The sequence below is a fragment of the Ensifer sp. GW101-20A05 genome (assembly GCF_059424735.1).
Genome location: NZ_JBWKZT010000006.1, coordinates 167,465 through 224,903 on the forward strand (window position 1 = coordinate 167,465; position 57,439 = coordinate 224,903).

The 57,439-nt window shown below is 62.5% G+C and carries 49 protein-coding genes, 1 tRNA gene and 2 pseudogenes (1 of these 52 only partly in view); 31 read left to right on the top strand and 21 right to left on the bottom strand.

The features are described from left to right. From AC070A_RS17290 to AC070A_RS17315, 6 genes are all read right to left on the bottom strand, one after another. Nucleotides 1–99 carry the beginning of an FAD-binding dehydrogenase gene (locus AC070A_RS17290; RefSeq protein ID WP_113737107.1) on the bottom strand. It extends 1,548 nt beyond the left edge of the window, so 99 of the gene's 1,647 nt are visible here — the first part of the coding sequence; its start codon is at nt 97–99; its stop codon lies off the left edge, out of view. Nucleotides 100–221: 122 nt separating this feature from the next. Beyond that, on the bottom strand, nt 222–1,253 hold the full coding sequence (locus AC070A_RS17295; RefSeq protein ID WP_058321021.1) for a peptidoglycan -binding protein: 1,032 nt from the start codon (nt 1,251–1,253) through the stop codon (nt 222–224). Nucleotides 1,254–1,256: 3 nt separating this feature from the next. Then, nucleotides 1,257–2,357, bottom strand: coding sequence for a hypothetical protein (locus AC070A_RS17300; protein ID WP_057254657.1), 1,101 nt, complete (start codon nt 2,355–2,357; stop codon nt 1,257–1,259). Between the two features lie 253 nt (nt 2,358–2,610). Beyond that, entirely contained in the window at nt 2,611–3,411 is an 801-nt protein-coding gene (locus AC070A_RS17305) for an inositol monophosphatase family protein (protein ID WP_057254656.1), read from the bottom strand. Between the two features lie 317 nt (nt 3,412–3,728). After that, nucleotides 3,729–4,808, bottom strand: a complete 1,080-nt coding sequence (locus tag AC070A_RS17310; protein WP_245296007.1) for a tetratricopeptide repeat protein — start codon at nt 4,806–4,808, stop codon at nt 3,729–3,731. 78 nt (nt 4,809–4,886) lie between these two features. Continuing rightward, a complete protein-coding gene (locus AC070A_RS17315; protein WP_057254654.1) occupies nt 4,887–5,534 on the bottom strand; it encodes a thiamine phosphate synthase in 648 nt (215 codons plus the stop codon). A 107-nt stretch (nt 5,535–5,641) separates the two neighbouring features. Between AC070A_RS17315 and AC070A_RS17320 the strand changes: the two genes are divergently transcribed. Together AC070A_RS17320 and AC070A_RS17325 are read left to right on the top strand one after the other, a co-directional pair. Beyond that, nucleotides 5,642–6,421, top strand: coding sequence for a sulfite exporter TauE/SafE family protein (locus tag AC070A_RS17320; RefSeq protein WP_057254653.1), 780 nt, complete (start codon nt 5,642–5,644; stop codon nt 6,419–6,421). 101 nt (nt 6,422–6,522) lie between these two features. Further along, complete coding sequence (locus tag AC070A_RS17325) at nt 6,523–6,783, top strand: ArsR/SmtB family transcription factor (RefSeq protein WP_057254652.1); 261 nt, start codon at nt 6,523–6,525, stop codon at nt 6,781–6,783. A gap of 162 nt (nt 6,784–6,945) precedes the next feature. Here AC070A_RS17325 and AC070A_RS17330 read toward each other — a convergent pair whose 3' ends face one another. Further along, complete coding sequence (locus tag AC070A_RS17330; RefSeq protein WP_082616141.1) at nt 6,946–7,119, bottom strand: YdcH family protein; 174 nt, start codon at nt 7,117–7,119, stop codon at nt 6,946–6,948. A gap of 214 nt (nt 7,120–7,333) precedes the next feature. Here AC070A_RS17330 and AC070A_RS17335 point away from each other — a divergent pair, with 214 nt between their 5' ends. The 7 genes from AC070A_RS17335 (at nt 7,334) to AC070A_RS17365 (ending at nt 11,684) form a co-directional block, all read left to right on the top strand. Beyond that, nucleotides 7,334–7,537, top strand: coding sequence for a YdcH family protein (locus AC070A_RS17335; protein WP_057254651.1), 204 nt, complete (start codon nt 7,334–7,336; stop codon nt 7,535–7,537). A gap of 54 nt (nt 7,538–7,591) precedes the next feature. Beyond that, the gene (purE, locus tag AC070A_RS17340; RefSeq protein ID WP_057254831.1) at nt 7,592–8,056 is read left to right on the top strand and encodes a 5-(carboxyamino)imidazole ribonucleotide mutase; all 465 of its coding nucleotides are present in this window, start codon (nt 7,592–7,594) and stop codon (nt 8,054–8,056) included. Then, nucleotides 8,053–9,108 carry a 5-(carboxyamino)imidazole ribonucleotide synthase gene (locus AC070A_RS17345; RefSeq protein WP_057254650.1) on the top strand — a complete coding sequence of 352 codons (1,056 nt, stop codon included), beginning with the start codon at nt 8,053–8,055 and terminating at the stop codon, nt 9,106–9,108. Before purE ends, AC070A_RS17345 begins: the two co-directional genes overlap by 4 nt. A 172-nt stretch (nt 9,109–9,280) precedes the next feature. Beyond that, nucleotides 9,281–9,406: a type B 50S ribosomal protein L36 gene (gene ykgO, locus AC070A_RS17350; RefSeq protein ID WP_034806120.1), complete on the top strand. Its 126-nt coding sequence runs from the start codon at nt 9,281–9,283 to the stop codon at nt 9,404–9,406. A 74-nt stretch (nt 9,407–9,480) separates the two neighbouring features. Then, entirely contained in the window at nt 9,481–10,095 is a 615-nt protein-coding gene (locus AC070A_RS17355; RefSeq protein ID WP_113737106.1) for a tetratricopeptide repeat protein, read from the top strand. Between the two features lie 196 nt (nt 10,096–10,291). Next, complete coding sequence (locus tag AC070A_RS17360; RefSeq protein ID WP_218373490.1) at nt 10,292–10,633, top strand: hypothetical protein; 342 nt, start codon at nt 10,292–10,294, stop codon at nt 10,631–10,633. 34 nt (nt 10,634–10,667) lie between these two features. Further along, nucleotides 10,668–11,684, top strand: coding sequence for an alpha/beta fold hydrolase (locus AC070A_RS17365; RefSeq protein ID WP_082616139.1), 1,017 nt, complete (start codon nt 10,668–10,670; stop codon nt 11,682–11,684). A gap of 27 nt (nt 11,685–11,711) precedes the next feature. Here the strand turns inward: AC070A_RS17365 and pyk are convergent, their stop codons facing one another. Both pyk and AC070A_RS17375 read right to left on the bottom strand, forming a co-directional pair. Next, nucleotides 11,712–13,151, bottom strand: a complete 1,440-nt coding sequence (gene pyk, locus AC070A_RS17370; protein ID WP_057254648.1) for a pyruvate kinase — start codon at nt 13,149–13,151, stop codon at nt 11,712–11,714. After that, nucleotides 13,151–13,627 (bottom strand): DUF1036 domain-containing protein, encoded by a 477-nt coding sequence (locus AC070A_RS17375; protein ID WP_057254647.1) that lies wholly within the window; start codon nt 13,625–13,627, stop codon nt 13,151–13,153. Before AC070A_RS17375 ends, pyk begins: the two co-directional genes overlap by 1 nt. 193 nt (nt 13,628–13,820) lie before the next feature. Here AC070A_RS17375 and AC070A_RS17380 point away from each other — a divergent pair, with 193 nt between their 5' ends. The 3 genes from AC070A_RS17380 to AC070A_RS17390 all read left to right on the top strand — a co-directional run bounded on the left by AC070A_RS17380 (nt 13,821) and on the right by AC070A_RS17390 (nt 15,350). Then, nucleotides 13,821–14,609, top strand: coding sequence for an N-formylglutamate amidohydrolase (locus tag AC070A_RS17380; RefSeq protein WP_113737104.1), 789 nt, complete (start codon nt 13,821–13,823; stop codon nt 14,607–14,609). A 45-nt stretch (nt 14,610–14,654) separates the two neighbouring features. Beyond that, complete coding sequence (locus AC070A_RS17385) at nt 14,655–14,960, top strand: DUF1244 domain-containing protein (RefSeq protein ID WP_057254645.1); 306 nt, start codon at nt 14,655–14,657, stop codon at nt 14,958–14,960. 126 nt (nt 14,961–15,086) lie between these two features. Then, on the top strand, nt 15,087–15,350 hold the full coding sequence (locus tag AC070A_RS17390; protein ID WP_057254644.1) for a DUF2312 domain-containing protein: 264 nt from the start codon (nt 15,087–15,089) through the stop codon (nt 15,348–15,350). 160 nt (nt 15,351–15,510) lie between these two features. On the opposite strand, the gene AC070A_RS17395 is transcribed toward AC070A_RS17390, so the two are convergent. Further along, a complete protein-coding gene (locus AC070A_RS17395) occupies nt 15,511–17,370 on the bottom strand; it encodes a peptidoglycan L,D-endopeptidase MepK (protein ID WP_110879133.1) in 1,860 nt (619 codons plus the stop codon). Between the two features lie 180 nt (nt 17,371–17,550). Continuing rightward, nucleotides 17,551–19,095 carry a sigma-54-dependent transcriptional regulator gene (locus AC070A_RS17400; RefSeq protein WP_057254642.1) on the bottom strand — a complete coding sequence of 515 codons (1,545 nt, stop codon included), beginning with the start codon at nt 19,093–19,095 and terminating at the stop codon, nt 17,551–17,553. A 189-nt stretch (nt 19,096–19,284) separates the two neighbouring features. Here AC070A_RS17400 and AC070A_RS17405 point away from each other — a divergent pair, with 189 nt between their 5' ends. The 3 genes and pseudogenes from AC070A_RS17405 (at nt 19,285) to AC070A_RS17415 (ending at nt 23,036) form a co-directional block, all read left to right on the top strand. Then, nucleotides 19,285–21,144 carry a M3 family oligoendopeptidase gene (locus tag AC070A_RS17405; protein WP_110879134.1) on the top strand — a complete coding sequence of 620 codons (1,860 nt, stop codon included), beginning with the start codon at nt 19,285–19,287 and terminating at the stop codon, nt 21,142–21,144. Nucleotides 21,145–21,189: 45 nt separating this feature from the next. Continuing rightward, nucleotides 21,190–22,341, top strand: a pseudogene (locus tag AC070A_RS17410) (aminodeoxychorismate synthase component I); the annotation flags it as partial. Between the two features lie 62 nt (nt 22,342–22,403). Beyond that, entirely contained in the window at nt 22,404–23,036 is a 633-nt protein-coding gene (locus tag AC070A_RS17415; RefSeq protein ID WP_110879136.1) for an aminotransferase class IV family protein, read from the top strand. On the opposite strand, the gene AC070A_RS17420 is transcribed toward AC070A_RS17415, so the two are convergent. Further along, nucleotides 23,001–23,951 carry a GGDEF domain-containing protein gene (locus tag AC070A_RS17420; protein WP_057254638.1) on the bottom strand — a complete coding sequence of 317 codons (951 nt, stop codon included), beginning with the start codon at nt 23,949–23,951 and terminating at the stop codon, nt 23,001–23,003. The genes AC070A_RS17415 and AC070A_RS17420 overlap by 36 nt on opposite strands. 152 nt (nt 23,952–24,103) lie before the next feature. Here AC070A_RS17420 and AC070A_RS17425 point away from each other — a divergent pair, with 152 nt between their 5' ends. The 8 genes from AC070A_RS17425 to AC070A_RS17460 all read left to right on the top strand — a co-directional run bounded on the left by AC070A_RS17425 (nt 24,104) and on the right by AC070A_RS17460 (nt 32,945). After that, entirely contained in the window at nt 24,104–24,244 is a 141-nt protein-coding gene (locus tag AC070A_RS17425; RefSeq protein ID WP_373419820.1) for a hypothetical protein, read from the top strand. Nucleotides 24,245–24,471: 227 nt separating this feature from the next. Beyond that, nucleotides 24,472–25,923 (top strand): homospermidine synthase, encoded by a 1,452-nt coding sequence (locus AC070A_RS17430; protein WP_057254637.1) that lies wholly within the window; start codon nt 24,472–24,474, stop codon nt 25,921–25,923. A gap of 167 nt (nt 25,924–26,090) precedes the next feature. Beyond that, on the top strand, nt 26,091–26,459 hold the full coding sequence (omp10, locus tag AC070A_RS17435; protein ID WP_112996735.1) for an outer membrane lipoprotein Omp10: 369 nt from the start codon (nt 26,091–26,093) through the stop codon (nt 26,457–26,459). A 228-nt stretch (nt 26,460–26,687) separates the two neighbouring features. Beyond that, nucleotides 26,688–28,574 carry a 5'-nucleotidase C-terminal domain-containing protein gene (locus tag AC070A_RS17440; protein ID WP_112996736.1) on the top strand — a complete coding sequence of 629 codons (1,887 nt, stop codon included), beginning with the start codon at nt 26,688–26,690 and terminating at the stop codon, nt 28,572–28,574. A 116-nt stretch (nt 28,575–28,690) separates the two neighbouring features. Then, nucleotides 28,691–29,728 (top strand): ferrochelatase, encoded by a 1,038-nt coding sequence (gene hemH / locus AC070A_RS17445; RefSeq protein WP_112996737.1) that lies wholly within the window; start codon nt 28,691–28,693, stop codon nt 29,726–29,728. A gap of 200 nt (nt 29,729–29,928) precedes the next feature. Next, nucleotides 29,929–30,927 (top strand): SPFH domain-containing protein, encoded by a 999-nt coding sequence (locus tag AC070A_RS17450; RefSeq protein ID WP_058325912.1) that lies wholly within the window; start codon nt 29,929–29,931, stop codon nt 30,925–30,927. A 3-nt stretch (nt 30,928–30,930) separates the two neighbouring features. Continuing rightward, nucleotides 30,931–31,389, top strand: a complete 459-nt coding sequence (locus AC070A_RS17455) for an NfeD family protein (protein WP_058325221.1) — start codon at nt 30,931–30,933, stop codon at nt 31,387–31,389. 110 nt (nt 31,390–31,499) lie between these two features. Further along, entirely contained in the window at nt 31,500–32,945 is a 1,446-nt protein-coding gene (locus AC070A_RS17460; RefSeq protein WP_112996738.1) for an outer membrane beta-barrel protein, read from the top strand. 115 nt (nt 32,946–33,060) lie between these two features. Here the strand turns inward: AC070A_RS17460 and galU are convergent, their stop codons facing one another. Next, nucleotides 33,061–33,948, bottom strand: coding sequence for a UTP--glucose-1-phosphate uridylyltransferase GalU (gene galU, locus AC070A_RS17465; RefSeq protein WP_112996739.1), 888 nt, complete (start codon nt 33,946–33,948; stop codon nt 33,061–33,063). 399 nt (nt 33,949–34,347) lie between these two features. On the opposite strand from galU, the gene AC070A_RS17470 reads away from it, so the two are divergent. Together AC070A_RS17470 and AC070A_RS17475 are read left to right on the top strand one after the other, a co-directional pair. Next, nucleotides 34,348–35,568, top strand: a complete 1,221-nt coding sequence (locus AC070A_RS17470) for a lytic murein transglycosylase (RefSeq protein WP_058325318.1) — start codon at nt 34,348–34,350, stop codon at nt 35,566–35,568. 134 nt (nt 35,569–35,702) lie between these two features. Then, a complete protein-coding gene (locus tag AC070A_RS17475; protein ID WP_058325319.1) occupies nt 35,703–36,956 on the top strand; it encodes an SGNH/GDSL hydrolase family protein in 1,254 nt (417 codons plus the stop codon). 297 nt (nt 36,957–37,253) lie between these two features. Here AC070A_RS17475 and AC070A_RS17480 read toward each other — a convergent pair whose 3' ends face one another. Next, nucleotides 37,254–38,711 carry a glutamate synthase subunit beta gene (locus AC070A_RS17480; RefSeq protein ID WP_058325223.1) on the bottom strand — a complete coding sequence of 486 codons (1,458 nt, stop codon included), beginning with the start codon at nt 38,709–38,711 and terminating at the stop codon, nt 37,254–37,256. 108 nt (nt 38,712–38,819) lie between these two features. Further along, a pseudogene (gene gltB / locus AC070A_RS17485) lies at nt 38,820–43,460 on the bottom strand (glutamate synthase large subunit); the annotation flags it as partial. A 637-nt stretch (nt 43,461–44,097) separates the two neighbouring features. Between gltB and AC070A_RS17490 the strand changes: the two are divergent. After that, nucleotides 44,098–45,144, top strand: coding sequence for a threonine aldolase family protein (locus AC070A_RS17490; RefSeq protein WP_112996741.1), 1,047 nt, complete (start codon nt 44,098–44,100; stop codon nt 45,142–45,144). Nucleotides 45,145–45,220: 76 nt separating this feature from the next. Here the strand turns inward: AC070A_RS17490 and AC070A_RS17495 are convergent, their stop codons facing one another. After that, nucleotides 45,221–46,078, bottom strand: a complete 858-nt coding sequence (locus AC070A_RS17495; RefSeq protein ID WP_112996742.1) for a LysR substrate-binding domain-containing protein — start codon at nt 46,076–46,078, stop codon at nt 45,221–45,223. 95 nt (nt 46,079–46,173) lie between these two features. Here AC070A_RS17495 and AC070A_RS17500 point away from each other — a divergent pair, with 95 nt between their 5' ends. Beyond that, on the top strand, nt 46,174–47,163 hold the full coding sequence (locus tag AC070A_RS17500; protein WP_112996743.1) for a bile acid:sodium symporter family protein: 990 nt from the start codon (nt 46,174–46,176) through the stop codon (nt 47,161–47,163). 218 nt (nt 47,164–47,381) lie between these two features. Here AC070A_RS17500 and AC070A_RS17505 read toward each other — a convergent pair whose 3' ends face one another. Continuing rightward, nucleotides 47,382–47,843, bottom strand: a complete 462-nt coding sequence (locus AC070A_RS17505) for an Hsp20 family protein (RefSeq protein WP_057254625.1) — start codon at nt 47,841–47,843, stop codon at nt 47,382–47,384. 386 nt (nt 47,844–48,229) lie between these two features. On the opposite strand from AC070A_RS17505, the gene AC070A_RS17510 reads away from it, so the two are divergent. Then, nucleotides 48,230–49,195, top strand: a complete 966-nt coding sequence (locus AC070A_RS17510) for an alpha/beta fold hydrolase (protein ID WP_057254624.1) — start codon at nt 48,230–48,232, stop codon at nt 49,193–49,195. A 72-nt stretch (nt 49,196–49,267) separates the two neighbouring features. On the opposite strand, the gene hisN is transcribed toward AC070A_RS17510, so the two are convergent. Both hisN and AC070A_RS17520 read right to left on the bottom strand, forming a co-directional pair. After that, complete coding sequence (hisN, locus tag AC070A_RS17515; protein WP_112996744.1) at nt 49,268–50,041, bottom strand: histidinol-phosphatase; 774 nt, start codon at nt 50,039–50,041, stop codon at nt 49,268–49,270. 338 nt (nt 50,042–50,379) lie between these two features. Then, nucleotides 50,380–51,261: an N-formylglutamate amidohydrolase gene (locus AC070A_RS17520; RefSeq protein ID WP_112996745.1), complete on the bottom strand. Its 882-nt coding sequence runs from the start codon at nt 51,259–51,261 to the stop codon at nt 50,380–50,382. A gap of 199 nt (nt 51,262–51,460) precedes the next feature. On the opposite strand from AC070A_RS17520, the gene cpdR1 reads away from it, so the two are divergent. The 3 genes from cpdR1 (at nt 51,461) to AC070A_RS17535 (ending at nt 53,148) form a co-directional block, all read left to right on the top strand. After that, on the top strand, nt 51,461–51,826 hold the full coding sequence (gene cpdR1, locus AC070A_RS17525; protein ID WP_034786813.1) for a response regulator CpdR1: 366 nt from the start codon (nt 51,461–51,463) through the stop codon (nt 51,824–51,826). Nucleotides 51,827–52,097: 271 nt separating this feature from the next. After that, nucleotides 52,098–52,172, top strand: a tRNA-Val gene (locus tag AC070A_RS17530). A 283-nt stretch (nt 52,173–52,455) separates the two neighbouring features. Further along, a complete protein-coding gene (locus AC070A_RS17535) occupies nt 52,456–53,148 on the top strand; it encodes an alpha/beta fold hydrolase (RefSeq protein WP_057254621.1) in 693 nt (230 codons plus the stop codon). 129 nt (nt 53,149–53,277) lie between these two features. Here AC070A_RS17535 and AC070A_RS17540 read toward each other — a convergent pair whose 3' ends face one another. Both AC070A_RS17540 and AC070A_RS17545 read right to left on the bottom strand, forming a co-directional pair. Next, nucleotides 53,278–53,958 (bottom strand): peroxiredoxin-like family protein, encoded by a 681-nt coding sequence (locus AC070A_RS17540; protein WP_058325920.1) that lies wholly within the window; start codon nt 53,956–53,958, stop codon nt 53,278–53,280. Between the two features lie 128 nt (nt 53,959–54,086). Then, nucleotides 54,087–57,347: an adenylate/guanylate cyclase domain-containing protein gene (locus AC070A_RS17545; protein WP_112996777.1), complete on the bottom strand. Its 3,261-nt coding sequence runs from the start codon at nt 57,345–57,347 to the stop codon at nt 54,087–54,089. Between the last annotated feature and the right edge of the window lie 92 nt (nt 57,348–57,439).

Consider the following 57,439-nt stretch of genomic DNA (forward strand, 5'->3'; position numbering starts at 1 on the left):
CTGATCGAGAACGATGACCTTGCGGCCAAGGGCGGCCGCTTGCGAGGCGGCAACCAGGCCGGCAAGGCCCGCACCGATGACCAATACATCGCAATCCACGAAATGCCCTCCCCTGCACCCCATACAGCGCCGCCATACGAATGGCTGCAGCAACTGTTACGCGTACGTCAAGGTCAATTCAAGGGTCGGGCGTTGGCCGCGGTATGTTTCGCGGCCGCGGCCTATTTTTCGGTCAGCTTGAGTTCGATGCGGCGGTTCTGGGCCCGGGCCTCCGGGGTCTCGCCCGGCGCAATCGGCTGATACTCACCGAAGCCGGCCGCGACCAGGCGATCGGCAGGCACCCCCTTCGAGATCAGAAATTTGACCACCGAGGTGGCACGCGCCGAGGAAAGTTCCCAGTTGTCCGCATAGCGGCCTGTTCCGGAAAGCTGGACATTATCGGTATGGCCGTCGACGCGCAGCACCCAGTTGATCTCCGCCGGAATCTCCTTGGCGAGATCAAGCAGCGCCGAGGCGAGCTTGCCCATCTCCGCCTGCCCCTCGGGATTGAGTTCGCTGCCGCCGGATGGGAACAGCACTTCCGACTGGAACACGAAGCGGTCGCCGACGATGCGGATGTTTTCGCGGTCGGAGAGGATTTCCCTCAAGCGTCCGAAGAAATCGGAGCGGTAGCGGTTGAGCTCCTGCACGCGCTGGGCAAGCGCCACGTTCAGGCGGCGGCCGAGGTCGGCGATCTTCGTCTGCGACGCCTGGTCCTTCGCCTCCGATGCCTGAAGCGCGACCTCGATGGCGGCGATCTGGTTGCGCAGCGCGGCGATCTGCTGGTTCAGGAGCTCGATCTGGCTCATCGCCCGGGCGCTGATCTCACGCTCGTTCTCAAGCTCCGAGCCGAGGCGCCCGATCTTCTGGTTGGCGACATCGGTACTGCCGGCGCCCTGATCGAGCAGCGCCTGCAGCCGCGAGCGCTCGCCTTCAGACTGGGACAGGGAAGCCTGGAGATTGGCGAGCGAATCCTCGAGATCCTGCTTGCCGCTCTTTTCGAGCGCCAGGAGCTGCGTGAGCTCGTTGATCTGGCTGTTCAGCCGGGTCAGCACTTCGTCCTTGCCGCTGATTTCGCGGCTCAGCAGAAACTGCCCGAGAACGAAGACGGTGAGCAGGAACATGATCGAAAGCAGGAGCGTCGACAGCGCGTCGACGAAGCCCGGCCAATAATCGATCGTGCGCTGCGTGCGGCCTTTGCGGGCGAGCGCCATGGATTACTCTCCTCCGGTCTCGTCCAACTGTCCGAGCTTGGCCGGCAATGACGACCTCTCGCTTGTCACGGCGATCCGCTCGCCTCCGATGCGCGACGACAATTTGTCGAGCGTCCTGCGCATCGCCTTGGCCTCTTCCTGCTGGGCTTCGATCCAGTCCCGGAGCATCTGCTGCTCGCCGCGCATATTTTTCACCAGGCCCTGGATACCCTCGGCAAGGCTTGCCATGGCGGCGGTCGTGCGCTGGCTCGAACCGCCCTCCTGGTTGAGGCGGACCAGCTGATCCGTAAGCTTTTTCAACTCCTCGACCGGCGCACCCGACGGCGCATCGAGCGCAGAAGTCAGCTCGGAGCCGACATCGGTCACGGAAGAAAGCCAGTTTTCAAGCTCGGTATAGAAACGGTTCTGGGCGCGGCCGGCCTGCAGATCGAGGAAGCCGAGGATCAGCGAACCGGAAAGACCGAACAGCGATGTCGAGAACGCCGTACCCATGCCGGTCAGCGGCGCCGACAGGCCGCTCTTCAAGGCCGCCAGAATGTCTTCGGTGGTTCCCGAACCGGCATCCAGCGATTGGATGACCGTGTTGATCGAGCCGATGGTGCCCAAAAGACCCCAGAAGGTGCCGAGCAGACCGAGAAACACGAGAAGGCCGGTCAGATAGCGCGAGATGTCGCGGGATTCATCGAGGCGGGTCGCAATCGAATCCAGAATGGAGCGCAGCGCCGTCGTCGAGATCGCCGTCTGACGGGCACCGATCAGTGCCCGCATCGGCGCCAGCAGCACCGGATCGCGGCCCACCTTGTCGGCACTGCCGGCGGCGCGAAAGGAGTTGAACCAGCGCACTTCGGGACGCAAGCCCAGCACATGGGTGAATACGAGCAGGATGCCGATCAGCAGCACCCCAAGGATCAAGCCGTTGAGGCCGGGGTTGGCCAGAAAGGCGTTGTGTGCCTGCCGAAAGAGGATTGCGCCCACGAAACCGACGATGATCAGGAAGACCACCATGGTCCAGAAATAGTGCATGGGGCTCGAAAGCTTGTGCGGATTATAGCCTTCTTCCATGCCTTCCCGACCGTTCCATCCGGACAGATGCAGTTTCGTCATGGGTGTAAGTATCTCCCGGTTTTTACTTGTCGGAACGGCGCGGCGCCGGCCCGGAGACTACTGCATAATTCCCGAAACCGAAATCGATTCAAGGACGAAATTCAGCCGTTCCCAAAGTGGGGCGACGGCCGCGACGCGCGTAGATAGGCACAGGCATGTGGCACTGTCGTGTTGCCCCATTCCGGATCAAGCGGAAAAACAAAGCCTCCGGCGGGTGAGCGCCGGAGGCCGAGCATAGGAATAGGGTCGCTGATTACTTCGTCGGCACCGGGCGGTGCACGACGTCGTTCAGCGCCTTGACGATATATTCGTTGCCGCAGACGACCGAACCGTCGTCGACCGGCTTGGCGCCGCCGTTGATATCGTGCGCCCAGCCGCCGGCTTCCCGGATGAGAAGCACGCCAGCCGCGATGTCCCAGGCGGCGAGGTCGCGTTCCCAGTAACCGTCGTAGCGGCCGGCGGCCACATAGGCGAGGTCAAGCGAGGCGGCACCCATGCGGCGGATACCGGCCACTTCGCCCATCACGTGGCGCAGTTCGATCAGGTACTTGCCGTGGTTGCCGCGGCCGAGATGCGGCGTGCCGGTGGCGATCACGGCATCGGAAAGATGCTTGCGCGAGGCGACACGCAGGCGACGGTCGTTGAGGAAGGCGCCACCGCCACGCTCGGCGGTGTAGAGTTCATCGGTCGCCGGGTTGAAGATGACGGCGCCGACGATCTCGCCCTGGCGCTCGAGTGCGATCGAAACGGCGAAGTGCGGGATACCGTGCAGGAAATTGGTGGTGCCATCGAGCGGGTCGACAATCCAGCGATGCGCGCCGTCGGTGCCGACGATCTCTTCACCTTCCTCGCCAAGGAAGCCGTAGGTCGGACGGGCCTTGAGGAGTTCCTCGCGGATGAGCTTTTCGGCCTTGCGGTCGGCCTGCGAAACATAGTCGCCCGGTCCCTTGAGCGAGACCTGCAGGTTCTGGACTTCGCCGAAATCGCGGGCCAACGACTTGCCGGCCTTGAAGGCGGCCTGAACCATGACATTGAGAAGTGCTGAACGGGCCATCTGGCGATCCCTTGATAACGAAGGCCGATCGAAAACAATCGATCGGACGTTGAACCTGCTTGACGGAACGCGGCCGCATTGCCGGCCCTACTTGCAAATTCCCTTGATCGGAACCGATCCAAGGACGCAGGGCAAGCCGCAGATTGAGCTCCGTCGTCAAAAAACCGAGTGAATTCTCACTCCGCTCGCCGTCGCCGCCAACTGTCGCGGCACCACGAGCAAAACCGCGGCCTCAGAACCACAAATGGCCCGCAAGTTCAAGCGAAATAGCATTTCCGCCGAACGACCGCCAAAGATTCGACCGCGAGCGGCGCCGTTCAGCTCCGGCGATATTTGTTGGCGGCACTGAGTGCCTGCTTCTGCTGCTCTTCGTTGAGACCGAGATAGAAGTCTTCGAGCGCGTCGTCTTTCAGACCGGCGCGACGCGAAAGCACATACCATTTCGCCGCCTCGACCGGATTGGGCCGGGTGCCGATGGCGTTGACGTAGAGATGCGAAAGCCGGTTCTGTGCAACCACGTTGCCGCCCTCGGCCGCCCGCCGCATCCAGCCGAAACCCTCTTCGAGATTACGCTCGCCGGCAATGCCCTCGATCATCCAGATCGCGATGTCGAGTTGAGCGGTGTCGTACCCCGCCCGCGCCGCGCGGATCAGCCATTCGCGCGCCCGCGTCCGCTTGCTTTCCTCGATGCCATCGACATTGACCAGGATCTGCGACAGCGCATATTGCGCATCCGCGATGCCCTGTTCGGCCGACTTTTCGTAATAGGGCATCGCCAGTTTCAAACCCTTGGGTCCGGGATTGTCGGCGACGAGCGTCTGGCCGTAGTTGAATTGCGCCGAGCCATTGCCGAGATCGGCCGCCTTCTTCATCAGCTCTTCGGATTTCTTCCGGTCGCGCTTGACGTAACGGCCCTCCATCAGGATCAGCGCGTATTTGAACATCGCGGCCGGATCGCCTTTTTCCGCGGCCTGACCGTACCAGAAGGCAGCCTGCTGGGGATTGCGCACGACGCCCAGTCCCTGCTGCAGGATCTCGGCGATCAGGGTCTGCGCCGCCGGGTCGCCAAGCTGCGCGCGCGGCAGCGCCAGATCCATCGCGGTCAGGTAGTAGCCGCGCTGGAACGCGCCATAGGCATCGTCGACCTTGCCGGTAAAGGGCTTTTCCGCTGGCAGTGCCGGCAATTCGGCACCCATGCGATCGAAAACAGTGACGCCGGACGATGGGACAGAGCCGTCGGCCGGCTTCTTATTGGGTCCGACAGCGGACTTGTCGTCTTTCTGGTCGGTCGGCGTCGCGCCCTCCGGCATCGCCGCCCCGTTGAAGGGCGTGATGCGGCCGCGCTTTTCGACGCCGGCGTCCTCGCCACTCTTCTGCTCCTGCGCATGCGCAGGCATAGCCAGGGCGACGGCCATGGCAACAAGGGAAAAACCTCGACTCAATCTGGAAGGCAGACGGCTCAACATCGAAACGTCTTAATCTTCAAACCGTGGCGCTTTTTCGTCAAGAAGTGCGTTGACCGCAGCAACGACGGAAGGCGCCTGGCCGGGTTCGCCGAAGACGGCAAGACGAAGCGCCACGAACTCAGCACCGGTCTCCGCCACCGCAAGTGCCGATTGCGGGTCCGTGCCGCCCATGACGATGCATGGAATCTCGATCATCGACGCCCACCATTCGGCCAGCGCCAGGTTCTTCGGATGCGCCTCCGGCTTGATGTCGCCATCCGTCTTGCCGAAGAACACGTAGTCCGGGCGCACTTCGCCGATTTCCAGCGCGTGGTGACGGTCGGCCGCATTGCCCCCGCCGACGATCAGCTTCGGCGTGTGCTTCTCGACCGCCTCACCCAGCACTTCCGCATTGCCGGCAACGTGCAGGCCGTCGGCCTTGGCACGTCCGGCCACGCGGGAGTCACCCTCGATGAGCGCGGCGGCGCCGGCCTCCTGGATCACCGGCACCAGACGCTCGGCGTGCTTCTGGAACTCGGAGTCATCAAGTGCGTATTGCGGCACGATCACCGAGGCGACGTCGCCGCCCTTCAGGGCATCGGCGAGCACGTTTGCGCGTTCCGCCGCATCGGGCATGTCGGGCGCGATCAGCACCAGGCGGCAACGTTCTGTTGTCATATCAAGACATCCATTTCCGGCTGCATCCGCCAGGATGGCGAAACCAGCGCTCGATTTCATTTGGGAAAACCGATAGACGGAGACTGCAAAAGGATCAACCGCCCCCCATGCTTCCTGATCTCGACTTCTATCTTATCGCCATTCCGGCAGTTCTGCTCGTTGGCCTCAGCAAGGGTGGCATGGGGGAAGCGCTTTCGCTGATGGGCGTTCCGATCCTGTCGATGGCGGTGTCACCCGTCCAGGCGGCCGCCCTCCTCCTCCCGATCCTGATCGCGATGGATCTCGTCTCGCTTTGGATGTGGCGCAAGCACGGCGATCGCACCACCCTCTTCATGCTGTTGCCCGGCGCCATCGCCGGCATCTTCATCGGCTGGGCGACCTCGGCCTACGTCTCGCGGGACCTCCTTCGCCTGATCATCGGCCTGATCACCGTGCTCTTCGTGCTGCGATACGTCTACAATGTCTGGCGCACGCGCCTTGGCATCACCATCGCGCCGAAGAAGCAGCGGGCCGGTCCCGCAGCACTCTGGGGTTCCTTTGCCGGTTATGGCAGCTTCGTCGCCCATGCCGGGGGCCCGCCTTTCCAGATCTACGCGCTGCCGCTGCAGCTCGACCCGCGCGAATACACCGGCACCATCGTGCGCTTCTTCGCGATCCTGAATGCGGTGAAGCTCATCCCCTATTTCGCGCTCGGGCAACTGGATCTGAGCAACCTGAAAATCTCGGCGACGCTATTTCCGCTCGCCATTGTCGCAACCATGTGCGGCGCCTGGATCGTTCGCCGCATGAAGCCGCAGATCTTCTACCCCTTCATGTATACCATGGCCTTCATCGCGGGCTCGAAACTGCTTTGGGACGGTATCAACAGCCTGGTCGCAGGCGGGTGAGCCGCGGACCCAAGTATTACGGAAATATTGCAAAGCAAAATTAGCATTTCGCATCGCACAAATTTCTTGCTGCTTCGCAAAATTTCGCCTAACGTCCGCGCATGACGATCGCGGACCCTTTCGATGCCATTGCGGACCCGAACCGGCGCCACCTGCTGGAGGAACTGCGGCGCGCGCCGAGAACCGTGAACGAACTGGCGGAGGGCCTGCCGATCAGCCGCCCGGCCGTATCGCAGCACCTGAAGGCCTTGCTGGATTGCAATCTGGTCTCGGTTTCGGCGAGCGGCACCCGGCGGATCTATGCGATCAACCGGCCGGGTTTCGACCGTCTCAATCTGTGGCTCGACCAGTTCTGGTCCTGAGCCCGGCGGCGCGAACGCTGCGCCCGAAAGAAACAGACCGGGCGTCAAGCCCGGTCCAAAATTCCGTATATTCCACTGTGGGGGGATTGGTTCTAAACCTTGTTGCGCCTACTCAGAGGGGAGATGGCGCCTCCCGATAGTCCTGGGAAATACCGTTGATAATCAGTGAGTCGAGGAACGAAGCCTTTCGATTTCGTCCTTGATGCGCAGCTTCCTCCGCTTGATGTCGTTGATCAGTTCGTCTTCCACCGACGGCTGATTCAATGCCGCATGGAGCTCCTGCTCCAGGACGCCATGTTTTTTCTCAAGCGTTGCAAGATGAGCCTCAACAGTCATTTGGCAGTCCCTTCCTTTTGCTTGCATCCGGCATGCGAATGCCGGATGTTCCATGGTTTGTAACCTTACTACTGTGCCATGCCATTTTTCATTTGTCGAAGGCGAAATGATGACGTCGGATAACTTCCCGTTACCGCCCAAGATGTGATAGAGCGACGCATGGAATTCCGGTTCGAGGAGGACTTCGCAACCGGGCTGATGGGGATCGCTTTGCATGCCGGACCAGGACCAGGCCGAACTCAGACTGACCGCCGCGCGGCTGAGGCAGGAACATGAAGACTACGACGCTGCCATCAACGCTATGATCGAGACCGGCTGCGACGCGCTGAGAATCCAGCGCATGAAGAAGAAGAAGCTGGCGATCAAGGACAAGATCAGCAAGATCGAAGACCAGATCATCCCCGACATCATCGCCTGAACGCGGAACAGGACAGACGTGATCGACACCACGACCCCACCCGTCGCCATCATCATGGGAAGCCAGTCGGACTGGGAGACGATGAAGAACGCCGCCGACACGCTCGACGCGCTCGACATTGCCTATGAGGCTCGCATCGTTTCCGCCCATCGCACGCCCGATCGGCTGGTCAATTTCGCCAAGGGCGCTCGCGACGAGGGCTTCAAGGTGATCATCGCCGGCGCCGGCGGCGCTGCCCATCTGCCGGGCATGTGCGCCTCAATGACGCCGCTGCCGGTCTTCGGCGTGCCGGTGCAGTCGAAGGCGCTTTCCGGCCAGGACAGCCTGCTCTCGATCGTGCAGATGCCCGCCGGCATCCCCGTCGGGACGCTGGCGATCGGCCGCGCCGGCGCCGTCAATGCCGCGTTGCTTGCTGCAGCCGTGCTCGCGCTCAGCGACGACGATCTCGCCGACAGGCTCGACGACTGGCGCGAACAGCAGACGATTTCGGTCGCCGAATACCCGGTGGACCAGGCATGACCACCATCGGCATTATCGGCGGCGGCCAGCTCGGCCGCATGCTGGCGATGGCAGCTGCCCGATTGAACTTCCGCACCGTGATCCTCGAGCCGCAGGTCGACTGTCCGGCGGCACAGGTGGCGAATGAGCAGATCATTGCTGCCTATGACGACGAAGCCGCGCTCAGCCAGCTCGCGACCGTGAGCGACATCATCACCTACGAATTCGAGAATGTGCCGGTCGCGGCCGCCGAACGGCTCGCCGCGAAACGACCTGTCTTCCCGCCGCCGAAGGCGCTGGAAGTCGCGCAGGACCGCCTCGTCGAAAAACGCTTCATCAATGACTGCGGCATTGCGACGGCGCGTTTTCACGCCGTCGACAGCCAGGCCGATCTCGAAGCAGCACTCGCCGATTTCGGCGGATCGGGCGTGCTCAAGACCCGTCGCCTTGGCTATGACGGCAAGGGACAGCGCGTGTTCCGCTCCGCAGCCGACAGTCCTGCCGGCGCCTTCGCGGAGCTGGGCGGCGTGCCCCTGATCCTGGAGAGCTTCGTACCCTTCGAACGGGAGATCTCGATCATCGCCGCCCGCTCCACCGATGGCACGGTCGCCTGCTTCGATCCGGCCGAGAACGTGCATCGCAACGGCATCCTCCACACCTCGACGGTACCGGCAGCAGTCGGCGACGGCACGGCGGACGCGGCCCGCAAGGCCGCCAAGGCGATCCTCGATGCACTTGGTTATGTCGGCGTCATCGGCGTCGAATTCTTCGTACTTGCCGACGGCAGCCTGATCGCCAACGAGATGGCGCCGCGCGTGCACAACTCCGGCCATTGGACGGAGGCGGCCTGCGTCGTCTCGCAGTTCGAGCAGCATATTCGTGCCGTCTCGGGATTGCCGCTCGGCAATCCCCGCCGCCATTCCGACTGCGTCATGCAGAACCTGATCGGCGACGACCTCAACGATGTCCCGGCATGGCTTGCCAAGGACGATGTTCTGGTGCACCTCTATGGCAAGACCGAAGCGCGCGCCGGCCGCAAAATGGGCCACGTCACACGGCTCGTCCGCGGCTGAAGACCGCAGAAATGCGGGGCAAGACGCCAAAATGGGGCGTCTTGTGGTTGACACCTTAGGGGGGACACGGTATGTGCCATCCCACCTTAAAGGAGCGCGCTGAACGGCGCGCTTTTGATTGTTAGAAGATACCGGGCGAATTTTCGTTCCCCGAAACCTGCGGATCAGGAAAATGAAGATCAAGAATTCGCTCAAGTCGCTGAAGACCCGTCACCGCGAAAACCGTCTGGTTCGTCGCAAGGGCCGCATCTACATCATCAACAAGTCGAACCCGCGCTTCAAGGCTCGTCAGGGCTGATCTAAGCCGGGTGGCAGACATCGCTTCGGCGTTGTCCCAAAATTGATTATGAAGTTGATCCATGGCGGGCTAACATGCTCGCCATGCGAGTTTTTGTACCCCTGATTCTGGCGTGTTCCGCCCTGCTCGCCACCTCCATCGGAGCTGGCAGTTTCTCCTTCGCGGCGGAAGCATCGACCCAAACGGAATCGGCCAGCCTCACCACACCCAAGCAACGACTGGACGGCCTGTTCACGGACCTCAAGAAGGAACGCGATGCCGACAAGGCGCGTGAACTCGCCAACCAGATCCGTGTGGAATGGCAGGATTCCGGCAGCGCCACCGTCAATCTCCTGATGCAGTGGGCCGACAAGGCCATCACCGACAACAAGCAGGCGGCGGCGCTCGACATCCTCGATCAGGTGATCACGCTTGCGCCCAACTATGTCGAAGGCTGGAACCGTCGCGCGACCCTGCATTACACGATGGGCAACTATCGGAAATCGATGTCGGACATTAACCGCGTGCTGACGATCGAGCCTCGTCATTTCGGCGCGCTTGCCGGCATGGCAGCGATCCTCGGCGCCTCCGGCAAGGACGAGCTCGCCATGCGGGCATGGGAGCAGTTCCTGGACATCTATCCCGCCGATCGCAAGGCGCAGGAGCAGCTGGGCGAGCTCGCCGAGAAGCTCGCCGGCAGCAAGACCTGACTGAACGCGACACACTCGACCCTAGCCTTCAATGCCCCTCTGCACCAATGAAAGCACTCTTCTCGAAGTAGCGACAGCCGCTCGGCGTTTCATTGAGCCGATCTGGCTGGAATGGCACCGGGCTTGGGGTGGCGATCTCCCCGCGATCGCTTCACAATGGACCTGCGGCCGCTCGAGCCTGTTCCTGGCACGTGTCTTGATTGCCCAAGGCCTCGATGCCCATTGGGCCTCTGGAGCGCCGCGGAGTGCGCCTTCCGGGCCTGACATCGGCCCCTACAGCTTCTTCTGCGGGGAACGCTGGCAAAGCCATGCCTGGGTCGAATGCGGCGATAACATCGTCGACATCACCGCCGATCAGTTCGGCGCCCCTCCGGTGCTCGTTGTCGACAGCACGGACACCCGCTACAACAAGGGCGACCGGGATACCGCGCTGCCTGAGTTCGTGCTTGCCCGCCAGCGCGCCGTTGACGCCATCTGGCCACGATGGCAGTCGATGGGCTCCCCTGCCCCTGAAGCCTCGCCAACGCAGACGCCTTGACGGGCCTACGGACGCCGGAAGACAGATTGAGACAATGGTACCAGCCACATTCCTGCTCATTGGACTAGCGCTCGTCGGCATTGCCTACAGCCTCTGGCACGCGCGAGCCTTCACCCGGCGGTTTCCGAATGCCGGCGAACTGATCGACATCGGCGGTTATCGCATGAACAGCGTGCACCTGCCGGCAGGCGAGCAGGCCGATCTCCTGCCCGTCATCTTCATCCATGGCGCCAGTGGCAATCTGCTCGATCAGTTGCATGCCTTCGCCCCAGCCCTTGATGGCCGCGCCGAGATGCTGTTCGTCGATCGTCCGGGTCACGGCTACTCCGAGCGGGGCGGAGCGGAAAACGACCTTCCGGACGGCCAGGCGACGGCGATCGCAAAGCTGATGGAAAAGCGCGGCATCCGTCGCGCGGTCATCGTCGGCCATTCCTTCGGCGGCGCCATCGCTGCGAGCTTCGCCCTGCATCACCCGGAAAAGACGGCCGGCCTCATCCTGCTGGCGCCCGCGACGCACCCCTGGCCAGGCGGCATCGAATGGTACTATCGCCTCACGGCGCTCCCCCTCGTCGGCTGGCTCTTCGCCCATACGCTGGTGACGCCCCTGGGGCAGCGCCGCATCGAAGGCGGCACACACTCGATTTTTTCACCCAATCCGCGGCCCGACGACTACATCGACAAGACCGGCCCGCATCTGGTGCTGCGTCCGGCGACCTTCCGCAACAATGCGCGCGACATAGCCAATCTCCATGCCTATCTGACCGCGACGGCACCCCGCTACCGCGAGATCACGGCACAGACCGTGATCATCACCGGCGATAGCGACGGCATCGTGCTGGCCGACATCCATTCCCGCGGGCTGGCGCGCGATATCCCCGGCGCGGAACTGCTGTGGATCGGCAATCTCGGCCACAAGCCCGACTATGTGGTCACGGACGTGGTCGTGGCTGCGCTCGAAAAGATGGCGGGCCAGCCGACGGATCTCGAGCAAATAAAAAGGCGGGCCGAAGCCCGCCTGATCATGTCGTCCGAAGCCATCGGCCAAGTCTGACCCGATTCGCACTTTGCCAAGGCTGCATCAGATGCCGCTCATGCCGTCCGAACCGATATAGGCGATGCGCAGCATGTTGGTGGCGCCAGGCGTACCCAAGGGCACGCCGGCAGAGATGATGACGCGTTCGCCGGGCTTGCCGAAGCCTTCGGCCGCAACGATGCGGCAGGCACGGTTGACCATATCGTCGAGGTCCGTCGCGTCCTCGGTGACGACGCAATGCAGGCCCCAGACGACCGAGAGACGGCGTGCCGTCTGGACGATCGGCGAGAGAGCGATGATCGGAACCTGTGGCCGTTCGCGGGCGGCGCGAAGACCGGTGGTGCCGGACGAGGTGTAGCAGACGATCGCGGCAAGACGGAGCGTCTCGGCGATCTGGTGGGCAGCGAGCGAAATCGCGTCGGCACCGGTTGCCTCCGGCGGCGTGCGCTGCGCGTAGATGATGCTGGAATAGTGCGGGTCGCGCTCGACGTTGCTGGCGATCGACGCCATGGTCGACACGGCCTCCACCGGATACTCGCCCGAGGCCGATTCTGCCGACAGCATGACGGCATCGGCGCCTTCGAAGACGGCCGTCGCAACGTCGGAAACTTCGGCGCGCGTCGGAACGGGTGCGGAGATCATCGATTCCAGCATCTGCGTGGCAACAACCACCGGCTTGCCAGCGCGGCGACATGCGCGCGTCAGCTGCTTCTGCAGGCCCGGCACCGATTCCAGCGGCATTTCGACGCCGAGGTCGCCGCGCGCGACCATCAGCGCGTCCGAAAGCTCGATGATCTCATCAATGCGGTCGAGTGCCTGCGGCTTCTCGATCTTCGACATCAGGCCGACGCGGCCGCGGGCGATCTTGCGGACTTCGGCCAGGTCTTCCGGCCGCTGCACGAAGGAGAGCGCCACCCAGTCGATCTCGCCGGTGGCGAGAACGGCGTCGAGGTCAGCCCGGTCCTTGTCGGTCAGAACACCGACCGCGAGCAGCGTGTCCGGCAGGCTGACGCCCTTGCGGTCCGAAATCTTCGTTCCCGCGACGACCGTGGCCACGATGCTCTTGCCGTCGGTCTTCTCAGCGCGCAGATGCAGCTTGCCGTCGTCGATCAACAGGCGATGGCCGGGCTTGACCGCTTCGAGGATTTCCGGGTGCGGCAGGTAGACGCGTGTGTTGTCGCCGGGCACGTCCTTGTTGTCGAGCGTGAAGGTCTGACCGACCTTGAGATCCACCTTGCCTTCTGCGAACTTGCCGACGCGCAGCTTCGGGCCCTGAAGATCGGCGAGAATGCCGATCGGCCGACCACAGTGGCTTTCCACCGTGCGGATGCGCTGAACCAGCGTGCGCATCACGTCGTGGCTCGCATGGCTCATGTTGATACGGAACAGATCAGCCCCGGCCTCGTGCAGCTTCTGGATCATCTGCTCATCGGAAGACGCCGGTCCGAGCGTGGCGAGGATTTTGACTTTTCTGTTCCGCTTCATCAATTCTGGCTTTCCTGCGTGCCGGGCGTTTCGGAGAGCTGAACCATCCAGCTCCCTTGCCGCCCCGTGTCGTATTCCTTGAATCCCATGCGCTGGAAGCCGCGGGCGAAGCAGTCCTGAACGCCCGCGATCTTGAACTCGTTCTCGGCGACGCACATGTTGACGTCACCGGTCCAGCGGCCGCCGCGGGCCGCATCTTCCGCGTAGAGATAATAGTATCGTGACTCAAGCTCGCCCTCGATCAGGGTCGCGCAGGTGGTGGCCGGAACCTGCCACCAGCCCTCCGTTACCCAGCCTTCCTTGGCCCGGTAACCGATCGCCACTCCGACGAGATTTTGCGTGCCGTTGCAGACGCGAAAATCGGCGCGCGCTTCATCGGCAAAGAGAAATGAGCTTGAGGTTGCCAGGAAAAACAGGAGGATGCCTCCCAGTGTCGTCAGCCCCGGCTTCGCTTTGGAAAAAGGATTTCTGGACACGGTTTCCGATGGAACTCCGTTTTGATTTGCGTGGCACTTTCTTGCGACGGCCAGCCCCGAAAGTCAACGTAACTCTAATCGATTACAATCGGCAAATTGCGTTCAAATTGCGCTAAACAGTTGCGCGTTTCTTGCGATTGACGCGCGTGCGTGCGATCAGCGAGGACGAGGCTAGACAAGAGACTGGACCGGCATGCAACACTATTCTCCCTATGAGATTATCGAAGCCAAGCCTGCAACCGGGCTCGTTTTGCTTGCCGACCACGCGATGAACCGGTTACCGGCCGAGTACGGCAGCCTCGGCCTGCCGGCCTCGGCGTTCGAGCGACATATCGCCTATGACATCGGCGTCGAGGCACTGGTGCGGCAGCTCTCGCGAATGCTCGATGCGCCGGCCGTGCTCGGTTGCTTCTCCCGCCTGCTGATCGATCCCAATCGCGGCGAGGACGACCCGACGCTGGTCATGAAGATCTCCGACGGCGCGATCGTGCCCGGCAACCACCCAATCAGCGCAGAGGAATGGGAGAACCGGCTGAACCGGTTCCACCGCCCCTATCATCGCGCCGTTTCCGAGACGATCGGCCGAAGCGCCGAGGCGCATGGCGCGGCACCGCTGGTCATTTCGATCCACTCCTACACACCGGCCTGGAAGGGTGTGGCCCGCCCCTGGCACGCTGCCGTCCTCTGGGACAACGATCCGCGCGCCGTCCTGCCGCTGATCGCGAAACTAGAGGCGTCGGGCGATATCGTCGTCGGCAACAACGAACCCTATGACGGTGCGCTGCGCGGGGATACCATGTTCCGGCACTGCATGATGCCGGGCATTCCCCACGCCCTGATCGAGGTGCGCCAGGACCTGATCGCCGACGAGACGGGCGTTGCTGGCTGGGCCGAGCGGCTGGCGCCAATCCTTGCGGGTCTCAACGCCATGACCGAATTGCATCGCTACGAGCGCCACGCCTCCCGCACCGGCGCCTATTAGAGCTTGGGTCCGGAAGTACGCAGTAACCGAAGAGGATCAACGTCCATGACCGAACTGACCCCGGAGCAGCAGACGGCATTCGAGGCAGCCGCCTTTCGCCGTCTCGTCACCCATCTGCGCGAACGCGCCGATGTCCAGAACATCGACCTGATGAACCTCGCCGGCTTCTGCCGCAATTGTCTTTCCAACTGGTACCGAGAAGCCGCCGAAGAGGCAGGCGTTGCTCTCGCCAAGGAGGAATCGCGCGAGATCATCTACGGCATGCCCTATGAGGAATGGCGCGAGCTCCATCAAAGGGAAGCGACCGCCGAGCAGAAGGCAGCCTTCGAGATCAACAGGCCGAAGGAATAAGGGCGTTTCGGCGGCGCTTGCCACGGAATTGACCGCGTTGTTGCGCATTGACCCTTGACCTTGGCGGCCGTTTTCGGCACGTCACGGCACCCACGAAAATCAATTCCCCGTATCAAGGAGAAGACCATGTCGGATGCTCACGGCGTCGCACGCGATCAGCTTCGCGCTTTCATCGAGCGGATCGAACGCCTGGAAGAAGAAAAGAAGACCATCGCGGACGACATCAAGGACGTCTACGGCGAAGCCAAGTCCATGGGCTTCGACACCAAGATCCTGCGCAAGGTCATCTCGATCCGCAAGCAGGACCACGACGAGCGCATGGAACAGGAAGCGATCCTCGACACCTACCTCCAGGCGCTCGGCATGGTGCCGGCAGCCGCCGAAGAATAAGCAGGCTTGCAGGGCCGCCGACAGGCGGCCTCGTCCGGACAGCGATAGGGAGCAGGCTGCCCCCGACCCGACCAGAGACGACAGCACCCGAAAGCACGATACAGAATCAAAAAGCCCGCCGGTTCGGCGGGCTTTTTCGTGTCTGCTGTTCGGCCGAAGCTCAGTTCGTGCTGAACTTCTTCACTTCCATGAAGTTGACCGCATTGCCGCTGAAGCGGGCCGTGTCCACCGTGCCAGCGCCGTTCGAGAAGCCGGCGGCATAGACCGTGGTCGGTGCGGTGCGGAGCGACTTGCTGACGAAGCGCGGCGCCTTGACCGGCTTGGAAAGCGTCGCCACACGACCCGTCGTCAGCGCCCATTCGGAAATGATCTTCTGGGTCAGCTTCGGTTCGGTGCGGACCGACGAGCGGGTCGCTGCGTCGGCGTCGTTCTTCTTCGGTCGGCCGCCCTTTGCCGGCGCTTCGGCCTGCGTATCGAAGGCATCGTCGAAGACAGCCGCACGGGCGTTCGTGTTCGATTGTGGCGCATAGGCCGCCATTTCGATCGGCTGTTGCGATACCGGCTCGCGCTGGGCCGGCGTCGGAGCAGCAAGCGCCACACGGGTCGCAGCCTCGGCGGCAACGTCACGCGGCGGCTCTGTGGACGCAACCACCGGGCGCTCCGCGAAGGATGGAACCACGACCTGCGCATCGGCAACGGCGGCAAGGGCCGCGTCACCCGCAGGTCGCATCGCCGGAACCGGAACGAAACCAAGCGCCTGCACATCCGCGGAAGGATCGGCCGAAGCGACAAGCGTATTCATGTCGCGACGGTCAAGCATCTGCGGCACCGGCACCTTCATCGAGCCGAGATCGGCGAATTCGCTCGGCATTTCCGTGGTCTGCGGCAGGGCAGCAGCAAGCGCATCCTGGGCCGCGTTCTTCTGCGGCGCCACCAGCGCAACAGCTACGCCGCCATCGGCCGGCGCATCCTTGAAGGCAGGACGAACGGCCGGAACCGGTGCATTGATGTTCTGTTCGGCTGTTGCAGTGGCAGCAGCTGTCGGTTCGGCAGCAACCGAGCCGGCGACACCTGGCAGCGCTTCTTGGGCTGCGGGAGCGGAAGCTGTCTGTACCTTGGCGGGCGCAGCGCCGCCTTCATCGTCAGCGCCCGGACCGGCCGCAATCGCCGAGGGTTCTTCATCCTCGTCGCCGCCACCGCCAAAGAGCATGGCGAACAAGTTGCCGCGACGCTTGCCGCTTGCGCTATCGCCAGGACCGGTTGCGCCGCCACCGGCGACTTCGATCGCCGAGGCACCGACGCGACGTTTGTAGTCGGCGACCGCCTGGTCATAGCCCGGAAGCGGCTTGCCGTCGGACGGCAGATGCATGGTCTTGCCATCAGGGAAGAGGCGTGCGAGTTCGGCGCGGCTCATGCGCGGCCAGGCGCGAACGCCGCCAACATCCATGTGAACGAAAGGCGAGCCGGAGGTCGGGTAATAGCCGACACCACCCACCTGGAACTTCACGCCGATTTCGCGCAGCGTCTTCAGCTTCACGTCGGGAAGGTAGAAGTCCATCGCCTTGCCGAGCATGTGCTGGCTCTTCTTGGCGACGCCCTTCGAGCGCGAACGCAGCATGCCGTTGGTTGCCGGCGAACGATAGGCCGAGACGACGTGGATATAATCGCGCGAACCGCTCTTCTGGTAGACTTCCCAGACGAGGTCGAGCAGGCGCGGGTCCATCTTGGTCGGTTCGTTGCGACGCCAGTCGCGAAGGAATCGGTTGATCTCCTGCAGGCCCTTGGTGTCGTAACGGCCATTGCGCTTGAAGGTGATCTGCGCCTTTTCCTGGGTATGAATGAAATAGAGTTTCAGTGTCCGGGTCTGGCCCGCGGCCTCTACGGGAGGCGCGAAACCTGGCGTCACGAGGGAAGCCGCAATAGCAACGGATGTAAGAACCTGCGGCACCTTACGGGTAAAGGCCGCGCAGACTCTCGCTAAGGAGCCGAGCGGCTTCTTAAAACCGAACAAATTTGGCATTCAATCCCCGTCCGACGGACAACCGTGCTTCGCTGTCTCAGATGACTGTCAAATAAGGTGACAGCATGGCAAATATGCCACAGTCGTCACCGCCCCTTATAATATAGTGAACACTTCACTAACAAGGTCTAAACGGCGGTGACTGAATAGCAGGGCTAATGAATTGTGAATGCGTCGATTTTATGCCGCCTCCCTCAATGGGTTCTCGGGATCGATGCCATAATCCTTCAGCTTGCGGTAGAGAGTAGACCGGCCGATGCCGAGCTTGCGAGCCACCTGGCTCATCTGTCCGCGGTAGAATTTCAGCGCAAAACGAATCAGTTCCTCTTCCACTTCGGCGAGCTTACGGACGTCACCACCCTCGTCGACGCTGGCGATCGCGTTGTCCATCCGCGGGTCGTGCCCGGCATCGCCTTCCATCGATTTCGCCGCACTCGCGAAGTCCGGATAGACATTCGGCACCTGTTCCGCCGGCCCGCTTTCCCGTTCCGGACCGGCTTCGCCCCAGGAGAAGCCGGAGCGGTCGGAAACGACGTAGCCCGGAATCTGGGTGGCAATCTGCGGAAAATCCTTCACCGTCAGCTCGTTGCCTTCGGCAAGCACAACAGCCCGGAAGATCGCGTTTTCGAGCTGCCGGATGTTGCCCGGCCAGTCATAGGCAGTCAGCAGCGCCAAGGCGCCGCTCGAAATGGCGAGCGGTGTGTGCAGGCGCTGCTCGGCGGCAAAACGCTCGACGAAGGAACGCACCAGAACCGGGATGTCTTCCTTGCGCCGACGCAGCGCCGGGATGGTGATCGGGAAGACGTTGAGGCGGTAATAGAGGTCCTCGCGGAACCGGCCCTCGCGCACCTCGTTGATCAGGTCCTTGTTGGTGGCCGAGATCAGCCGCACATTGACCCGGTGCGGATGGCGCGCGCCGATCGTCTCGATCTCGCCCTGCTGCACGGCACGCAACAGCTTCACCTGGACTTCGAGCGGCAGGTCGCCGATCTCGTCGAGGAACAGGGTGCCGCCGTCGGCATCGACGAACTTGCCGGTGTGTTTTTCCGTCGCGCCGGTAAAGGCGCCCTTTTCGTGGCCGAAGAGAATGCTCTCGACCAGGTTATGCGGGATCGCGCCACAATTGACGGTGACGAAGGGCTTGCCGACCCGGTCGCTCGCCGACTGGATGGCGCGGGCCACCATTTCCTTGCCGACGCCGGACTCGCCTTCGAGCACGATCGGAATGTTGGACTGGGCGGCACGGCGCGCCAGGTCGATCACCCGGATCATCGCCGGGCTTGCCGAAACGATGTCCTCGAAGCCGACGGCGCCGCCGCGCGGACGGCGCGAGGTTTTGACCTTGCCGTCGCGGCTCGCCATCTTCAGCGCATTGCTGATCGCGACCGACAGCCGCTCCGGAGAGACGGGCTTCACCAGGAAGTCGAAGGCACCCGCCTGCATCGCGTGAACCACGGTTTCGATGCCGCCCTGGCCGGTCTGTACGATGACAGGCATATCGACGCCGCGCTCGGCCAGCGCTTCAAGGAAGCCGTGCCCGTTCATTTCCGGCATCAACAGGTCGAGCAGAATGACATTGATCATGCCGCCCTTGCGCTCCAGGAGCTCCAGACCGCTGCGGCCATTGTCGGCGAGATGCGCTACATGGCCGAGACGCTCGATCATGTTCGTCAACAACCGGCGCTGCACCGGATCGTCATCAATGACCAGAATATGTGATGTCACGGAAGCCTCCTGCTTTGGACACGCAGTACTATTTGGCCAACCTCATGTGCCAAATGACGTCAGGCATCTGTGCCATAAAGGGCTGAACATCATGTTTTGAGAAATGCTTGCATTTTATCCATTGCCGGCGATAGCAATGGAACCCATATCGCTTGCCTTCTTCCTGTCACGAACGAGAGAAATCCGACGATGACCTTCCGCCCCTTCGCTCCCGAGCAATCCGCTGTCCGCGCCGCCGCCGGGCAATCCCATGGCGCTACCGCGGATCTCGGCGACCTGCCCTCCTGGCGGCTCGAAGATCTCTATCCGTCGGCCGCATCGGATGCCTTTCGCAACGACCTGAAAAAGGCCGAGACCGAAGCGACCGCCTTCGAAACCAAGTGGAAGGGCAAGCTGGCCGAGGCCGCGACGAAGCGTGGTGACGACGGCATCGGCGCCGCCGTCCGGGAGTTCGAAGCGCTCGAAGATGTCATGGGCCGCATCGCTTCCTTTGCCGGCCTCACCTATTTCTCGGACACGTCCAAGCCCGAGAACGGCAAGCTTTATGGCGACGTACAGTCGAAGCTCACCGACATGTCGGCGCATTTGCTGTTCTTCTCGCTGGAGCTCAATCGGATCGATGACGCGATCCTCGACAAGGCGCTGGAAAACGATGCGCTTGCCGCGCACTACAGGCCCTGGCTGACCGACCTGCGCATGGACAAGCCCTATCAGCTCGACGACAAGCTGGAGCAGCTTTTCCTGGAAAAATCGATGACGGGTGCTGCCGCCTTCAACCGGCTGTTCGACGAGACGATGACGAGCCTCACCTTCAGCGTCGATGGCGAAGCCCTGCCGCTGGAAGTCGCCCTGAACCTGTTGCAGGATCCGGCGACAGAGGTCCGCAAGAAGGCGGCGATGGCGCTTGCCGAAACCTTCAAGGCCAATATCCGCACCTTCACGCTGATCACCAACACGTTGGCCAAGGACAAGGAAATCTCCGACCGCTGGCGCGGTTTTCAGGACATCGCCGACAGCCGCCATCTGGCGAACCGCGTCGAGCGCGAAGTTGTCGATGCGCTGGCCGAAGCCGTCAAATCCGCCTATCCGCGCCTGTCGCATCGCTACTACACGATGAAGGCAAAATGGCTCGGCATGCAGGAGATGGATTTCTGGGATCGCAATGCGCCGTTGCCGGAAACGCCGAACGCGCTGATTTCCTGGAACGAAGCCAAGGACACGGTTCTCTCCGCCTACAATGCCTTCGATCCGGAAATGGCCGCGATCGCCCGCCGCTTCTTCGACGAGAGCTGGATCGACGCGCCGGTGCGGCCGGGCAAGGCACCCGGCGCCTTCGCCCATCCGACGGTACCATCCGCGCACCCCTACGTGCTCGTCAATTACATGGGCAAGCCGCGCGACGTCATGACGCTTGCACACGAACTCGGCCACGGCGTGCACCAGGTGCTGGCCGGGGGACAGGGCGCGCTGATGGCGTCTACTCCGCTGACCCTGGCTGAAACCGCGTCCGTGTTCGGCGAGATGCTGACCTTCCGCGCGCTGCTCGACCGGACGAAGGACAAGCGCGAGCGCAAGGCCATGCTTTCCCAGAAGGTCGAGGACATGATCAACACGGTGGTGCGCCAGATCGCCTTCTATGAGTTTGAGCGCAAGGTCCACACCGCCCGCAAGGAAGGCGAACTGACGGCTGACGACATCGGCAAGCTGTGGCTGTCGGTGCAGAACGAGAGCCTCGGGCCGGCGATCCGCATCTCCGAAGGCTACGAGACCTATTGGGCCTATATCCCCCACTTCATTCACTCGCCGTTCTACGTCTACGCCTATGCCTTCGGCGACTGCCTGGTGAACTCGCTCTACGCCGTCTACCAGAACGCCGAAAAAGGCTTCCAGGAGAAGTACTTCGAACTGTTGAAGGCCGGCGGCACCAAGCACCATTCCGAGTTGCTCGCGCCCTTTGGCCTCGATGCCACCGATCCGTCGTTCTGGGCACAGGGACTGTCGATGATCGAAGGGCTCATCGACGAACTCGAGGCGCTTGATAAGGCCTGATCCGGGCACAGGTCCGGATCACGGCGCGATCGACAAGACGACTCTATGAGCGACACCGCACCCTATGTGCTGTTCCGGGACGACAGCGAAAACCGCACCACGGTTTTCGCTGAGCCTTCGCGCATCGTCACCGCGCGCACGAAAGCCGAATTCACCCGCGGCCTTGCCGAGCTCGAGCGCGCCCACAAGGCGGGCAAGTGGCTCGCCGGCTTCATGGCCTACGAGGCCGGCCACCTCTTCGAGCAGAAACTCACAAGGTTTGCCGAGGAGGGCCGCGAAACGCCGCTGATGTCCTTCGGCATCTTCGATGCGCCCGCTGAAGACCACCCTCTCGCCGAGCCGCAGCGCCGGATCGAGAACGAGCCTTTCCTCGCTGAGCCGCGCGCCGGCTGGGACTTCGGCACCTACCGCGAGCGCTTCGATCGTCTGCACCAGCATCTGCGCCAGGGTGATTGCTACCAGGCCAACCTGACGATGCCGATCCGTGCCCGCTGGTCTGGCGATCCGCGCGCCGCCTTCTGGTCGCTGATCGACCGCCAGCCGGTGAAATATGGGGCGCTGGTTGCGCTTGACGGGCCGGTCCTCCTGTCGCGTTCGCCGGAGCTCTTCTTCCGCGTTGATGCGGACGGCTGGATCGAGACGCACCCGATGAAGGGTACGGCCAAGCGCGGCGCCTCTGCGACCGAAGACGCCGAGATCATCGCGACCATGCGCGCCGACGAAAAGACCCAGGCAGAAAACCGGATGATCGTCGATCTCCTGCGCAACGACATCTCGCGTATCACCGAAGTCGGCACACTCAGCGTCCCCAAGCTCTTCGAAATCGAGACCTACCCGACCGTGCACCAGATGGTGAGCCATGTTCGGGCAAAGCTCTTGCCCGAGATCAGTATCGAGGACATCTTCGCCGCCCTGTTCCCCTGCGGCTCGATCACCGGCGCGCCGAAGATGCGGGCCATGGAAATCCTGCACGATCTGGAAGACGGACCGCGCGACGCCTATTGCGGCGCCATCGGCTTCATCGCCCCGAGCGGGATCATGCGCTTCAGCGTCGCCATCCGCACGATTTCGCTTTTCCCCAACGGCGAGGCTATCTTCAATGTCGGCGGCGGCATCGTCTTCGACAGCAACGCCCAATCCGAATATGACGAATGCCTGCTGAAGGCCCGCTTCGCCATTGGCGACGAAAAGATCGCGCTCGGCGACAAGATTGCGCTGGGCGACGACAGGGTCGCGCTGGGCGATGACGAGATCGCGCGATGACGGGCTTTTCGCTGATCGAAACGCTGCGCTACGAGCCCGAAAACGGCTTCGTCCGATCGCGCCTGCATCTGGCGCGGCTGAAGCGATCGGCGCGACGTCTCGGTTTTTCCGGAGCGGAAGGGGCAGAAGCGGCCTTGCTGGCCGCGGTGAAGAGCGGCGACGACAAGCTCGCACACCGTGTACGGCTCGAGCTTTTCCCGGACGGACGCATCGAGGTAAAGACCGCACCGTTCGTACCGTTGTCGGACGATACGATCTGGCGGGTGCGGATCGCCGCCACCCGGCTCAACTCGCGCGATCCGCTGCTGCGCTACAAGACCAGCCGCCGGGCGGCCTATGAAACGGCCCGCAGCGAATATGCAGCGAGCGAGGCTGACGAGGTTCTTCTGCTCAACGAGAAGGGCGAGGTCTGCGAAGGCACGATCACCTCGGTTTTCCTCGACGACGGTAGCGGTGTCCTGAAGACACCGCCGATCGCCTGCGGCCTGCTCGCCGGTGTGCTTCGTACCGAACTCATCTGCCAACGACGCGCGCGGGTAGCGCGCCTTTCGCCGGCGGATCTCACAAACGGAACGCTCTATGTCGGCAATTCGCTACGCGGTATGATCCGGGTGAGACTCCTGGTCTGAACCGGGAAGCGTGTAGCGTCTGACACGATCCCGCCCATCGCGCTTGGCGAGGTAGAGCGCCTGGTCGGCGCGCGCATAGAGATCGCTGACGGAATCGCCATCGCGATATTCCGCGAGCCCGACCGAACAGGTGTAGAAGAACTCCGGAATATTCTCGAGCGGCCGGGAGCTTCTGACCCTTTCGAGCAGACGGTCGAGAATGCGATTGCCTTCGCTGATGGTGGTATCAGGCAGGATGAGCATGAATTCCTCACCGCCGATCCGGCCGAAGCAATCCGAGCGACGCACGAATTCCTGCATTTGACGCGCGAAGTCGAGCAGAACCTCGTCGCCGCGCTGGTGCCCGTGGCGGTCGTTGATCGCCTTGAAATAATCGATGTCGATGATCGCGACGCAACCCCACATATGCGGATTTTCGGCACAATTGGCGATGAATTCAGTCAACCGCCCCATCGTGTAGCGACGGTTGGGCACACTGGTCAGCTCGTCGACCTGGGCCGCCCGAAGCGCGAAATCGCGGTCCTGCCGGAGCTCGCGCTCGCCCGCATGGATAGTGGTGACATCGACGGCAATGCAAAGCATATAGCCGTCGGAATCCACCGTCTCCGTCATCCACAGCCAGCGGCCGTCATGCAAGTCGGTTTCCATGGCACGAAAAGGCACTTTGCCGCGCCGGTGAGCCGTCGAGGCAATCCAGGCGTTGACGTCGTCGGTTTTCAGGACGGTCCCCTGACCGGCCGCGTAGTTGCGGCGCATGATCTCCGCCCAGGTCGGGCTCTCGTCTGGACCGACGTGATAGGCCGCGCGAAATGCCGTGTTGGCAAACCGCAATCGATCGTGCTGATCGTAGAGCGCGATCAGTACGGGTGTTTTGCTCTGTAAGGCCGCAAGAGCCTTGAGATGACTACCGGTCACGGTCTGTCACGCCTCCGGGTCGGACAATATCAATCATGGCGCGAAGCGGATGCTTCAGACGAAGCTATAGCACGAAGTGCTTGTGACAAGCGTTTACGCGTGTGAAACGATGGGGATATGGTTAAATCACCGTCTTGGACCGGCCGAAGTGCATGAAGCATACGCCCTACGACGGTTCCTCCAAGCCCCTCACCATCGGCCTTGCCCAGCTCGATCCCGATCGCTGGATCGAGCCTGACGAACAGCTACAGCACTATCTCTCAGAAAAGAAGTGCCTTCTTGCGGAAGCGTGAGGCAGTCGCGGCCCTGCTTTCGATCGCCGGTTAAGCACTATCTCAGATAGCGGTTGACCCGCCGGCTCTTTATTGTGACAGCGATCTATGCTCTACAGCGCCCGCGTGCCGCATTCGGCACCGAAGCCGCTGCGGCACACCCGTCAAGCTGGAACAGCGGCACCAGCCGCTTCCTCATGCTTAGTCACCCACCGTCACAGGAAAGTTTCCTCAGGAGTAAGACAAAAATGGCAGATACCACCTACCCGGTTTACGGCGAGATCACCGGTCCGATCGTCATGATCGGTTTCGGTTCGATCGGTCGCGGCACCCTGCCGCTGATCGAGCGCCACTTCAAATACGACAAGAACCGGTTGATCGTGGTCGAACCCCGTGAGGACGCCGCCGACAACGAGATTTTCGAACGGCATGGCGTACGTCACGTTCGCGCTCATGTGACGAAGGACAACTACAAGGAACTGCTGAAGCCGCTGCTCACCGAAGGCGAAGGCCAGGGCTTCTGCGTCAACCTGTCGGTCGATACCGGCTCGCTCGACCTGATCAAGATGTGCCGCAAGCTCGACGTTCTCTACATCGACACGGTCGTTGAGCCGTGGCTCGGTTTCTATTTCGACGCCGAAATGGACAATTCCGAGCGCACCAACTATGCGCTGCGCGAAACCGTTCGCAAGGAAAAGGAAAAGAACCCGGGCGGCACCACGGCCGTTTCCACCTGCGGCGCCAACCCCGGCATGGTCTCCTGGTTCGTCAAGCAGGGCCTCTTGAACCTCGCCAACGACCTCGGCGTGAAGTTTGAAGAGCCGCATCAGGACGACCGCGAAGGCTGGGCGAAGCTGATGAAGAAGGTCGGCGTCAAGGGCGTGCACATTGCCGAGCGCGACACGCAGCTGACGAAGAAGCCGAAGCCGCTCGACGTGTTCTGGAACACGTGGTCGGTCGAGGGCTTCATCTCCGAAGGTCTGCAGCCGGCCGAACTCGGCTGGGGCACCCATGAAAACTGGATGCCGAAGAACGCCAAGAAGCACAAGAAGGGCTGCAAGGCTGCGATCTACCTGGAGCAGCCGGGCGCCAACACCCGCGTACGCACCTGGTGCCCGACGCCTGGCCCGCAGTACGGCTTCCTTGTCACCCACAACGAGGCGATCTCGATCTCGGACTTCTTCACCGTTCGCGATAAGGACGGCGAAGTGACGTACCGTCCGACCTGCCACTACGCCTACCATCCGGCCAACGACGCGGTCCTGTCGCTGCACGAGATGTTCGGCAACGGCGGCAACGCCCAGCCGGTCCATCACGTTCTCGACGAGAAGGAACTGGTTGAGGGCCTCGACGAACTGGGCGTCCTGCTCTACGGCCACGACAAGAATGCCTATTGGTTCGGCTCGCGCCTGTCTCTGGAAGAGACCCGCCGCATCGCTCCCTACCAGAACGCCACCGGCATGCAGGTAACCTCTGCGGTTCTCGCCGGCATGGTCTGGGCGATTGAAAACCCGAAGGCCGGCATCGTCGAAGCCGACGAGATGGACTACAAGCGCTGCCTGGAAGTACAGCTTCCCTATCTCGGTCCGGTTGAAGGCCACTACACCGACTGGACCCCGCTCGACGGTCGTCCGGGCCTGTTCCCGGAAGACATCGACACCAAGGATCCCTGGCAGTTCAAGAACATCCTCGTTCGCTAAGCTTTTGACGTAAAACGTCATCCGGCCCGGGGCACGACCGTGTCCCGGGCCTTTTCATCTGTGCGGGCGCCGGCCGCCCCCTGCCGCTCTTGCTTTCAACTCATGATCGCGGCATGGTCATGCCGGAATGAAACAGTCCGCTCGGCCCAATGCGGGGGAAATCGCCTATGAAGCCATTCGCAGTTCTGACCCTAATCGCAACCGCTGCGGCCTTGGCGTCCTGCCAGTCGTCGCCCCGGATCATCGATGAGGGCGGGCCGTCGCGCCAGGCGACCGGCGTCGAAGGCTCCTGGGTGGACCCGAACGGCATCGTCTCGACTTTTGCGGGCGGCACCTTCTCGACCCGCACGACCGACACCAACCAGCTGCTTGCTTCGGGCAACTACGTCAAGACGAGCCCGACGCTCGTCGAGATCAACATGACCTCGCTCGTGCGCAATACCCAGTCCAAGGTCGCTTGCGCCCTGGTCACGCAGAACCAGCTCAATTGCACCACCGATGCCGGCGCGCAGTTCTCGCTGACGCGGCGCGGCTAAAACAGCGCATACGCAAGTATCGAAGCCCCCGATCGGGGGCTTTTTTTGTTGCAGGATCGCAGCTTAACCTCGTTATAAATTGACAAAGCGAGCTTGGTTTTAGCGCTTGAAGTCACCTTCAAGTGATGAAAACATCCGGCCCGGCAAAGCCACTCCGACCGTGGGGAACGGTTCCGTCTTGACGGCTCCGGAAACGGTCGGCTGACAACCGGCAAACAGGAGAACATCATGATCAGACACATGCGGACCGGCCTGATGACCGCGTCCATTCTTGCCCTCTCCTCGGGCGCAGCCTTCGCCGATTATGAGCTGAACATCCTGCACATCAACGACCTCCATTCCCGCATCGAGTCGATCAACAAGTTCGACTCGACCTGCTCGGCGGAAGAGGAAGGCAAGAACGAGTGCTTCGGCGGCGTCGCCCGTCTGAAGGCCCTGATCGACACGAAGCGCCAGGAACTCTCCGGCAAGAACGTGCTGCTGCTCAATGCCGGCGACAATTTCCAGGGCTCGCTGTTCTTCACCACCTATAAGGGCCTGGCCGAAGCCGAGTTCCTCAACCTGATGAAGTTCGACGCGATGACCGTGGGCAACCACGAATTCGACGAGAGCGAAGACGGCCTGGCCGGCTTCCTCGATAAGATTACCTTCCCTGTCGTCACCGCCAACGTCCTGCCGAGCCACAAGTCGAAGATCGGCGACCGCATCAAGCCGTCGATCGTGCTCGACGTCGGCGGCCAGAAGGTTGGCATCGTCGGCGCCGTCGCCAACGACACGCCGGAACTGTCCTCGCCCGGCCCAGACATCCTGATCGGCGATGACGTTGCCACCACCACGGCCGCCGTCGAAGAACTGAAGAAGCAGGGCGTCGACAAGATTATTGCGCTGACCCATGTCGGCTATCCGCGCGATCTCGCAGCGATTGCCAAGATCCCGGACGTCGATATCGTCGTCGGCGGCCACTCGCACAGCCTCTTGTCCAACACCGACCCGAAAGCCGAGGGTCCTTACCCGACGATGGTCGACAATCCCGGTGGCTACAAGGTTCCGGTCGTCCAGGCCGCATCCTACACCAAGTATCTCGGCGATCTCGTCGTCACCTTCGACGACAAGGGCGTCGTCAAAGCCGCCAAGGGCGATCCGATCCTGGTCGACTCGTCCGTCAAGCCGGATGAGGCCGTGCTGGCGCGCGTCGCCGAACTCGGCAAACCGATCGAGGAATTGCGCTCGAAGATCATCGCCAAGACCGAAGCGCCGATCGACGGCTCTCGTGAGAATTGCCGCACCAAGGAATGCGAAATGGGCAGCCTGCTCACCGACGCCATGCTCGACCGCGTCAAGGGCCAGGGTGTCACCATCGCCATCACCAACGGCGGCGGCCTGCGCGCCTCGATCGACGCCGGCGACGTTTCGATGGGCGAAGCGATCACCGTTCTGCCGTTCCAGAACACCGTCGCGACCTTCCAGATCAAGGGCGACGGCATCCGTGAAGCGCTGGAAAACGGCCTCAGCAAGCTCGAGGAAGGCGGCGGTCGCTTCCCGCAGGTGGCGGGCATGAAGTTCTCCTTCGACAAGACGAAGCCGGTCGGCAGCCGTGTCGTCTCGGTCGAGGTAAAGGAAGGCGAAGGCTACGTCGCCCTCGATCCGGCCAAGACCTATTCGCTGGTCACCAACAACTACATGCGCAATGGCGGCGACGGCTACGACGTCTTCAAGGAGAAGGGTGAAAACGCCTACGACTACGGTCCGGGCCTCGAAACCGTGCTCGCCGACTATCTCGCTGCCCACCAGCCGTTCAAGCCCTATACCGATGGCCGCATCACCGAGGTCGCTTCGGCTGCAGGTGCTGCACCGGCAGAACCGGCGACGGAAACGAAGCCGGCGACGGGCACCGACACCACGGCAACCCAGCCGGCAGCAACCTCCGGCGATGCATCAGCGCCCGCGGCAAGCGGCCCGCAGAAGCACGTGATCGCCAAGGGCGATACGCTCTGGGACCTCGCCAAGTCGTTCTACGGCGAAGGCTCGCTGTGGAAGAAGATCTCCGAAGCCAACGGCAAGCCGGCGCCGCGCGCGCTGCATGTCGGCACGGAACTGGAAATTCCGGCAAAGTAAGACAATTTGCCTCTACTTTCAGAGCCGGCGCGGGCTTCCCCGCGCCGGCTTTTCTTTTTAGAAGGATTTGAAACCGAAAGCAGTGTCCCGATTGAACGGGACCGACGAGGACCGAGATGACCGAACAGCTTGACGTGACCGCCCCTGCCGACCACCCTTCCGTCAAATCCGGAAAGGTCGGCATTCTGCTGGTCAATCTCGGCACGCCCGACGGCACCGACTATACCTCGATGCGCCGCTACCTGAAGGAGTTCCTGACGGACCGCCGGGTGATCGAATGGTCGCGGCTGTTCTGGTACCCGATCCTGTTCGGCATCGTGCTCAACACCCGTCCCGGCAAGGTGGGCAAGGCCTATGAGACGATCTGGAACAAGGAGCTGAACGAAAGCTACCTCAGGACCTACACCCGCAACCAGGCGCAACTGATGGCCAAAACGTTCGCCGATCGCCCTGATGTGATCGTCGACTGGGGCATGCGCTACGGCCAGCCCTCGATCGCCTCGCGCATGGAAGCGCTGCAGAGGGCCGGTTGCGAACGCATCCTCGTCTTCCCGCTCTATCCGCAATATGCGGCAGCCACGACCGCCACCGTCAACGACAAGGCCTTCGAGGCGCTTTTGAAGATGCGCTGGCAACCGGCGCTGCGCACGGTTCCGCCCTACCACGACGATCCGGTCTATATCGACGCGCTCGCGACCTCGATCGAGCGCCATCTGGCGACGCTCGACTGGGAACCGGAAGTGGTTCTGACCTCCTTCCACGGGATTCCGAAGAGCTATTTCGACAAGGGCGACCCCTATTATTGCCAATGCCAGAAGACCGCGCGGCTGCTGCGCGAAAAGCTCGGCTGGTCCAAGGAGAAGCTGCAGGTCACCTTCCAGTCGCGCTTCGGGCCCGAGGAATGGCTGCAGCCCTACACCGACAAGACGGTCGAGAAACTCGCACAGGAAGGCGTCAAGCGTATTGCCGTCATCAATCCCGGTTTCGTGTCCGACTGTCTGGAAACGCTGGAGGAGATCGCCGAGCAGGCGGCCGAGAGCTTCCACCACAATGGCGGCGACAAGTTCACCCACATTCCCTGTCTCAACGACAGCGCCGAAGGCATGGCGGTCCTCGAACACGTCGTGCGCCGCGAACTCGCCGGCTGGCTCTAGCTCCCATTCCTTGCCGCGCCGCTTGAAAACGGTGCCCCGATCACCACTTCTGGATGAATGGAACACGCACGCGCTCACCGGCGAGTGCGCGTCCCTAACATTTTGAATCTATGCGCAATCCGCGGAAACCGATTCCGGACCGACAACTATTGCGCTAAAGTGCTGTCTCGGGTCGGGATTGCAAATTTAGGGGGCATCTCTTGGGCGGGTTGGATATCGTCGTCGTCGGTTTCGTGGTTCTCATCATCCTGGTCCTCTTCATGGGGATCAAGACGGTGCCGCAGGGCTACCGCTACACCATCGAGCGCTTCGGTCGTTACACGAAGACGCTGGAGCCAGGTCTGAACCTGATCGTGCCCTTCATCGACCGGATCGGCGCCAAGATGAACGTGATGGAGCAGGTGCTCGACGTTCCGACTCAGGAGGTCATCACCAAGGACAATGCCAGCGTCTCGGCCGACGCCGTCGCCTTCTACCAGGTGCTGAACGCAGCGCAGGCCGCCTATCAGGTCGCCAACCTGGAAAACGCCATCCTCAACCTGACGATGACCAATATCCGCTCGGTCATGGGCTCGATGGATCTCGACGAACTGCTTTCCAATCGCGATACGATCAACGACCGATTGCTGCATGTCGTCGACGAGGCCGCCAACCCCTGGGGCATCAAGATCACCCGCATCGAGATCAAGGATATCGCACCGCCGAAGGACCTTGTCGACGCCATGGCAAGACAGATGAAGGCCGAACGCGAAAAGCGCGCCCAGGTATTGGAAGCGGAAGGCTCGAGAAACGCGCAGATCCTGCGCGCCGAGGGCGCCAAGCAGTCGGCGATCCTCCAGGCCGAGGGCCAGCGCGAAGCGGCCTTCCGCGATGCGGAGGCCCGCGAACGTCTGGCCGAGGCCGAAGCCAAGGCGACGCAGATGGTCTCTGCCGCGATTGCCGCCGGCGACATCCAGGCGATCAACTACTTCGTCGCGCAGAAATACACCGAGGCGCTCGCCTCGATCGGCACCGCCAACAACCAGAAGATCGTGCTGATGCCGATGGAAGCCTCCGCACTGATCGGCTCACTCGGCGGTATCGGCGCCATCGCCAAGGAGGTTTTTGGCGATGGACAGACGGCACCGGCGACACGCCCGCGCCCATCGACTCCTCGGACCACGCCCGCCTTCCCGGCAGATCCCTCGCAAGGGAAATAGGCGATGATCGAACGCGCCATTCAAGAACTCGGTCCCTGGAGCTGGTGGGTTCTCGGCTTCGTGCTGCTGGCAGCCGAACTCGTGGCACCCGGCGTGTTCCTGATCTGGATCGGCATCGCCGCGCTCATTATCGGAATGCTCTCCCTTATGCTCTGGGAGACCGGCTTCTGGATGTGGCAGGTTCAGTTCGTCCTCTTCGCCGTCCTCTCGGTGGTCGCTGTGCTGCTCGGCCGCCGCTTCGTTCTGTCCTCAGCCGAAACCAGCGACGAACCCTTGCTGAACCAGAGAGCGGAAAGTCTCGTCGGTCGTACCGCGGTGCTGGAGAAACCGATCGCTGAGGGCCGCGGCCGCATCCGGCTCGACGATACGTTCTGGATCATCGAGGGGCCGGACCTGCCGGCCGGCACCCGGGTCCGCGTCGTTTCCAGCCATGGCCGAAACCTGACCGTCGAAAGCGCCTGATCGGCAAGCGGCTGATGCCACGACGTTTTTCCCATTTGGAAACGATTGCTTAACCACGTCGCTTTACGATTGCGAAAGGATTGCAATCAGGCTTCGTGGACAAACGGCATATGGTGCCAGGCTCATCTCGCTCGACCAAAGGAGACGCGCGGCGTTCGACCTCGCTGGCGTTGCTATTGGCCGGCACTGCCCTGTTCGCACCATCGTCATTGCGCGCGCAAACGGCCACGGCCCCGACGACCTCCTATGGCGTCGCCACCACCCCGGCAACAGTCCCGGCCACCACGCCCGCAATCGCCGATCCGCAAACCACCGGCGCCGTCAGCGGCGACGATCTTCCGCCGGCGCAGAACGAGGATTTCCTCCGCCTCAACCAGCGGGAGCCGACGATCGATGGCCTGAGGCTTCGAACCGATACGGAGGGGTATCGTACCACGCCGGGCGTTCGCATCGGGACCTTCACGCTGCGCCCCAGCGTCAGCGAGACCATCAACCATGAATGGCGCAACGACGGTGACACCAAGACGAACCGCGGCTATCTCGAAACCGGCATCCGCGGCACCCTGACCTCCGACTGGTCGCGTCACCAGTTGACCGTCACCGGCGAAGGCATCCTGCAAAACAACATCTCAGGCGAAGGGGAGGAAGAGCCGCGCGCCGATGTAGACGCGGAACTGCGCCTCGATCTCTGGGACGAAACGATCGCACGACTCCGGGCCGGATACAGTTTCTACCGAGAAGACGCCGACGACCCGAACGCGATTTCGAACGCCAAGACCCAGTCGGCGGTCAACACCTACCGCCTCGGTGCCGCCATCGAGCGCGATTTCGGTCTGATCCGCGGTTCGGTCGGAATCGATTTCGACCGCCAAACCTATGGCGATGTCGAACTCGAAAACGGCACGACACTGTCCGAGAAGGACCGCAACCGCAACACCGGAAACTTGATTGCCCGCGTCGGCTACGAACTGTCGCCGGCGCTGATTCCGTTCCTCGAAGCCTCCGTCGGCAAGTCGCTTTACGACCTGCGCGAGGACACGTCCGGCTTCGAGCGTTCCTACCAGACCTATGCCGGACGCGGCGGTATCGAGGTCGATCTCGGCGAGAAACTCTATGGTGAGCTCGGCCTCGGCTACGAGACCTATCGCTTCGATGATGACAGGCTCGAAGACGTCAGCGGCCTGTCCGTCGACGGCCGCCTCAACTGGTCGCCGCAGCGCGGCACCGATGTGCTCTTCGCGGTTTTGACGGATCTCGATCCGTCGACGACGGCGGGCGTTTCCGGATCGATCGACTATACCTTGACCAACATCATCACCCACCAGATGCGCTCCGATCTGGTCGCACGATTGTCCAACACTCTGATCATCCGCAAATATCCGTCGGACTCCCGCTCCTCCGACGAGACGACCTGGCGCACGGGCGCAGGCCTGACCTACGACATCAACCGCTACTTGGCGCTGACCGGCGACGTCAGCTACGAGCGCACCACGCCCGACGTCGGCGATCCGACCGACATCACCCGTGTCGGCGTCGGCCTCCTCCTGCGGCGTTGAGCCAAAGGTCAGCCGCCGGCAAAGCTAGAGCGGTAACAACACTCATTGCCAGCAGCCAATGAAAAAGGCCGCATTCCTCGGGGAACGCGGCCTTCTCGTTTCGGTGGAACCGAAATTACCTCAGGCTGCGGAGCAGGCTCTTCAGCGGCCCCTCGACGCTCGGGCGGATGTCGCCGCGTTCCAGAGCAAAGGCAACGTTTGCCAGGATGAAGCCGTCCTTGGCGCCACAGTCATAGGTGTCGCCACGGAAGTGATAGGCGGCGAACTGCTGGCTGTCGGAGAGCTTGAGCATGCCATCGGTCAGCTGGATTTCGTTGCCGGCGCCGCGCTCCTGCTTTTCGAGGATCGGGAAGATCTCCGGCTGCAGGATGTAGCGGCCGTTGATGAAGAAGTTGGACGGGGCTGTGCCCGGTGCCGGCTTCTCGACCATCTTGGTGATCTTGAAACCATCGCCCACCTTGTCGCCGACGCCGACGATGCCGTATTTGTGGGCCTGGTCGGGTGCGCATTCCTCGACGGCGATGACGTTGCCGCCGCTCTGCTCATAGAGCTCGACCATGCCCTTGAGGCAGCCCTTTTCGCCCTTCATGATCATGTCCGGCAAGAGCAGCGCAAACGGCTCGTTGCCGACGAGGTCACGGGCGCACCAGACCGCGTGGCCGAGGCCGAGCGGGGCCTGCTGGCGGGTAAAGCTGGTCGTGCCGGCCTTCGGCAGAATGCTGTCGAGCAGGGCGATCTCGGCCTTCTTGTTGCGCTCGCGCAGCGTCTGATCGAGCTCGACCTGAATGTCGAAATAATCCTCGATCACCGCCTTGCTGCGGCCCGTGACGAAGATCAGATGCTCGATGCCGGCTTCCAGCGCCTCATCGACCACATATTGAATGACCGGCTTGTCCACCACCGTCAGCATTTCCTTCGGCACGGCCTTGGTAGCCGGCAGGAAACGTGTGCCCAGCCCTGCGACTGGGAACACGGCTTTGCGGACTTTACGCTTGTCGGTCATCGATACCTCCTTGATAGGAACTCACTCATAAGTCTTACCGGATGGTCCCGGACTACAATCCGTCTGAAACCATACAGCGCTCCGTAATGGAGCCGCAATCTCTATGCCGTCAGCTGAACACAGCCTGAACCGACGGAACAAATGCATATGCGAACTCCACGACCATGGCTTGACATTTTCTACAGCGGAAGACGCCACCACAATTTCATGGTAAAGGGTTTGTTGACCACGTTTCTGTAGATTCGTTGCAATCCGGCAATGCAACAATCGCGGCCGGATCCGAAACAGGAGCCGCCGACGACTGCCCCCACCGTCGAGGCTGGCCCCAGACTGCCACCTTGCGGAGTGATTCGGGCCATGACGGCCGAAGCCCCCGCAGAGAAACGGAACCGACAGCTGATGATCAGAAACCGCAGGACGTTTTTCCGTCATATCGCAGCCGCCCTCGTCCTATCCGCCGCAACACTCGGCACCGCGCCCGCGCGCGCCGATGCCGGATTCCAGAACTGGATCAACGAATTCTACACGACGGCCGCCAAGGCCGGCATCAGCAAGTCGACCTATCGCCAGGCCTTCGCCGGCGTGAAGTCGCCTGACCAGACGGTGATCGAGAAGGCGAACTACCAGCCGGAGTTCAAGCACAAGATCTGGGAATACATCGATTCCCGCGTGAACCCGTACACCAAGCGCGTCGGCCAGGAGATGGCGACGAAGCACGCCCGCACGCTGAACGCGCTGGAAAAGCACTTCGGCGTCGACAAGACCATCCTGCTGGCGATCTGGTCGATGGAATCCAACTACGGCGCCGTGCTCGAGAAGGATGACCGCCTGCACTATGTGCCGCGCGCGCTCGCCACCCTTGCCTATGCCGATCCGAAGCGCTCGAACTACGCCAAGAAGCAGCTGATCGCCGCGCTGAAGATCCTCCAGAGCGGCGACATCACGCCGCGCGAGCTGACCGGGTCCTGGGCGGGCGCCATGGGCCACACCCAGTTCATCCCGACGAGCTACCTGCTCTATGCGGTTGACGCCGACGGCAACGGTCACCGCGACATCTGGAACTCGGTGCCCGATGCGCTGGCGACCGCCGCCAACCTTTTGAAGAAGAACGGCTGGCAGCCGGGCGAAACCTGGGGCTACGAAGTCGCGCCGCCGGCAAATGCCGCGAAATATTCCGGCCAGACGAAGACGCTCGCCGAATGGGCGTCGCTCGGCTTCGGCCGACCCAACGGCAAGGGCTTCCGCAACGGCAGCATACGCGCCGAACTCAAGCTGCCGAGCGGTGGCGAGGGTCCCGGCTTCCTGATGACCAAGAACTTCTTCGTCATCAAGCGCTACAACGCCTCCGACAGCTACGCTCTCGGCGTCGGCCTTCTTGCCGACCAGATCGCCGGCTATCAGGGCATGCAGCAGCGCTGGCCGCGTCCGGACGGATCGCTCGACATCAGCGAAAAGTTCGAACTGCAGAACCGCCTGAAGGAGCTCGGCTACTACAGCGGCGAAGTCGACGGCAATTTCGGTTCCGGCTCGAAGGCCGCGATCCAGGCGTTCCAGTCGAAGAACGGCCTGGCGCCGGACGGAGAGCCGACCCAGATGCTGCTGCGCGCCCTTCGCAACTAGCGGCTCGAAACGGTTTCACGATCGCCACATCCGTGAGATAAATGACGAGTAGCGCGCTGCACCCCGTGCGGCGCACTGAAACGTGAGGGCGGTTGAAAACCGGCGAACACGCGATCAACGGGGCAGAAGAGCAGATGACGAGCAAGCGCCGCAACCAACCGCGCCGAACGCCCTTCGGGATTGCGACGATCTGCATCGCCGCAATGGCGATGGTCGCCGTCAGCCTCTTTGCAAGCTTTGCCGAGGCGCAGGAGCGCGCCCAGCGGCGCACCCTGTTCCAGATGCTCTTCGGCGGCTTGTCGCGCGAGCGGCCGGTCTACGAAGACCGCACCTATTTCCCTGAGCAGCCGCGCCCGAAACGCCAACGCCAGCAGCAACAGCAGCGCCAGAAGGGCCAGGGGCAACAGAAGCAGAAGCCGAAGATCGCCGATGCACCGGCAGTCGCGCCGGTGGTGGTGGAGAAAGCGCCCGACGCCAAGAAGGTTCTGGTCGTCGGCGACTTCATGGCCGGCAGCCTCGGCGACGGCCTGAAGACCGCCTTCGAGATGACGCCCGGCATCGCCGTCGAGACACGGGCGAATGGCTCGTCCGGCCTGGTGCGCGAAGACTACTTCAACTGGCCGGGCACGCTTCCCGGCTACGTCGGCGAGTTAAAGCCATCCGTGATCATCATCAGCCTCGGCGCCAACGATCGGCAGCAGATGCAGATGGGCGACGTCAAGGAGAAGTTCCGCAGCGATCTCTGGACCGAGGAGTATCGCAAGCGCGTCAATGCGCTGGCGGCCCTTGCCCGCAAGGAGAAGCTGCCGGTTCTGTGGGTCGGCATGCCGCCGTTCCAGTCCGCCGCAATGACCGCCGACATGGTGACCTTCAACGGCATTTATCGCGAGGAGATCGAGAAGGTCGGTGGCCAGTTCGTCGACATCTGGGATGGCTTCGTCGACGAGGGCGGCAAATTCGTCCTGACCGGCTCCGACATCAACGGCCAGCAGGTTCGTCTGCGCGGCGCCGATGGCATCAACCTCACCAAGGCCGGCAAGCGCAAGCTGGCTTTCTACGTCGAGAAGGACATTCGCCGGTTGCTCGGCGATGCCGCCGCGACGGACAAGAACGTGCCCGGGGCGGGCGAACTCAAGGACCTGGTGGTGACGGCGCCGCTCGGCAACGAGGATATCGTCAAGACCCAGCCGATCGGCTTGACCGATCCGGCGCTGGATGGCGCGGGGTCCCTGCTTGGCAACGCCGCCCCGGACAAGGGCAATGGCAAGAGCCCGCGCGACCTTTTGGTCGACAAGGGCGATATCGCCGCCGCACCGACCGGCCGCGTCGACGACTTCCGCCTGTCGAAGCCAAGCACTGTCATCAGCAATCCGGTGATCCGCAACTAAAGCCTGTTGCGCAAAAGTGCGCAGCGGTTTTGCGGTATGCGATATATCAAAAACTTAAAGCGCAAGGAGCGAATCTGAAAGATCGCGACGCGCTTAAGAGCAATTCCAGGAAAAGTGTGAAGCGGTTTTCCGTCCGGAATTGCGCTATTTCAGAGACTTAGATCATTTCACCGTTTCGACGAAACAATGAAATGATCTAGAACCAGCCGCGGCCCAAGGCTGTCGGGCCTCCGGCAACAGCCCACAAAAAAGCCCCGCATCTCTGCGGGGCTTTTTTCATGCTTGGGAGTAAACCGTTTATCGCGGCAGGGTGGTTGAGCCCATCAGCGCCTCGTCGATCGCACGCGCCGCCTGGCGGCCTTCGCGGATCGCCCAGACGACCAGAGACTGGCCGCGACGCACGTCGCCCGCGGTCCAGAGCTTCTCGACCGAGGTCTTGTAGTCGCGCTCGTTGGCAACCACGTTGGTCGAGCCGCGGCGGTCGGTGTTGAGCGTCAGCTTGTCGCCGAGATCCTTGAGCACGCTGCTGGTAAACGGACCGCGGAAGCCGATGGCGATGAAGGCAAGATCCGCCTTGATGATGAACTCCGTGCCGGCGACCGGCTTGCGGCGATCGTCCACCTGGCAGCACTTCACGCCGGTGAGGTTGCCATCCTCGTCGCCGATGAATTCGAGCGTCGCCACCTGGAACTCGCGGATAGCCCCTTCGGCCTGGCTGGACGAGGTGCGCATCTTCGTTGCCCAGAACGGCCAGACGGCAAGCTTGTCTTCCTTCTCCGGTGGCTGCGGTCGGATGTCGAGCTGGGTCACCTTGACTGCGCCCTGGCGGAAGGCAGTGCCGACGCAGTCCGACGCGGTATCGCCACCGCCGACGACCACGATGTGCTTGCCGCCGGCAAGGATCGGCTGCGACGGCCAGCCGACGCTGTCGATGTTCTCGCGGCCGACGCGGCGGTTCTGCTGCACGAGATAGGGCATCGCATCATGCACGCCGGCGAATTCGACACCGGGGATGCCCGCGTCACGCGGCGTCTCCGAACCGCCGCAATAAAGCACGGCATCGTGGTCGTCGAGCAGGCGCTGCATCGGCACGTCAACGCCGACATTGATGCCGCAGTGGAAGGTGACGCCTTCGCCCTTCATCTGTTCGACGCGGCGGTCGATGAAGTTCTTCTCCATCTTGAAGTCCGGAATGCCGTAGCGCAGCAGGCCGCCGGCCTTGGTCTCGCGCTCGTAGACGTGAACTTCGTGGCCCGCGCGGGCAAGCTGCTGGCCTGCCGCCATGCCGGCTGGGCCTGAGCCGATGACCGCGACCTTCTTGCCGGTCTTGGTGACGGCCGGCTGCGGCACGATGTAGCCCATCTCATAGGCCTTGTCGGCGATCGCCTGTTCGATCGTCTTGATCGCCACCGGCGTGTCTTCGAGGTTCAGCGTGCAGGCTTCCTCGCACGGCGCCGGGCAGACGCGGCCGGTGAATTCCGGGAAGTTGTTGGTCGAATGCAGGTTGCGGATCGCCTCATCCCAGTTGCCGTTGTAGACGAGGTCGTTCCAGTCCGGGATCTGGTTGTGCACCGGGCAGCCGGTCGGCCCATGGCAATAGGGGATGCCACAGTCCATGCAGCGAGCAGCCTGCTTCTGCACTTCCGGTTCTGACATCGGAATGGTGAATTCACGGAAATGGCGAATGCGGTCGGATGCCGGCTGGTACTTTGCCACTTGCCGGTCGATCTCGAGAAATCCAGTTACCTTACCCATCGTACTATCCTGAAAGCTTTGCGTCTGAACAGGCGCTTTTGACAAGCGCGCGTGAGGGACCCCCGAACCAGTCTGTGATGAACCGGGAGCCTTGGTCACCGGGGCCTCCTATTCAGCCGCCTCTGCCATTTTCATGCGTTCCATATCCTCGAGCGCACGGCGGTATTCGACCGGCATGACCTTGCGGAATTTCGGCCGGTAATCCGTCCAGTGATCGAGAATCTCCTTCGCCCGGGGCGAACCCGTGTGGTGAAGGTGGTTGGATATCAGCTGATAGAGCCGCTCTTCATCGTGACGCGTCATGTCGCCGGAGACGTCGACCATGCCCTTGTGCATGATGTCGCCGCCGTGGTGATGCAGCTTCTCGAGCATGTCGTCCTCTTCCGGAACCGGCTGCAACTCGACCATCGCCATGTTGCAACGACGGGCGAAATCGCCTTCCTCGTCCAGCACATAGGCAACGCCGCCGGACATGCCGGCCGCGAAGTTGCGGCCCGTCGTGCCGAGAACGACGACGACGCCGCCGGTCATGTATTCGCAGCCATGGTCACCCACGCCCTCGACGACCGCGACCGCACCGGAGTTGCGCACGGCGAAGCGCTCGCCGGCAACGCCGTTGAAGTAGCACTCGCCCGAGATCGCGCCATAAAGCACGGTGTTGCCGACGATGATCGATTCCTGCGGAACGATCGTCGCGTTTTCCGGCGGCCGGACGATGATGCGTCCGCCCGAAAGACCCTTGCCGACATAGTCGTTGCCGTCGCCCACCAGGTCGAAGGTGATGCCGCGTGCCAGGAACGCGGCGAAGGACTGGCCGGCCGTGCCCCTCAGGGTCACGTGGATGGTGTCGTCCTTCAGGCCCTTGTGGCCCCAGCGCTTGGCAAGCGCACCGGCGAGCATCGCACCGGCCGAGCGGTCGACGTTCTTGATCGCAGCTTCGATCTTGACCGGCGCCTTGGTTTCGAGCGCGACCTTGGCTTCCTCGATCAGCTTGCGGTCGAGAATGTCGTCGATCGGGTGCTTCTGGCGTGTGGTCCAGTAGGTCTCTTCCTTGGCGGCTTCCACCTTGTGGAAGATCTTCGAGAAGTCGAGGCCGTTCGCCTTCCAGTGGGCAAGCGCACCGTCCTTTTCGAGCAGCTCGGAGGCACCGATGATCTCGTCAAGCTTGCGCACACCAAGCGAAGCCAGGATCTCGCGCACTTCCTCGGCGACGAAGAAGAAGTAGTTGATGACGTGCTCGGCCGTGCCCTTGAAGCGCTTGCGCAGAACCGGGTCCTGGGTGGCGACACCGACGGGACAGGTGTTGAGATGGCACTTGCGCATCATGATGCAGCCGGCGGCAATCAGCGGCGCGGTGGCGAAGCCGAACTCGTCGGCACCGAGCAGCGCCCCGATGATGACGTCACGGCCGGTCTTGAGACCGCCGTCGACCTGAAGGGCGACGCGCGAGCGCAGGCCGTTCAGCACCAGCGTCTGCTGGGTCTCGGCAAGGCCGATTTCCCAGGGGCTGCCGGCGTGCTTCAGCGAGGTCAGCGGCGAGGCGCCGGTGCCGCCATCGAAGCCGGCGACGGTGATGTGGTCGGCGCGCGCCTTGGCGACACCAGCGGCAACCGTGCCGACGCCGACTTCCGAGACGAGCTTGACCGAGACGTCCGCTTCCGGATTGACGTTCTTCAGATCGTAGATCAGCTGCGCCAGATCTTCGATCGAATAGATGTCGTGGTGCGGCGGCGGCGAGATCAGGCCGACGCCAGGCGTCGAGTGACGGGTCTTGGCAACTGTCGCATCGACCTTGTGGCCGGGCAGCTGGCCGCCTTCGCCGGGCTTGGCGCCTTGCGCCACCTTGATCTGCAGCATGTCGGCATTGACCAGGTACTCCGTGGTCACGCCGAAGCGCCCGGAGGCGATCTGCTTGATCGCCGAACGCTCGGGGTTCATCGAACCGTCCGGCAGCGGCAGGTAACGGTCGCTTTCCTCACCGCCCTCGCCGGTATTCGACTTGCCGCCGATCCGGTTCATGGCGATTGCCAGCGTCGTGTGCGCCTCGCGGCTGATCGAGCCGAAGGACATGGCACCGGTCGAGAAGCGCTTGACGATGTCGGTAGCCGGCTCGACCTCGTCGACCGAGATCGGCTTGCGGCCGAGAGCCTCGGCGCTCTTCACCGTGAACAGGCCGCGAATGGTGTTCATGCGCAGCGCCGAGTTGTTCACCATCTCGGAGAATTCGCGATAGCGGTCCTGCGCATTGCCGCGCACGGCATGCTGCAGAGATGCGATCGCGTCCGGGGTCCAGGCGTGGCTTTCACCGCGCATGCGGAAGGCATATTCGCCGCCGATGTCGAGCGTGTTGGCAAGAACCGGGTCGGCACCGAACGCCGCCTTGTGGCGGGCGACGGTCTCGGCCGCGATCTCTTCGAGGCCGATGCCTTCGATCGTCGTCGCCGTGCCGAAGAAGAACTGGTTGACCAGCTTCGACGACAGACCGACGGCGTCGAAGATCTGCGCGCCGCAATAGGACTGGTAGGTCGAAATGCCCATCTTGGACATGACCTTGAGGATGCCCTTGCCGACGGCCTTGATGTAGCGATAGACGACCTCGCTCGCATCGACCTCCTTCGGGAACTCGCCGCGCTTGTGCATGTCGATCAGCGTATCGAAGGCGAGATAGGGGTTGATCGCCTCGGCGCCGTAGCCGGCGAGCAGGCAGAAGTGGTGCACTTCGCGTGGTTCGCCGGATTCGAGCACGATGCCGACCGAGGTGCGCAGGCCCTTGCGGATCAGGTGGTGGTGCACGGCGGCGGTCGCAAGCAATGCCGGGATCGCCACGCGGTCCGGACCGACCTGGCGGTCCGACAGCACGATGATGTTGTAGCCGCCCTTCACCGCCGCTTCCGCGCGTTCGCAGAGACGGTCGAGCATATCGGGCATGCCTTCGGCACCGCGCGAAATGTCATAGGTGAAGTCGAGCGTCTTGGTGTCGAAGCGATCCTCGGTGTGACCGATCGAGCGGATCTTTTCGAGATCGCCATTGGTCAGGATCGGCTGGCGCACCTCGAGCCGCTTGGCATGGGCCATGCCCTCGTGATCGAGGATGTTCGGGCGCGGTCCGATGAAGGAGACGAGGCTCATCACCAGCTCTTCGCGGATCGGGTCGATCGGCGGGTTGGTAACCTGCGCGAAGTTCTGCTTGAAATAGGTATAGAGCAGCTTGCGCTTGTCCGACATCGCCGAGATCGGCGTATCGGTGCCCATCGAGCCGATCGCCTCCTGGCCGGTCGTCGCCATCGGCGACATCAGGATCTTGGTGTCTTCGAGCGTGTAGCCGAAGGCCTGCTGGCGGTCGATGAGCGAGACGTCGCGACGCAGCGCGCGCGGCTCCACCGGCTTCAGCTCTTCGAGGATGAGCTGGGTGTCTTCAAGCCACTTGCTATAGGGGTGCTTCTGGGCGAGCGAGGACTTCACCTCCTCGTCGGAGATGATGCGGCCCTGCTCCATATCGATCAGCAGCATCTTGCCCGGCTGCAGGCGCCACTTCTTGACGATCTTGTCCTCGTCGACCGGCAGCACGCCGGATTCCGAAGCAAGGATGACGCGATCATCAGAGGTGACGATGTAGCGGGCCGGACGCAGGCCGTTGCGGTCGAGCGTCGCGCCGATCTGGCGGCCATCGGTGAAGGCGACTGCCGCCGGTCCGTCCCACGGCTCCATCAGCGCCGCATGGTATTCGTAGAAAGCCTTGCGCTCGGGCGACATCAGCTGGTTGCCGGCCCAGGCTTCCGGGATCAGCATCATGACAGCATGCGACAGCGAGTAGCCGCCCTGCACCAGGAACTCGAGCGCGTTGTCGAAACAGGCGGTGTCCGACTGGCCTTCATAGGAGATCGGCCAGAGCTTGGAGATATCCTCGCCGAAGAGCGGCGAAGAAACCGACGCCTGGCGCGCCGCCATCCAGTTGACGTTGCCGCGCAGCGTGTTGATTTCGCCGTTATGCGCGACCATGCGGTAGGGATGCGCGAGCTTCCACGACGGGAAGGTGTTGGTCGAGAAGCGCTGGTGCACGAGCGCCACCGCGCTCTCAAACCGCGGATCGGACAGGTCCTTGTAATAGGCGCCGACCTGATAGGCGAGGAACATGCCCTTGTAGACGATCGTCGAGGACGACAGCGATACCGGGTAGAAATTGCTCTCCTCGCCCTTGTATTCGTCATAGATGCGGTTGGAGATCACCTTGCGCAGAGTGAAGAGACGACGCTCGAACTCGGGGTTCGTGGCGGCGTCGCGGCCGGCACCGATGAAGATCTGGACATGGCGCGGCTCGGTCGCGGCAATCTCGGGCGCCTTCGAGAGCGAGGAATTGTCGACCGGCACGTCGCGGTAGCCGATGAGCACCTGGCCCTCTTCGACGACGACGTCTTTGATCACCTGCTTGAAGTGTTCGACGAGCGCATCGTCCTGCGGCATGAAGATGTGACCGACGGCATATTCGCCCGCCTTCGGCAAAGTGATGCCCTGCTTGGCCATCTCCTCGCGGAAGAAGCGGTCGGGAATCTGCACGAGAATGCCCGCGCCGTCGCCCATCAGCGGATCGGCGCCGACGGCACCGCGGTGCGTCAGGTTTTCGAGCATGAACAGGCCGTCGCGGACGATCTTGTGCGACTTCTGACCCTTCATATGCGCGACGAAACCGACGCCGCAGGCGTCATGTTCGTTGCGCGGATCGTAGAGACCCTGTTTTCGCGGCAGGCCAGTCGGGAATGCGGGCGTTTTTTCAGCCGTCGCAACGCTGTGTGCGAGGTTGAGCCCAGATTGCTGTGATGGCGAATGATCCGTCATCGTTTTCCCTCCTGTTAAACCCGGCACTGCCGGGCATGGCACCGCCCGCGCATGGCTCTTCGTTGCGCGCAAAGGCACGCCAAAAAGCCGGGGCACTATCGTCTCATGATCCTGATCAGGTCGCAAATAAGCACGGCATCATCAGGCACTGATGTCTGCGACCATCCTGACGGCAGGCGATAACAACCGGATGAAATCCGGCAAATCCCCCCGCTTCGCACGCCGGGTGCCATTTTTTTAGGCACTCGCGGCGATTGTTCCGGTCCCTAGACCGAAATAGGACAGCAAACCTGTCCTATTTCATGTGCTCTATGCCAGAAACTACCCCCCTCCGCAAGAGGCATATGAGCAAATAATAGAGAAGATTTTGCCGAACGTTGCCGGAAGTTTCCGGCTTTTATAATTTAATTACGGCTTTCCGGCGTTTTCTTCCTTTTGGTTTCAAACTGGTCTCCAGTTGGCCTTTCGGCCGCTGACCGTGATTGATCCGGCCGAGAACTCGGCTAAGGTCGGCCAAATCCGTCGAAAAGACTGTAATACAGGGTGGAATGTGATGATTTTTTCGTCTGACAACTGGGCTGGCGCCCATCCCGCGATTGCCGAAAGCCTGATGGCGCATGCAGGCGGATATGCGTCCGCCTATGGCACCAGCGACCTCGACCGGAAGGTGGAGAAGAAGTTCGCGGAAATCTTCGAAAAGGATGTCGCAGTCTTCTTCGTCGGCACCGGAACGGCCGCCAATTCGCTGGCACTTGCGACAGCCAACCGCGCAGGCGGCATCGCCTTCTGCCATCGCGAAGCGCATGTCATCGCCGATGAATGCGGCGCGCCGGAATTCTTCTCGCACGGCGCCAGGCTGAAGCCTGTCGACGGCCCCCGCGGCAAGATGGAGGCCGCGCGCCTCGAAGCCGAGATTCGGCGCTTTCCGCTCGACAATGTCCACGGCGGCCAGCCGACGGCGGTCTCGCTGACGCAGGCAACGGAAAGCGGCACGGTCTATTCGCTTGCGGAGATCGAGGCGATCGCTGCCGTTGCCAAGGCGCATAAGTTGCCACTGCATATGGACGGTGCCCGCTTCGCCAATGCGCTCGTCGGCCTTGGCGCAACGCCCGCTGAAATGACCTGGAAGCGCGGTGTCGATCTCGTCTCCTTCGGCGGCACCAAGAACGGCTGCTGGTGCGCCGAAGCGCTGGTGCTCTTTGATCTCTCGAAGGCGCACGAAATGCACTTCCTGCGCAAGCGCTCGGCCCAACTCTTCTCCAAGTCGCGTTTCGTCTCCGCACAGTTCGACGCCTACTTCGCCGGCGATCTCTGGCTGAACCTCGCGCGCCATGCCAACGCGATGGCCGCACGCCTCGCCGAGGGCATTGCCGCCTCGAAGACGAGCCGCCTCGCCTGGCAGGCGGACGCCAACGAGGTTTTCCCCATCATCAGGAAAGACGTGGCCACGAAGCTCAGGCAGGATGGCGCCGTCTTCTACGACTGGCCCGTGCCCCACGACCTCGATGGAAGTCTTGCGCCGGATCAGGGTCTCTACCGCCTCGTGACCAGCTTCGCGACGAAGGCCGACGATGTCGACCGGTTCGTCGCCGCCTGCTGAAGCAGTACCAGGAAAACGGCGAACGCTTTTCCGTCCGGACGACCATCCCGCCACCTGAGCGGGGTGATCCCCCGTATCAAGCCTGTCCCTGCAGCGTCCTCACATTGGAGAGGATCTCGGCCGAAAGTGCTGCACTCAGCTTGCGGTCGACGCCCTTGCTCGGCACCAGCACGAACTCGACGTCTTCAAGCGGCGGCAGGGCGCCGGCGGGTATCTCCTTCAACCCCTGCGGCACCATGCTGCGCGGCTGCACGAGCACGCCCATTCCGGCGCGCGCGGCCGCCGTCAGCCCGCTGAGGCTGCCGCAGGTACAGACGATGCGCCATGGTAGGCGATGCCGGTCGAGCACTTCGAGCGCGACGCTGCGGGTGATGCTCGGCGGCGGGAAGGCGATCAGCGGCAGTACCTTGTCACGCCTGATCCTTTCAGGGTCGCGGGCGAGCCAGACGAGCGGCTCGCGATAGACGAGCTCGCCTCTCACGTCGCCGAGCCTGCGCTTGGCGAGCACGAGGTCGATCTCGCCGTTGTCCTGCATCTGGTAAAGCACGCCGCTGAGCGCCACGGTGAGTTCGAGATCGACCGACGGATGCGCCCGGACGAAATCTTCGAGAACCGCCGGCAACCGGCTCATGACGAAATCCTCGGAAACACCAAGCCGCAGGCGACCACGCAGACTGCTTTCGGCAAAAAGCGCCCGAACCTCGCCGTCGATCGCCAGCATCGAACGCGCATGGGCAAGCAGTGCCAGCCCATCCGCCGTCAGCGACACGCGGTGGGTATCGCGGGCGACCAGGGTTCGCCCGAGCGAGGCCTCAAGCCGTTGAATATGCTGGCTGACGGTCGATTGCCCAAGCGACAGTTTCTCCGCCGCCTGCGTGAAACTGCCCATCTGTTCGAGCGCGACGAAGCTGCGCAACTGCACGAGATCCAGCATGGCTCATCCCAAATCGCGATAACTGTTATTCCTTGCATCCTGCTTCATAATGAGTGATCCCGGCAAGACGTTTCATCACCAGCAAGTGACCGGATATGCGCCGCTACCTTCCCGATACCTTCACCATCCTGCTTCTGGCGACGCTGCTATTGGCATCCGTCCTGCCGATCCATGGTGAGGCGACCGCCTGGTTCGGATTGGCGACCAAGGTGGCGGTCGGCATGGTCTTCTTCCTGCACGGCGCCCGCCTCTCGCGCGACGTGGTGATCGCCGGCATCCTGCACTGGCGGCTGCACCTGACGATCCTCGCCTCCACCTTCGTGCTCTTCCCGCTGATCGGTCTTGCAATCGACTTCGTCCCGACCTCGATCCTTCCGCAGTCGCTCTACACCGGCATCCTCTTCCTCTGCGTGCTGCCCTCGACGGTGCAGTCGTCGATCGCCTTCACCTCGATGGCCGGCGGCAACGTGCCGGCCGCGATCTGCTCGGCGTCTGCGTCCAACATCTTCGGCATGTTTCTGACGCCGCTTTTGGTCGGGCTGCTGTTTACCGCCGGCGGCCACGGCAGCGTCACGCTCGACGCGCTGAAGCAGATCCTGCTGCAATTGCTTGCACCCTTCGTCATCGGCCAGCTGTTGCAGCCCTTGATCGGCAACTGGATCCGGGCGCGCAAGGGCCTCTTGGCGCCCGTCGATCGCGGTTCGATCCTGATGGTCGTCTATCTCGCCTTCAGCCAGGCGGTGACATCGGGCCTTTGGCAGACCTATTCGCTGGCAGATCTCGGCGTTCTCGTCGTCATCGAAATCGTCATGCTGTCGCTCGTGCTTGCCGTCACCATGTTCGGCAGCCGCCTGCTCGGCTTCGACAAGGCGGATGAGATCGCCATCACCTTCTGCGGCTCGAAGAAGAGCCTTGCGAGCGGCGTTCCGATGGCGAGCGCCATCTTCGCCGGGCAGAACATCGGCGCGATCGTTCTGCCGGTGATGCTGTTCCACCAGATCCAGCTGATGGCCTGCGCCGTCATCGCACAGCGCTATGCCGCCAAGAAGCAGACGTCTGCCGTGCCCGCGCCGGCCAGATCCTAAAGCCTGTCGCGCAAAAGTGCGCAGCGGTTTTGCGACAACGACATGCGAAACATCAAAAACTTAAAGCGCAAGGAGCGAATCTGAAAGATCGCGACGCGCTTTAGAAAGTCAGGAAAAGTCCGAAGCGGTCTCCGTTCGGAACTACGTGATTTCAATGAACCAATAAAAAAGCGGCGCCCCTGGGGGACGCCGCCTGTCTTGGGAGATTGTCTTCGCGGTTAGAGGGTCTGGGCCTCGATCTGCTTCGGCTGCGAGGCAACGGACGAAATCTCGATCCGGCGGGGCTTGGCTGCTTCCGGAATCTCGCGGGTGAGGTCGATGTGCAGCAAGCCGTTCTTCAGCGAAGCGGACTTGATCTCCACGTGATCGGCGAGCTGGAAGCGACGCTCGAAGGCACGCTTGGCAATGCCGCGATGGAGAAACTGGCTTTCGTCGCCCTTTTCCTCGGCTTTTTCGCCCTTGACCGTCAGCGTGTGCTCACGGGCCTCGATCGAAAGCTCGCTCTCGTCAAAGCCGGCAACGGCCATGGTGATGCGGTAGGCGTTTTCGCCGGTGCGTTCGATGTTGTAGGGCGGATAGGTCTGAGCTTCACCCGGCTGGCCGAGGCTGTCGAGCATCGTGAACAGGCGATCAAAGCCAACGGTGGAACGGTAAAGGGGAGAGAAATCAAAGTGACGCATTGTGTCCTCCTTGGAGCAACGGTTTGCGATGTCTGGTCGGCCACCCCATTCTGGCAGCGGCAAGACCGGTGAACGGACCCGTCTTCGGCGCCCGTGACCCTGATTTGGGGAGGCAAATTCGCGACTTCAAGACGCGAGCGCTTACGATTTTCCCGTGAACCCGACATGAACGGCCGCTTCGGCTTCCGTTCAGCCCCGGTGGGCTAGAAGAAAACTCTGGGCGGCAACTCCCAGGCTGAAGTGATACGTCCCTTCCTCTTCAGCAGCCGGAAACGGTGATCGTCCGGATTTCACCCACCGTTTCCGGCTTTTTTCTTTGACGACGGAGACCCTGCCGCCTATCCCTTGATGATACCGATCAACCCGCTCTTGGCCGTCACCACGTCATGACCTCGATCCTCCACTCGACACCGGACAATCCGACCCCGGAAAACTACGTGGCTGGGTTCTTCGATGGCGTCGGCGGTCGCAAGATTCGCTACGCGATCTTCAGGACGAAACAGCCTGTTGCGCGCGGCACGGTCGTCCTGCTGCAGGGCCGCAACGAATCGATCGAGAAATATTTCGAGACGATCGCTGATCTCACGGCTGCAGGTCTTTGGGTCGCAACCTTCGACTGGCGCGGCCAGGCGGGCTCCGAGCGGCTGCTGCCACACCCGGGCCGCGGCTACGTCGACCACTTCTCCGACTATGAACGCGACCTCAGCACCTTCCTCGAACAGATCGTGCTGCCGGATACGCGCCTGCCCTTCTCGATCGTCGCCCATTCCATGGGTGCGCTCGTTGCCCTGTCGCTGGCACCGATGCTAGCAAGCCGGATCGACCGGCTGGTGGTGCTGGCACCCTTCGTCGGCCTTGGCGGACAGGCGCTCGGCGAGCCCAGCATTGCGGCGATTGCGACCCTCATGCGCTGCATCGGCCTCGGCACCCTGCCGGCCCATCCCGACAAGGGCAACCGCCCGTTCGAAAGCAACGTGCTGACGGCGGACCGGCGCCGCTACCTGCGCAACATCGCACTGACCGACACGCATCCGGAACTGAGGCTTGGCCCGCCCACCGCGCGCTGGCTGAGCGAGGCCTTCCGCGCCATGCGCCGCGTCATCCGTCGCGAGCATCTGACGCGCATCACCCTGCCGACGATCATCCTGGCGCCGACGGCTGACCGTCTGGTGCCGCATCTCGCCGTCGAGTGGTTGGCGCGCAACTTCCGCGCCGCCCAGATGATCCCGATCGATGGCGCCCGCCACGAACTGCTGCATGAAGCGGATCGCTATCGCGCCCAGGCGATGGCCGCGATCCTTGCCTTTGTCATCCCCGAAGAGGGTGACGAACGCGAAAACAGCGCCGCCTGATACAGGCGGGCACACTCGCCAATCGTTTGATTTTGCATCTCGCTTCGGAATCAGCGCCGGAGCGTGGCGGCCTCAGCCTTTGAGGATTTCCAGCGCCTGAGCATGCAGTTCGGCGCTGCCGGCAGCGATGACTTCACCACCCATTTCCGCCGGTCCACCCTGCCAATTGGTGATGATGCCGCCAGCCTGCTCGATCAGCGGAATGAGGCCGCCGACATCGTAAGGCTTCAGTCCACATTCGACCACCAGGTCGATGTGGCCGGCGGCGAGCAGCGCGAAGGCGTAGCAATCGCAGCCGTATCGGAAGAGCCGGACCTTGCTCTGCAGCGCCTCGTAGCGAGTCTTGAACGCGCCGGTGTAGAGGTGCGGCGATGTGGTGAACAGCACCGCATCCGAAAGCGAATTGCATGCACGGGTCGAAAGCACCTTTTCGCCACCGGGACCCCGGTAGGTCGCCTTCTCACCATCGGCGAAATAGCGCTCCCCGGTGAACGGCTGATCCATCAGGCCCATGACCGCTTCGCCATTGCGATAGAGGCCGATCAGCGTGCCCCAGACCGGCAGGCCGGAAATGAAGGCGCGCGTGCCGTCGATCGGGTCGATGACCCACACATATTCGCGGTCGAGCCCGACATTGCCATGCTCTTCGCCAAGGATGCCATGCTCCGGAAAATGCTTCTCGATCAGCGCACGGATCGCAGCTTCCGCCGACTGGTCCGCTTCCGTTACCGGATCGAAGCCGCCTTCGATCTTGTTGACCACGCTGGTGCCGATCCGGAATCGCGGCAGGGTCTCTGCCTTGGCAGCTTCAGCAAGGCGATCGAAGAAGGCGCGGTCAGGCAGCATGGCTCTCTCTCAGGGAAGCATGACGAAGGAAGGTTCGTCCTGCATAGACGAAATTTACCGAAAGGCAAACGCGCTGATGCGATGGCAGCAGCGACCAAATCGCCTGTGTTTTCAGATTTCTAGCGTTTCAATCGGTTCAGATACCGCTTTGGACTGAAAAACGTTTGATGCACTGCAAAAGTCTTCACTGCTTCAACTTGACATTTGTGCAGTGCAATATTAAGGTTTGGGTACAGTCACCTGTGACTGTAAATACCCTCCTTGGGTGTTTCCTCCCTAGACTTGACCGCGCCGTTGGCGCGGTTTTTTTTGAAGCTCCCCGACAGAAAATCTTGAAGTCACTCCGCTGCGAGCGGGAGGTAGGCGCCGTAGTCTTCGACATGGCGGGCAAGCGACGCGACGAAGGTCGTGAGATCTGCGACCAGCGCGCCGAAGCCGGGCTTGCGCACCAGCGTCGTCTCATCCACATAGAGCGCCCGGTTGATTTCGATCTGCAGCGCATGCAGCCCGCGTGTCGGGCGACCGTAATGCTCGGTGATGAAACCGCCGGCATAGGGCTTGTTGCGCACGACGCTATAGCCGAGCTGCTGCAACAGATCGACGGCGGCGCGCGACAGTTCACCCGCGGCACTGGTGCCGTAGCGGTCGCCGATGATGAAGTCGGGACGCTGGGCGCTGCCGGGCAGATGCACGTTCCCGGGCATCGAGTGACAATCGATCAGCACCGACAGGCCGAACTGCACGTGGGTGCGCGCGATCAGTTTGCGCAGGGTGGCATGGTAGGGCTTGTAGATCGTCTCGATCCGCGTCAGCGCGTCTTCCACCGGGAAACGTCCGCGGTAGATCTCCATGTTCTCGGCGACCAGCCGCGGTATCGTGCCGAGGCCGCCGGCGACACGCATCGAGCTGATATTGGCGTGCGGCGGCAGCGGGCCGTCGAACATGCGCGGGTCAAGCTCATAGGGCTCACGGTTGACGTCGAGGAAGGCGCGCGGGAAATGCGCCAGCAGCATCGGCGCTCCGAGAAAAGTCGCGTTCTGGAACAGCTCATCGACATAGTGGTCTTCCGACCGGCGAATCGAAACAGCGTCGAGCCGCGACTGATCGAGAAAGCGCTGGGGATAGGACCGGCCGCTATGCGGTGAATTGAACACAAAGGGAATGCGCTGGATCGGAGGTTCCAGGACCTCAAACAGTTCCCTCTCCGCAATTTCCCCCATCTGAACCCTTTTTTACCATATGCGGTTCTTACAATTGTCATCATGTTGCCAGTTGGTCCGCTCTGTGTCCATAGTGACCAATCACAGCTCCCGGGGAATTGACGTCCCGCGTTCACGAGATATTTACCGCGTTGGGGTTTGGATAAAACGCCGCAATCTACGCGCAATAAACTGAAAAAAGAGAAGCACGGCCGAATTCATGACTGCGAAAATCCTTCTTGCCGAAGACGACAACGATATGCGCCGGTTCCTGGTCAAGGCGCTCGAAAAGGCCGGCTACAAGGTCATGTCCTACGACAACGGCGCCAGCGCCTATGACCGGCTTCGCGAGGAGCCATTCTCGCTTCTCCTCACCGACATCGTCATGCCCGAGATGGACGGCATCGAGCTGGCGCGCCGCGCGACCGAACTCGATCCGGACCTCAAGGTCATGTTCATCACCGGCTTTGCCGCCGTTGCGCTCAATCCCGACTCCAAGGCGCCGAAAGATGCCAAGGTGCTTTCGAAGCCCTTCCACCTCCGCGACCTCGTCGACGAGGTCAACAAGATGCTGGCCGCGGCTTAAGCGACTAGTTTTCCACAGTCGCTGCCGCTTGCGGCACACTGTGGCGACAAGCCAAGACGATTTCCGATCGACCGCCGCGATCCACAAGGATCTCCGGCGGTCTTTTCGTTTCAAGGCCTTAGCAGGAATCCCGCAAATCCGGGCCCTCGCCACGCCGCCGCGACCGACCCCCGGATGGGAAAAAACATGCCTTCGAAATTTCTGTCAAAAAACCTTCGAAAACCCTATTGACGCGACAACGGGTTTTGTGGTCTATGCGCCGACATCGGATGGGCGTGTAGCTCAGCGGGAGAGCACTACGTTGACATCGTAGGGGTCACAAGTTCGATCCTTGTCACGCCCACCATTCGAATTCCAAGGGCCTTTCGAGAAATCGAGAGGCCCTTTTCGTTTGTCCCGGGACGCGCCGGTTGGCGACACCCTCCACCCATCCCAATTCTGTACGAAGTTTAATGTCTTGCGCCATGGAAGCGCCCCGTTCCGCGCCCTAGTTTGCATTCGCAATCCGATCGCACCCGCAGACCTTTAATCGCATCCGTGACCAACGGCCGGCCACCCATCTCGCGTCTCGATACGCGAACGCGACGTCGTGCCGACCACATCTTCTCTGAATGAGAAAGGAACGGACAATGCCTGCCGTCAAGAACATCCTGCTCGTACACGGCGCCTGGGGCGATGCTTCCCATTGGCGTCACGTGATCCCGCCACTCCACGCCAAGGGCTACAGGATCGCTGCAGTGCAGAACCCACTGACCTCGCTTGCCGACGACATCGAGCGCACGCGCAAACTGGCGGAATCGCTTGATGGCCCGACCCTGCTTGTCGGCCACTCCTATGGCGGCGCGGTGATCAGCGGCGCCGGCCATGCAGCCAATGTCGTTGGCCTCGTCTATGTCGCGGCCTTCGCGCCGGATGAGGGCGACAGCCTCGGCAGCATTTTTGCGCGGCGTAATCCACCCTCCGGTGCTGCCAGTATCCGCCCCGACAAGGATGGCTTCCTCTGGTTGGCGCAAGACACCTTCCGCCAGAGCTTCGGCCAGGATTTGAACGAGACCGACGCGCTGGTCATGGCGGTGACGCAGAAGCCGATTGCCGGGCGTTGCTTTGAAGACGAGGCCGGCCCCCCGGCCTGGAAGGAAAAGCCGAGCTGGTACCAGGTATCGCGCCACGACAACATGATCCCGCCGGAAACCGAACAGTGGATGGCTGAACGCATCAAGGCAAAGAAGATCATCACCCTCGACGCCAGCCACGCCTCGCTTGCATCGCATCCAAAGGAGATCGTCGCGCTGATCGACGAGGCGATCGCTTCACTCGGCTAAAGTATGTCGCGCAAAAGTGCGCAGCGGTTTTGCGATAACATCGCGACGAAAAACCCCGTCGATCACCGGACCGACGGGGCCTTGTTCCAGGATCACCGCCAACCGCCGTCGACGGCCAAAGTCGACGCCTTAATGCACCATGGCGGAGGCGGCGGACATCAATTCGTCGCGACGCGGGGCTCCGAACATGTTCTGGCCGCCGTCCGGTACTTCCGTGAAACTCCAGCGCACAACGCCATCACGATCGAGCAGGAACTCGCCGACGAGTTGCCCGGCCCCGGTCGCCATCATCCGTTCGTCGGCCTCGGTGATCTGGTAGCCTTCCGCCTTGTCGAGATAGGCCATAGCTGCGATCGGGTCCATCGGTTCCGGCAATTCGCCCGGCATATTCACCTTCATCGCCATGATCGTCTTCTGGGCGATCTTGTACGGCCAGGCGTCCTCGTCCTCGGTGAATTCGAGGTTGGGCAGCCCGAACGCCCGATGCGAGACCCGTTCGGGATCGGCGGCGGCCAGCAAATTCGGCACAGGATGATAACGGAAATAGAGGCGCGCTCGATCGATCGGCGTATTGACCACCGTCAGGCTCTCGATGCCCCGCTCCCGCAAGGCGCCGTCGAGTTGCGCCATGGCGGCGATCTGCCGTCTGCAGAACGGACAATGCAGGCCGCGGAACAGGCCGACCAGGACCGGTTTGCGGCCGCGAAAATCATCAAGGGCGATCTGACCTTCCTGCGTGATTGCGTCGAGCACCACATTCGGCGCCCGATCCCCCGGCTGCAACGGCCGTCCACTCAGCGGCTCAACCATGTTTCATCTCCTCATCCCGGCCGGAACGCTCCTGGTACGCCTTGTGGCAAGGCAGGCGCTTTTTCTCCGGCAAGCTGTGCGCAGCAATCAAAACGTGGACGCCGCGCCCCAGGCGACGATCGGAAATATCAGTCGAGAAACGGCAAAATCATCAACGCCTCGGGATCGAGACCATGTTGCGCACATATGTCTCTCGCCAAGGCGAAGTACCTTTCCGCTGCATCGAGATCGCCGGCGTCCAGGCAAAGCGTCGCCAAGCCATCATAACACGGAAACAGGAGCTGCGCCTCTTGCGTTTCTCCGCAAAGGTCGAGCGCCTCCTGATAAAGGCCGCGGGCGACATCTGCCCGGCCATGACACTGATGGATCTGGCCGAGCACCAGCAGCGACACCGGCAAGTGGTCGCGCTGGTCGAGTTCCCGGTCAATCGCAATCGCGCGCTCGGCTGCCGGCACGCCGTCCGGCGCACAGCGATCGGTGAAGGTGCAATAGGCGACGGCAAGGTTGGCGAGCAGGCGCGCCTGAAAACCGAGGTCGCCGATACGCCTTGCCATGTCGAAACCGCAGCGGCAAACCTCAATCGCACGTCTCGGATCGGTGACCGCGTAGAACACCGCCAGATTGGTATAGCCGCGGCAGGCGGCATTCAACAGGTTCGCGCCTTCCGCTGCCGCGACGCTTCGCTCGACGATACCGATCGCTTCGGCGCTGCGGCCAAGGCGGGCAAGCGTCACGGCCTTGGTGTTCAGCGCTTCGGCCATGACCCGCATCGCCTCCCGCTCAGTCTCTGGGGTCTCCGGCGTATATGCCGCAATGCGATCCAGGGCGTCGTCCGCCGCCTTGAGGGCGCCGGCATAGTCTCCCATGCGGAAGGCGAGGTGGCCGCATTCCTGTGAAAGATGCGCACCTTCAATCGGCGCGCTCACGCCTTCGAGCAGCTCGGCGGCTGCCGCGAAGGAAGCCAACGCCTCGTCACGCCGCCCGGTTTCCCAGAGATGATGGCCGAACTTGCGCCGGATTCGTGCCGCGGCAATCCGGTCGTCCATGGCGCTGTAAATCTCCAACAGTGCGCCGTAGTGCTGAACCGCCGCCTCACGCTGGCCGGTCGGGCCCAGGAGATCAGCGACGCGTTCGCGTGCGGCAAGCCATTCGGGGCCCTGTTCGCCGGTGGCCGCCAGTGCCGCCATCGCCTGTTCATAAAGCCGGATGGCATCATCATTGGCATAGAGCGCCCGCGCCCGGTCTCCGGCCGCGACCAGGTAATGTGCGCCCTTGGCCTTCTGTTCGGAGAGGCCGAAATGGTGGCCGAGCAGCGCCATTTCCTCGGGCCGGTCGGTATCCTCGCCGAACCGGCGCTCCAGCACCTTGCCGATTAATGCATGCCCGTCCGTGCGCCGACTGAGCAGCAGATTGTTGTAGACCACCTCCTGCAGCAACGTCTGGGTAAACCGATAGGTCTGTGTGCCCAGGAACCCGCCGCCGTCCCTGGCTTCTTCGATGATCTCCGCATCGCAGAGCAGATCAAGAATCGTATCCACCGGTGTCCGCCCCGAAACCGCTTGCAGCAGATCCGCATCGAATCGCGGCCCGATCATCGCAGCGTGGTGCAGCATTCGGCGGGCGTCCGGCGGTAGCCGATCGACGCGGCCGAGCAGTATCGCCTCGATGGTCACCGGAATGTCGGCGGCCGCTTCGCGCTCCAACACCCGCCAGGTCGAGCCGACCCGCTGCACGGCGGATACATCGATCAGGCCGCGCACGATTTCCTCGATGAACAGGGGATTGCCCCCGGCCCGTGCCAAGATGCGCTCGGCGAGCGCCTGAGGCAGCCCATCCCTACCGAAGAATGCCGCAAGCAGCCGACGCCTGTCGGCTTCCGAAAGCGGTGCGAGGCGCAACGCCGTCAAGTTTGTATGGCCGGGCTTCAGCTGATCGGCATCGGCGTCGGGCCGCTGGGTGGTCAGCAGCATCAACGGGCTGCCTTCCGTCCGCTCGAGGACGAAGGATATGGCCTCGAGCGAGGCAGCGTCGGCCCAGTGCAAATCCTCGATCACGAGCAGTAAGGGCGTTCGTGACAGGCGTCGTTCAAAAATCGCCCTCACCCCTGCGAAAAGCTGCCGGCGCATCTGTTCCGGCTCCACATGGCGCAACAGCTCATCCTGGGAACCCAAGCCCAGGATCCGCAGAAACAGTGGTACGAGCTGTTCGAGCTTGTCTTGCGCAAATCCGATCTCGGCCAGTCCCGCGGCGAGTAGCTCTGTCGTCCGCTGCAGGCTGTCGCTCATCGAAATCCCGTAGGCACCGCGCAGCACCGCCGCGAGAACGCCATAGGACGGTTCTCCGAGCGACGAACTGCCGGCGCGGCGAACGACGACGTTCGAAAAGCGCGGATCCGCGGCCACCCGTTCGAGGAATTCTTTGATCAGCCGCGATTTTCCGAGCCCTGCCTCTCCCGTCAGACGCACCAGTTGCGCCGTCCCGCCGCAGGCAAGCTCGAGGCAATCAATGAGGCGCTTCATCTCCGCCTCACGTCCGATCAGCGGCGCACCGAGCCCCAGCGCTTCGAGACCGCGTGCCGTGCGCGGTGCCTCCAGAGACTGCGTCAGCCTGTAGACCTCGACGCTTTCCGCTTTGCCGCGCAGCGTCATCGCGCCAAGCGCCTCGTAGGCAAAGGCGTGGCAGGTCAACCGATAGGTCACAGGCCCGACGAGGATCTCCCCAGGCCCTGCCAGCGTTTGCAGCCGCTGCGCCGTGTTGACTGCGTCGCCGGTCACCGAATAGGCCTTGCCGTCGCCAGCGCCCAAACGCCCCGCCACGACGGTTCCGGTGTTGAGCCCGATATGGAGGTTCAGTGGCTCGCCGATCCGCCGCTGCCAGCGTTCGCCGACCCGCCTTGCCCGAACGGTCATGTCGAGCGCAGCACGAAGCGCTCTCTCGGAGTCGTCTTCGTGCGCCACCGGCGCGCCGAAGAGGGCCAGCAACGCGTCGCCGATGAATTTGTCGACGAAGCCACCGTAAGCCTCGACCGCCTCGGTCAGTTCTTCGAAGAGTTCGTTCTGGAAAGCCCTGAGGACTTCCGGATCCACCTGCTCGCTGAGACCAGTAAAGCCGCAGAGGTCGGCAAAGAGAATGGTGGCTGTGCGGCGGTCGGCGCCCGCCTCCTCTCCGCCAGAAGGTCGCGCCCGAGGCGTCTGTGCCGTCGCAGGTGGCGAAACCGTCGGCTTTATTGGTGCCGGGCTTCCAAGCCGGGTGCCGCAGGTGGGACAAAAGGAGAAGTGTGGCGGGCAGAGTGCGCCGCAACCGGGACACGGGCTATGCTGCTTGGCACCGCAATTCGGGCAAAACGCAAACCCGCCTTGGATCTCGCAACCGCACTCGTGGCAGTTCATCGACGACGAACCTTCGAACGAACCAGGCTGGCACGGCGAATGCGGAGCCAGCCGGGACATGATGGCTTCGAAAGAATGGACCCGCGTCACCT

Bases quoted from the DNA above. Each gene is read 5' to 3' on its own strand.
- AC070A_RS17295 (WP_058321021.1), bottom strand. From the start codon at position 1,253: ATGGCGCTCGCCCGCAAAGGCCGCACGCAGCGCACGATCGATTATTGG.
- AC070A_RS17300 (WP_057254657.1), bottom strand. From the start codon at position 2,357: ATGACGAAACTGCATCTGTCCGGATGGAACGGTCGGGAAGGCATGGAA.
- AC070A_RS17305 (WP_057254656.1), bottom strand. From the start codon at position 3,411: ATGGCCCGTTCAGCACTTCTCAATGTCATGGTTCAGGCCGCCTTCAAG.
- AC070A_RS17310 (WP_245296007.1), bottom strand. From the start codon at position 4,808: ATGCCTGCGCATGCGCAGGAGCAGAAGAGTGGCGAGGACGCCGGCGTC.
- AC070A_RS17315 (WP_057254654.1), bottom strand. From the start codon at position 5,534: ATGACAACAGAACGTTGCCGCCTGGTGCTGATCGCGCCCGACATGCCC.
- AC070A_RS17320 (WP_057254653.1), top strand. From the start codon at position 5,642: ATGCTTCCTGATCTCGACTTCTATCTTATCGCCATTCCGGCAGTTCTG.
- AC070A_RS17325 (WP_057254652.1), top strand. From the start codon at position 6,523: ATGACGATCGCGGACCCTTTCGATGCCATTGCGGACCCGAACCGGCGC.
- AC070A_RS17330 (WP_082616141.1), bottom strand. From the start codon at position 7,119: ATGACTGTTGAGGCTCATCTTGCAACGCTTGAGAAAAAACATGGCGTC.
- AC070A_RS17335 (WP_057254651.1), top strand. From the start codon at position 7,334: ATGCCGGACCAGGACCAGGCCGAACTCAGACTGACCGCCGCGCGGCTG.
- purE (WP_057254831.1), top strand. From the start codon at position 7,592: ATGGGAAGCCAGTCGGACTGGGAGACGATGAAGAACGCCGCCGACACG.
- AC070A_RS17345 (WP_057254650.1), top strand. From the start codon at position 8,053: ATGACCACCATCGGCATTATCGGCGGCGGCCAGCTCGGCCGCATGCTG.
- ykgO (WP_034806120.1), top strand. From the start codon at position 9,281: ATGAAGATCAAGAATTCGCTCAAGTCGCTGAAGACCCGTCACCGCGAA.
- AC070A_RS17355 (WP_113737106.1), top strand. From the start codon at position 9,481: ATGCTCGCCATGCGAGTTTTTGTACCCCTGATTCTGGCGTGTTCCGCC.
- AC070A_RS17365 (WP_082616139.1), top strand. From the start codon at position 10,668: ATGGTACCAGCCACATTCCTGCTCATTGGACTAGCGCTCGTCGGCATT.
- pyk (WP_057254648.1), bottom strand. From the start codon at position 13,151: ATGAAGCGGAACAGAAAAGTCAAAATCCTCGCCACGCTCGGACCGGCG.
- AC070A_RS17380 (WP_113737104.1), top strand. From the start codon at position 13,821: ATGCAACACTATTCTCCCTATGAGATTATCGAAGCCAAGCCTGCAACC.
- AC070A_RS17385 (WP_057254645.1), top strand. From the start codon at position 14,655: ATGACCGAACTGACCCCGGAGCAGCAGACGGCATTCGAGGCAGCCGCC.
- AC070A_RS17390 (WP_057254644.1), top strand. From the start codon at position 15,087: ATGTCGGATGCTCACGGCGTCGCACGCGATCAGCTTCGCGCTTTCATC.
- AC070A_RS17395 (WP_110879133.1), bottom strand. From the start codon at position 17,370: ATGCCAAATTTGTTCGGTTTTAAGAAGCCGCTCGGCTCCTTAGCGAGA.
- AC070A_RS17405 (WP_110879134.1), top strand. From the start codon at position 19,285: ATGACCTTCCGCCCCTTCGCTCCCGAGCAATCCGCTGTCCGCGCCGCC.
- AC070A_RS17415 (WP_110879136.1), top strand. From the start codon at position 22,404: ATGACGGGCTTTTCGCTGATCGAAACGCTGCGCTACGAGCCCGAAAAC.
- AC070A_RS17425 (WP_373419820.1), top strand. From the start codon at position 24,104: ATGAAGCATACGCCCTACGACGGTTCCTCCAAGCCCCTCACCATCGGC.
- AC070A_RS17430 (WP_057254637.1), top strand. From the start codon at position 24,472: ATGGCAGATACCACCTACCCGGTTTACGGCGAGATCACCGGTCCGATC.
- omp10 (WP_112996735.1), top strand. From the start codon at position 26,091: ATGAAGCCATTCGCAGTTCTGACCCTAATCGCAACCGCTGCGGCCTTG.
- AC070A_RS17440 (WP_112996736.1), top strand. From the start codon at position 26,688: ATGATCAGACACATGCGGACCGGCCTGATGACCGCGTCCATTCTTGCC.
- hemH (WP_112996737.1), top strand. From the start codon at position 28,691: ATGACCGAACAGCTTGACGTGACCGCCCCTGCCGACCACCCTTCCGTC.
- AC070A_RS17455 (WP_058325221.1), top strand. From the start codon at position 30,931: ATGATCGAACGCGCCATTCAAGAACTCGGTCCCTGGAGCTGGTGGGTT.
- AC070A_RS17460 (WP_112996738.1), top strand. From the start codon at position 31,500: ATGGTGCCAGGCTCATCTCGCTCGACCAAAGGAGACGCGCGGCGTTCG.
- galU (WP_112996739.1), bottom strand. From the start codon at position 33,948: ATGACCGACAAGCGTAAAGTCCGCAAAGCCGTGTTCCCAGTCGCAGGG.
- AC070A_RS17470 (WP_058325318.1), top strand. From the start codon at position 34,348: ATGATCAGAAACCGCAGGACGTTTTTCCGTCATATCGCAGCCGCCCTC.
- AC070A_RS17475 (WP_058325319.1), top strand. From the start codon at position 35,703: ATGACGAGCAAGCGCCGCAACCAACCGCGCCGAACGCCCTTCGGGATT.
- AC070A_RS17480 (WP_058325223.1), bottom strand. From the start codon at position 38,711: ATGGGTAAGGTAACTGGATTTCTCGAGATCGACCGGCAAGTGGCAAAG.
- AC070A_RS17490 (WP_112996741.1), top strand. From the start codon at position 44,098: ATGATTTTTTCGTCTGACAACTGGGCTGGCGCCCATCCCGCGATTGCC.
- AC070A_RS17495 (WP_112996742.1), bottom strand. From the start codon at position 46,078: ATGCTGGATCTCGTGCAGTTGCGCAGCTTCGTCGCGCTCGAACAGATG.
- AC070A_RS17500 (WP_112996743.1), top strand. From the start codon at position 46,174: ATGCGCCGCTACCTTCCCGATACCTTCACCATCCTGCTTCTGGCGACG.
- AC070A_RS17505 (WP_057254625.1), bottom strand. From the start codon at position 47,843: ATGCGTCACTTTGATTTCTCTCCCCTTTACCGTTCCACCGTTGGCTTT.
- AC070A_RS17510 (WP_057254624.1), top strand. From the start codon at position 48,230: ATGACCTCGATCCTCCACTCGACACCGGACAATCCGACCCCGGAAAAC.
- hisN (WP_112996744.1), bottom strand. From the start codon at position 50,041: ATGCTGCCTGACCGCGCCTTCTTCGATCGCCTTGCTGAAGCTGCCAAG.
- AC070A_RS17520 (WP_112996745.1), bottom strand. From the start codon at position 51,261: ATGGGGGAAATTGCGGAGAGGGAACTGTTTGAGGTCCTGGAACCTCCG.
- cpdR1 (WP_034786813.1), top strand. From the start codon at position 51,461: ATGACTGCGAAAATCCTTCTTGCCGAAGACGACAACGATATGCGCCGG.
- AC070A_RS17535 (WP_057254621.1), top strand. From the start codon at position 52,456: ATGCCTGCCGTCAAGAACATCCTGCTCGTACACGGCGCCTGGGGCGAT.
- AC070A_RS17540 (WP_058325920.1), bottom strand. From the start codon at position 53,958: ATGGTTGAGCCGCTGAGTGGACGGCCGTTGCAGCCGGGGGATCGGGCG.
- AC070A_RS17545 (WP_112996777.1), bottom strand. From the start codon at position 57,347: ATGAACTGCCACGAGTGCGGTTGCGAGATCCAAGGCGGGTTTGCGTTT.